This window comes from Flavobacterium sp. TAB 87, from assembly GCF_001529295.1.
Lineage (GTDB): Bacteria > Bacteroidota > Bacteroidia > Flavobacteriales > Flavobacteriaceae > Flavobacterium.
This window is the reverse complement of the sequence record NZ_LLWK01000032.1, coordinates 115,344-173,014: the sequence shown is the minus strand read 5'-3', so window position 1 is coordinate 173,014 and position 57,671 is coordinate 115,344. Positions and strand designations below refer to the sequence as shown.

General features: G+C 34.4%; 46 protein-coding genes and 1 pseudogene (2 of these 47 cut by a window edge). 26 read left to right on the top strand and 21 right to left on the bottom strand.

Annotation, left to right across the window (positions count from 1 at the left end; genetic code table 11):
• Nucleotides 1-2,790, bottom strand: partial view of a SusC/RagA family TonB-linked outer membrane protein gene (locus AP058_RS04640; protein WP_082706576.1) — the 5' portion only. It extends 537 nt beyond the left edge of the window; only the first 2,790 of its 3,327 coding nucleotides appear in the window; the start codon lies at nt 2,788-2,790; its stop codon lies off the left edge, out of view.
• A 541-nt stretch (nt 2,791-3,331) separates the two neighbouring features.
• Between AP058_RS04640 and AP058_RS04635 the strand changes: the two genes are divergently transcribed.
• Nucleotides 3,332-3,982: a sugar-binding protein gene (locus AP058_RS04635; protein ID WP_157492607.1), complete on the top strand. Its 651-nt coding sequence runs from the start codon at nt 3,332-3,334 to the stop codon at nt 3,980-3,982.
• Between the two features lie 103 nt (nt 3,983-4,085).
• On the opposite strand, the gene AP058_RS04630 is transcribed toward AP058_RS04635, so the two are convergent.
• Entirely contained in the window at nt 4,086-5,126 is a 1,041-nt protein-coding gene (locus tag AP058_RS04630; RefSeq protein ID WP_066307318.1) for a LacI family DNA-binding transcriptional regulator, read from the bottom strand.
• Between the two features lie 274 nt (nt 5,127-5,400).
• Here AP058_RS04630 and AP058_RS04625 point away from each other — a divergent pair, with 274 nt between their 5' ends.
• From AP058_RS04625 to yidC, 7 genes are all read left to right on the top strand, one after another.
• A complete protein-coding gene (locus AP058_RS04625; RefSeq protein ID WP_066307316.1) occupies nt 5,401-6,486 on the top strand; it encodes a galactokinase family protein in 1,086 nt (361 codons plus the stop codon).
• A gap of 18 nt (nt 6,487-6,504) precedes the next feature.
• Nucleotides 6,505-7,380, top strand: coding sequence for a sugar phosphate nucleotidyltransferase (locus AP058_RS04620; RefSeq protein WP_066307314.1), 876 nt, complete (start codon nt 6,505-6,507; stop codon nt 7,378-7,380).
• A 21-nt stretch (nt 7,381-7,401) separates the two neighbouring features.
• Entirely contained in the window at nt 7,402-8,784 is a 1,383-nt protein-coding gene (gene gluP / locus AP058_RS04615) for a glucose/galactose MFS transporter (RefSeq protein WP_066307312.1), read from the top strand.
• A 30-nt stretch (nt 8,785-8,814) separates the two neighbouring features.
• Nucleotides 8,815-10,743 carry a glucosamine-6-phosphate deaminase gene (nagB, locus tag AP058_RS04610; protein ID WP_066307311.1) on the top strand — a complete coding sequence of 643 codons (1,929 nt, stop codon included), beginning with the start codon at nt 8,815-8,817 and terminating at the stop codon, nt 10,741-10,743.
• Between the two features lie 104 nt (nt 10,744-10,847).
• On the top strand, nt 10,848-11,081 hold the full coding sequence (locus AP058_RS04605; protein ID WP_066307310.1) for a DUF3820 family protein: 234 nt from the start codon (nt 10,848-10,850) through the stop codon (nt 11,079-11,081).
• Between the two features lie 206 nt (nt 11,082-11,287).
• Nucleotides 11,288-12,901 (top strand): CTP synthase, encoded by a 1,614-nt coding sequence (locus AP058_RS04600; protein WP_066307308.1) that lies wholly within the window; start codon nt 11,288-11,290, stop codon nt 12,899-12,901.
• A 58-nt stretch (nt 12,902-12,959) separates the two neighbouring features.
• Nucleotides 12,960-14,861: a membrane protein insertase YidC gene (gene yidC, locus AP058_RS04595; RefSeq protein ID WP_066307307.1), complete on the top strand. Its 1,902-nt coding sequence runs from the start codon at nt 12,960-12,962 to the stop codon at nt 14,859-14,861.
• Between the two features lie 125 nt (nt 14,862-14,986).
• Here yidC and AP058_RS04590 read toward each other — a convergent pair whose 3' ends face one another.
• Entirely contained in the window at nt 14,987-15,967 is a 981-nt protein-coding gene (locus AP058_RS04590; RefSeq protein ID WP_066307306.1) for a fasciclin domain-containing protein, read from the bottom strand.
• A 312-nt stretch (nt 15,968-16,279) separates the two neighbouring features.
• On the opposite strand from AP058_RS04590, the gene AP058_RS04585 reads away from it, so the two are divergent.
• The 5 genes from AP058_RS04585 to AP058_RS04565 all read left to right on the top strand — a co-directional run bounded on the left by AP058_RS04585 (nt 16,280) and on the right by AP058_RS04565 (nt 21,336).
• Entirely contained in the window at nt 16,280-17,011 is a 732-nt protein-coding gene (locus tag AP058_RS04585) for a toxin-antitoxin system YwqK family antitoxin (protein WP_066307305.1), read from the top strand.
• A gap of 68 nt (nt 17,012-17,079) precedes the next feature.
• Nucleotides 17,080-18,267, top strand: a complete 1,188-nt coding sequence (mnmA, locus tag AP058_RS04580) for a tRNA 2-thiouridine(34) synthase MnmA (protein WP_066307304.1) — start codon at nt 17,080-17,082, stop codon at nt 18,265-18,267.
• A gap of 82 nt (nt 18,268-18,349) precedes the next feature.
• On the top strand, nt 18,350-19,963 hold the full coding sequence (locus AP058_RS04575) for a S8 family serine peptidase (RefSeq protein WP_066307303.1): 1,614 nt from the start codon (nt 18,350-18,352) through the stop codon (nt 19,961-19,963).
• A 13-nt stretch (nt 19,964-19,976) separates the two neighbouring features.
• Entirely contained in the window at nt 19,977-20,921 is a 945-nt protein-coding gene (locus AP058_RS04570; protein WP_066307300.1) for a nitronate monooxygenase family protein, read from the top strand.
• A gap of 4 nt (nt 20,922-20,925) precedes the next feature.
• On the top strand, nt 20,926-21,336 hold the full coding sequence (locus AP058_RS04565) for a hypothetical protein (protein WP_066307298.1): 411 nt from the start codon (nt 20,926-20,928) through the stop codon (nt 21,334-21,336).
• 63 nt (nt 21,337-21,399) lie between these two features.
• On the opposite strand, the gene AP058_RS04560 is transcribed toward AP058_RS04565, so the two are convergent.
• Nucleotides 21,400-21,834, bottom strand: a complete 435-nt coding sequence (locus tag AP058_RS04560; RefSeq protein ID WP_066307296.1) for a DUF4268 domain-containing protein — start codon at nt 21,832-21,834, stop codon at nt 21,400-21,402.
• 93 nt (nt 21,835-21,927) lie between these two features.
• On the opposite strand from AP058_RS04560, the gene AP058_RS04555 reads away from it, so the two are divergent.
• Both AP058_RS04555 and AP058_RS04550 read left to right on the top strand, forming a co-directional pair.
• Nucleotides 21,928-22,566, top strand: coding sequence for a CoA pyrophosphatase (locus AP058_RS04555; RefSeq protein WP_066307295.1), 639 nt, complete (start codon nt 21,928-21,930; stop codon nt 22,564-22,566).
• Nucleotides 22,567-22,704: 138 nt separating this feature from the next.
• Nucleotides 22,705-23,514 carry a 1-acyl-sn-glycerol-3-phosphate acyltransferase gene (locus tag AP058_RS04550; RefSeq protein WP_066307294.1) on the top strand — a complete coding sequence of 270 codons (810 nt, stop codon included), beginning with the start codon at nt 22,705-22,707 and terminating at the stop codon, nt 23,512-23,514.
• 36 nt (nt 23,515-23,550) lie between these two features.
• Here the strand turns inward: AP058_RS04550 and AP058_RS04545 are convergent, their stop codons facing one another.
• From AP058_RS04545 to AP058_RS04535, 3 genes are all read right to left on the bottom strand, one after another.
• A complete protein-coding gene (locus tag AP058_RS04545) occupies nt 23,551-24,183 on the bottom strand; it encodes a hypothetical protein (protein ID WP_066307292.1) in 633 nt (210 codons plus the stop codon).
• A 5-nt stretch (nt 24,184-24,188) separates the two neighbouring features.
• Entirely contained in the window at nt 24,189-24,683 is a 495-nt protein-coding gene (locus AP058_RS04540) for an RNA polymerase sigma factor (RefSeq protein WP_066307291.1), read from the bottom strand.
• 180 nt (nt 24,684-24,863) lie between these two features.
• On the bottom strand, nt 24,864-25,796 hold the full coding sequence (locus AP058_RS04535; RefSeq protein WP_369815129.1) for a DUF3810 domain-containing protein: 933 nt from the start codon (nt 25,794-25,796) through the stop codon (nt 24,864-24,866).
• Between the two features lie 238 nt (nt 25,797-26,034).
• Between AP058_RS04535 and AP058_RS04530 the strand changes: the two genes are divergently transcribed.
• Complete coding sequence (locus AP058_RS04530; RefSeq protein ID WP_066307289.1) at nt 26,035-27,495, top strand: aminoacyl-histidine dipeptidase; 1,461 nt, start codon at nt 26,035-26,037, stop codon at nt 27,493-27,495.
• 52 nt (nt 27,496-27,547) lie between these two features.
• Here AP058_RS04530 and AP058_RS04525 read toward each other — a convergent pair whose 3' ends face one another.
• From AP058_RS04525 to AP058_RS04510, 4 genes are all read right to left on the bottom strand, one after another.
• A complete protein-coding gene (locus AP058_RS04525; protein ID WP_066307285.1) occupies nt 27,548-28,897 on the bottom strand; it encodes a TIGR00341 family protein in 1,350 nt (449 codons plus the stop codon).
• A gap of 152 nt (nt 28,898-29,049) precedes the next feature.
• Entirely contained in the window at nt 29,050-29,817 is a 768-nt protein-coding gene (locus AP058_RS04520) for a carboxypeptidase-like regulatory domain-containing protein (protein WP_066307284.1), read from the bottom strand.
• Between the two features lie 194 nt (nt 29,818-30,011).
• Nucleotides 30,012-31,943 carry a DEAD/DEAH box helicase gene (locus tag AP058_RS04515; RefSeq protein WP_066307282.1) on the bottom strand — a complete coding sequence of 644 codons (1,932 nt, stop codon included), beginning with the start codon at nt 31,941-31,943 and terminating at the stop codon, nt 30,012-30,014.
• 194 nt (nt 31,944-32,137) lie between these two features.
• The gene (locus AP058_RS04510) at nt 32,138-32,716 is read right to left on the bottom strand and encodes a non-canonical purine NTP diphosphatase (RefSeq protein WP_066307280.1); all 579 of its coding nucleotides are present in this window, start codon (nt 32,714-32,716) and stop codon (nt 32,138-32,140) included.
• An 86-nt stretch (nt 32,717-32,802) separates the two neighbouring features.
• On the opposite strand from AP058_RS04510, the pseudogene AP058_RS04505 reads away from it, so the two are divergent.
• The 3 genes and pseudogenes from AP058_RS04505 (at nt 32,803) to AP058_RS04495 (ending at nt 36,152) form a co-directional block, all read left to right on the top strand.
• Nucleotides 32,803-34,580 (top strand): annotated as a pseudogene (locus tag AP058_RS04505) (ABC transporter ATP-binding protein).
• A 109-nt stretch (nt 34,581-34,689) separates the two neighbouring features.
• A complete protein-coding gene (locus AP058_RS04500) occupies nt 34,690-35,136 on the top strand; it encodes a YhcH/YjgK/YiaL family protein (RefSeq protein ID WP_066307278.1) in 447 nt (148 codons plus the stop codon).
• A 62-nt stretch (nt 35,137-35,198) separates the two neighbouring features.
• Entirely contained in the window at nt 35,199-36,152 is a 954-nt protein-coding gene (locus AP058_RS04495; protein WP_066307277.1) for a CorA family divalent cation transporter, read from the top strand.
• 196 nt (nt 36,153-36,348) lie between these two features.
• Here AP058_RS04495 and ald read toward each other — a convergent pair whose 3' ends face one another.
• The gene (ald, locus tag AP058_RS04490; protein ID WP_066307276.1) at nt 36,349-37,470 is read right to left on the bottom strand and encodes an alanine dehydrogenase; all 1,122 of its coding nucleotides are present in this window, start codon (nt 37,468-37,470) and stop codon (nt 36,349-36,351) included.
• Between the two features lie 211 nt (nt 37,471-37,681).
• Between ald and AP058_RS04485 the strand changes: the two genes are divergently transcribed.
• Nucleotides 37,682-38,140 carry an Lrp/AsnC family transcriptional regulator gene (locus tag AP058_RS04485; RefSeq protein WP_066307274.1) on the top strand — a complete coding sequence of 153 codons (459 nt, stop codon included), beginning with the start codon at nt 37,682-37,684 and terminating at the stop codon, nt 38,138-38,140.
• A gap of 77 nt (nt 38,141-38,217) precedes the next feature.
• Here AP058_RS04485 and AP058_RS04480 read toward each other — a convergent pair whose 3' ends face one another.
• The 5 genes from AP058_RS04480 to AP058_RS04460 all read right to left on the bottom strand — a co-directional run bounded on the left by AP058_RS04480 (nt 38,218) and on the right by AP058_RS04460 (nt 44,294).
• Nucleotides 38,218-40,689, bottom strand: coding sequence for a zinc-dependent metalloprotease (locus AP058_RS04480; protein WP_066307272.1), 2,472 nt, complete (start codon nt 40,687-40,689; stop codon nt 38,218-38,220).
• Between the two features lie 146 nt (nt 40,690-40,835).
• Nucleotides 40,836-42,122, bottom strand: coding sequence for a glutamate-1-semialdehyde 2,1-aminomutase (gene hemL / locus AP058_RS04475; protein ID WP_066307347.1), 1,287 nt, complete (start codon nt 42,120-42,122; stop codon nt 40,836-40,838).
• 50 nt (nt 42,123-42,172) lie between these two features.
• Nucleotides 42,173-43,066 (bottom strand): glucosaminidase domain-containing protein, encoded by an 894-nt coding sequence (locus tag AP058_RS04470; protein ID WP_066307270.1) that lies wholly within the window; start codon nt 43,064-43,066, stop codon nt 42,173-42,175.
• On the bottom strand, nt 43,059-43,955 hold the full coding sequence (locus AP058_RS04465; RefSeq protein WP_231739522.1) for a 1-aminocyclopropane-1-carboxylate deaminase/D-cysteine desulfhydrase: 897 nt from the start codon (nt 43,953-43,955) through the stop codon (nt 43,059-43,061). The genes AP058_RS04470 and AP058_RS04465 overlap by 8 nt, the downstream gene beginning before the upstream one ends.
• Nucleotides 43,956-43,958: 3 nt before the next feature.
• Complete coding sequence (locus AP058_RS04460) at nt 43,959-44,294, bottom strand: hypothetical protein (protein ID WP_066307268.1); 336 nt, start codon at nt 44,292-44,294, stop codon at nt 43,959-43,961.
• 104 nt (nt 44,295-44,398) lie between these two features.
• Here AP058_RS04460 and AP058_RS04455 point away from each other — a divergent pair, with 104 nt between their 5' ends.
• The 5 genes from AP058_RS04455 to AP058_RS04435 all read left to right on the top strand — a co-directional run bounded on the left by AP058_RS04455 (nt 44,399) and on the right by AP058_RS04435 (nt 49,071).
• Nucleotides 44,399-44,581 carry a DUF5522 domain-containing protein gene (locus AP058_RS04455; protein ID WP_066307266.1) on the top strand — a complete coding sequence of 61 codons (183 nt, stop codon included), beginning with the start codon at nt 44,399-44,401 and terminating at the stop codon, nt 44,579-44,581.
• Between the two features lie 91 nt (nt 44,582-44,672).
• Nucleotides 44,673-46,649, top strand: a complete 1,977-nt coding sequence (locus AP058_RS04450) for a urocanate hydratase (protein ID WP_066307264.1) — start codon at nt 44,673-44,675, stop codon at nt 46,647-46,649.
• Nucleotides 46,650-46,679: 30 nt separating this feature from the next.
• Nucleotides 46,680-47,228, top strand: coding sequence for a DUF4136 domain-containing protein (locus tag AP058_RS04445; RefSeq protein ID WP_066307262.1), 549 nt, complete (start codon nt 46,680-46,682; stop codon nt 47,226-47,228).
• A 199-nt stretch (nt 47,229-47,427) separates the two neighbouring features.
• Nucleotides 47,428-48,672 carry a threonine ammonia-lyase IlvA gene (ilvA, locus tag AP058_RS04440; RefSeq protein ID WP_066307344.1) on the top strand — a complete coding sequence of 415 codons (1,245 nt, stop codon included), beginning with the start codon at nt 47,428-47,430 and terminating at the stop codon, nt 48,670-48,672.
• Between the two features lie 15 nt (nt 48,673-48,687).
• Nucleotides 48,688-49,071: a group III truncated hemoglobin gene (locus AP058_RS04435; RefSeq protein ID WP_066307261.1), complete on the top strand. Its 384-nt coding sequence runs from the start codon at nt 48,688-48,690 to the stop codon at nt 49,069-49,071.
• Between the two features lie 191 nt (nt 49,072-49,262).
• Here AP058_RS04435 and AP058_RS04430 read toward each other — a convergent pair whose 3' ends face one another.
• The 4 genes from AP058_RS04430 to AP058_RS04415 all read right to left on the bottom strand — a co-directional run bounded on the left by AP058_RS04430 (nt 49,263) and on the right by AP058_RS04415 (nt 56,152).
• Complete coding sequence (locus AP058_RS04430) at nt 49,263-50,726, bottom strand: RagB/SusD family nutrient uptake outer membrane protein (RefSeq protein ID WP_066307259.1); 1,464 nt, start codon at nt 50,724-50,726, stop codon at nt 49,263-49,265.
• A gap of 17 nt (nt 50,727-50,743) precedes the next feature.
• Nucleotides 50,744-54,055, bottom strand: a complete 3,312-nt coding sequence (locus AP058_RS04425; RefSeq protein ID WP_197413381.1) for a TonB-dependent receptor — start codon at nt 54,053-54,055, stop codon at nt 50,744-50,746.
• Between the two features lie 131 nt (nt 54,056-54,186).
• A complete protein-coding gene (locus AP058_RS04420; protein ID WP_066307257.1) occupies nt 54,187-55,359 on the bottom strand; it encodes a FecR family protein in 1,173 nt (390 codons plus the stop codon).
• A gap of 196 nt (nt 55,360-55,555) precedes the next feature.
• On the bottom strand, nt 55,556-56,152 hold the full coding sequence (locus AP058_RS04415; protein ID WP_082706580.1) for an RNA polymerase sigma-70 factor: 597 nt from the start codon (nt 56,150-56,152) through the stop codon (nt 55,556-55,558).
• 380 nt (nt 56,153-56,532) lie between these two features.
• Here AP058_RS04415 and AP058_RS04410 point away from each other — a divergent pair, with 380 nt between their 5' ends.
• Nucleotides 56,533-57,671, top strand: the 5' portion of a protein-coding gene (locus AP058_RS04410) for an aromatic amino acid hydroxylase (protein WP_066307256.1). The gene runs 613 nt beyond the window's last position; only the first 1,139 of its 1,752 coding nucleotides appear in the window; it begins with the start codon at nt 56,533-56,535; its stop codon lies off the right edge, out of view.

Below are 57,671 nucleotides of genomic sequence, written 5' to 3'. Positions count from 1 at the left end.
AGGAGTTGGCTTAAATTTTGTATCCAATACATTATCATTAATTCCTCCAACATCCGATAACATGTAGTCACCATTATAATCTTTCCAGATTGGGAAACCTGGTGCTATTGTAGCCCATGCACCATGCGCTTTAAGCGGCTGGCCAGTATATGGGTTAGTTGGTAATTGACTCAAGTCGTCTAATATGTACTCATTCCTAAATAATACAGGAAGATTAAGAGGCATACCCACAACATATCCAAATCCTCTATAATTACTATCTACTCCATAGTAATCTTTGTTCCCGTTAGGAAGTTTAGTTACATAATTTTTATTTTGGCTAAAACCAGTAGTTAACTCAAGATTGAAATCATTTGTTCTTGGAAAAAGATGCCATTTAATCATGGTTTCCCATCCGTAATTCATCACACCAGCAACATTGGCTTTAGCGCTGTTGTATCCTGAGTATGCAGGAAAAAGAACGTCAAAAAATAATTTTTCGGTTTTTTTGTTGTAAGCATCAAAAGTTACATTTACTCTGTTGTTAAACAAATCCAAATCAACTCCCAAATTCCATTGCTTAGAATTTTCCCATGAAAGTTTAGAATTTCCGATAGCATTGTAATTAGGTACAACTCCTGTTACCCCTCCATAAGAAGAAACGTTCATCGTATTTGACCAGAATGGATTTCCTCCATAGCCCAAATTATACGAACCATATCTTAAAAAGTTTGCATCAAATTGCTTTCCATTTACACCGTAACTAGCTCTAAACTTACCATAATTTATTATATCAGATATATATTCTTTAATTAATGGCTCCTCAGAAAATATCCAACCGACAGATATTGATGGAAATTTTGCCCAACGTACATCTCTACCAAATCGAGAAGATCCATCAATGCTATAACTTCCGTCAATCATATAGCGTTCTTTATATCTATAGCCGAAGCGTCCAAAATAAGATAATAAAGCGTTAGACTCTATGGTTGTATATCCATTGATTTGATTTTGTGTATAGCGATCGTTTATAACTTGAATAGCATCACTTCCAAAACCTTGTGCAGAAATACCTATATCTTCATATTTATTGTAATCAGTTTTAGTTCCCAAAATTCCTGTAAAGGTATGATCACTTACAGTTTTATAATAACTTAAATATACATCAGAGGATAGATTCTTGCGGGTGTATAAAGCATAACTTGCGAAACCATCTCCTTCTTCACGAAGTATTGAAGGCTCATAAAAGTTTTTCTTCTCGGTACTATAAACAAAATTAAATTGAGTATTAAAAGTAAGTCCGTCAATTACGTTAAATCTAGAAAAGTTCGATAATGTAGTTTGTATAATCTCATCCGTATTAAGTTTTTCGCTTAATTGACCTTTAATAGACTGTTTTTTAGTATCGGAAATATAAAATAATGATGAATTTAAATTTGCAGGATCCGCAGGTAAGGTAGAATTAAAGTTAAAGTTACCACCATAAGGATTTCCTTGACCTGTCTTGTTGTCTGTTAAAGTCGCATTTATGCGAAGTTGATTTTCAAAACTTTTCCCTACTTTAGAATTTAGATTACTAGCAAAGGTATAACGCGTGAAGCCTGAATTTTGCACCACTCCTTCAGCATTATCATATCCTAATGAAACTCTATAGTTAGAAGTTTCAGATCCTCCTCTAACGCTTAAGTTATATTTTTGAACGACAGCTGGTCTGTAAAATAATCCTTGATAGTCTACATTATTATTAAATGCAGGATTTAAACTATCAGAGACAACCATTGGCACTTCACTTCCTTGTGCATATTGTGGTTTCCACCATTTGTCAATCATGCCTATTTTTGCATTTCTTTCTGCGGAACCTACTAACATAGGAACTAATTGTGGAACTGGCGAAAAACCTGTATTCATAGAGAAATTAAACTCTGGTTTATCTAAAGCAGTTCCTTTTTTAGTTGTGATAATAATTACTCCGTTGGCACCTCTAGAACCATAAATTGCAGCAGCCGAGGCATCTTTTAGTATATCAATACTTTCAATGTCATTGGGATTCAGAGAGGCTAAAAAATCGGTGTTAGAAGTGTTATAGCCTGCCAAATCCTCTAGAGAGGTCTGTACTCCGTCAATCACGTATAATGGATTACTATATCCTGTGCCATCTACGCTTCCTGACATATTTGAATTACCACGAATAACTACAGAACTTCGTCCACCAGGCGCTCCACTCTGCGTAGGAGTTTGAACACCTGTTGATAAACTTCCAATTAAAGAAGACACACTTATCACGGGTATAGATTCTAGTTGTTTACTGCTGATTGTAGCAATAGCAGCATTCACATTTTTTTTATTAGCTTTCTGATAACCAATAACTACAATATCATTTAATTCATTCTGCGCTGATTGAAGACCTATTTTGAGCACTTTATTATTACCAACTAGTACCTCTTTTGTATCATATCCGACAAAAGAAACTTGTAAAACATCAGTATCTTTTGCTTCAATAGAAAAATTACCATCGGAATCAGTAGATACACTGTTTTTTGTTCCTTTAACTGTAACAGTCGCTCCAGGTAAAGTTTCTCCTAATTCACCAGTTACTTTTCCGGTAATTATATTTTGTACTGAGTTCGTTTTAATAATAGCTACTTTAATAGTAGCGCTTTTATAGTTTAGATAAAAGCCTTCGTTGTTTGCAAAAGCTGATATATTAAATAAGAGAATATAAAAGAATCCAGACCCTTTAAGCATCCAAGGAACTAATCTGTTTTTAGTTTTAAACATTTTAAACTCTAACGAGTGTGGTTTTTGTTTCATAAAATTGGTTTATTGTTAGTTACTAGTATTGTTATTTAATAGTGATGTGAACCTCTATCTTCGCTAAAATGGCTACTACTTTCAAAGTGTTCTTCTTTTAAAAAATTCGAGACCGTAAGAATGTTTTTTATTGGTATTTAGTTATGTGTGTATGTTTTTAGCGATGAGTTATTTAGCTTAATTTGTAGCTAAGTAAGCAAGATTAATTAACATAAATTACACATGTAAATTCGTATTGTTTGACGAAACTATATATTTATATTTTATAAACCAAGAAAAATTAACGAAAATGTGCTCGAACACATTGAATTTGTGTTTTCGAGCACATTTGGATAGTTAAAATCTTAATTTTGTAATTTTGTAACAGAAAAAATAAACTAAATGTTTTTTATGTCAAAGGAAAGTAAGATTATGATTTTTTGTTAAAACAAACTTTGATGATACGATAGTTTGACTTTTGACAACTCAAAAAAGAAAATGAAGTAAAAATTGTGAAGACGATTAATTGCAATTATTTTAGATGAAAATTAAATTAAAAAGTATGAATACAGAAATAAAAAAATACAGTGTAAATAAAATTGAGTTAGGATCTCTAGAGATTACAGGACAGGGAAATCAAGAATCGTGGAAGAACGCAATGGTGTTGAATGATTTTATTTCGCCGTGGTCCGATGACCTATTTGATAAAATAGAATTTAGAGCACTTTGGGATACCGAAAATTTATTTTTTTGCTTTAAAGTATACGATGGCACCATTCACATTGACAGTAAAGACGATTCAATTGATAGCATTGGAAATTCGGATAGAGTAGAGCTATTTTTTAGAAAAAACGCAGAACTCAGTCCGTACTATTGTTTAGAAATGGATACGAAACCAAGAGTAATGGATTTTAAAGCCATGCCAAATTGGAAATTTGACTTTGATTGGAATTGGCCGAGTGACGGAATCAAATTGCGCTCGTCAAAAAATAGTGATTATTTTATTGTTGAAGGATCACTTGGCATTGATGTTCTCAAAAAGCTAGAGTTGTTACAGGCGGATAATACGATTGAAACAGGTATTTACAGAGCAAAATATAAAGCAGATAAAAATTCAAATTATCAACCAACTTGGATTTCTTGGGTAAATCCGCAAACACAAACACCAAATTTTCATATTAGTTCATCGTTTGGCTTATTGCAATTAATATAGGCAATGATTAGATTTTTTGAATGCTGTGTTTCTGATATAAACGAAAAAAGAGAATTTAAAAAATTATCTTCAGAAATTTGTTCCGTCGTAATTGTGCTAATTTTTAATTAGCACAATAGGTGTCAATGTTTTCAGAATTAATAATATCAATCGGCAAAAGTGTATTGGTCGGAATGTCTTTTCCATAAACAATATTATCTGCAATATTGGTAATGCTTAAATAGGCTTGTCTTTTTGGATTTTGGTGAATTAAAAAATCAATTACTCCTTCTTTGACGAACGAAATATTATCATCAATTAAATCATAACCAATAATCGAAATTTTATTAGGAGCTAGTTTCTGAACCATTTTAGCAATCTGATATACTTTGGATGTGGTAACAAAAATACCATTTAACTGACTGTTCTCTTTCAAAAAATGCTCGAAGTTAATTGTAAAATCGGGATTTTTTAATTTTAAAGTGGTAATCTCAAAATTTTTATTTTCCTTTTCTTCAAAGTAGCTTTTAAATCCTTTTTCCTTTTCCTGCATGTGACTCGCATTCTTTACCGATTCATCAATATGGATAATCGCAATTTTATTTGCTGATAATACGTTCATTAATTTGGCGGCCACGCGTCCACTTTTAAATAAATCTTGTCCCACAAAACTTTTAATAGCTTCCGATTCAATTTGGTTGTTAAAGGTGGCAACTATAATTCCAGACTCGTCATATTTATTGCTTATTTTTATAGTTTCTTTATAAAAAAAAGGGGCTAATAAAACAGCATCAGGCGCAAGTTCAAGTACTTCTTTATTAATTTTTAAAAAGGAAGAAGTACTTTCTGGATCAAAAAAATAACTTTCAACAGAAAGGTTAAAGGCCCTAAATTCTTCTAAAGCTTGGGCAACTCCATCAAGACATGGCGCCCAATAGGGATCTATTTTCGGATCTGGAAGAATAACTGCAATGCGCGATATTTTGTTGTTTTTAAGATTTCTGGCAATTACGTTGGGTTCGTAATTTATTTTTGCTAAGACTGCCGTTACTCTTTCTAACGCAGCAGGCGAAACTTTTCCTCGTTTATGCAGCACACGATCGACAGTTCCTTTTGAAACTCTCGCCATTAGTGCAATATCTTTTATCGTGTACTTTTTGTCCATAGCAGGCAAATATATAAAATTTATTAAATGTACTATACACACCAATGGTTGTCGCATGCTTATTTGTAAAGATTTGATAACTTGTAATACCAGTTAGTAGCATTTAAAAACACAAAGACGCAAATATCATGTGTTCGAGCACATTTTATCGTATTTTACTTGGTTTATATATTTTAATTATATAGTTTCGTCTCATTATTGCCACAATCAGTAATTTTTTATGCTAAAATAATAGAATAAGACAAACTTTTTATTAAACTTATATAAGATATAAATGAAGAAAATTATATCAGTAGCTCCTGGCAGAATTTGTCTTTTTGGAGACCATCAAGATTACTTAGGACTGCCCGTTATTGCTTGTGCAATTGACAGAAAAATACAATTGGAAGCCATTGAAAACGATTCGGATGAGTTTCGCATTCATATGATAGACATCAACGAAAGCAGAACTATAAATATTCGTGCCACCTTTGAAGATTTGGAACAACGCGATTATTTTGCTTCGGCGTTGCGTGTGTTAAGACGTCACGGATGCGAGCCCAATAAAGGATATGATATTACAGTTACGGGAAACATTCCGATCAATTCAGGAACTTCTAGTTCGTCTGCATTGTTGTTGGCTTGGATTAATTTTTTAGCAACAGCTTTTGGAGTAAACGAAGAAATTACACCCGAGTTTATAGCACGAATTGGTTATTTGTCTGAAGTTGTAGAACACGGAGAGCCAGGCGGAATGATGGATCATTATAGTATTGGTATTGGTAATGTCATTCAAATTGATACTCGTAGCCCGTTTTCTTATGAAGTAATTGGTTCTGAAGTGAATGGTTTAATTAGTGGTGTTTCGGGCGTTCCTAAGCAAACTATTGGACTGATTGGTGAATTGAAGACCAACGCATTATTAGCCATTAGCGCCATAATGGAACATTTTCCTTACTTTAATTTAAACGAAACTTCGGTAAGCGACTTAGATAAATACCGCAATTATTTACCCGATCGTTTAATCCCTTTTTTCGAGGCAGCAATTATCAATCACCATTGTACACAAAGAGCGATTGTTGAGTTTCAAAAAGAAGTATTAGATCTTAAAAAAATTGGACAATTGATGAACGAGCATCATGCCGTTTTACGTGATTTATTAAAAATTACTGTACCTAGAATTGATGCTATGATTAATGCTGCGCTAAATGCGGGAGCATACGGAGCAAAAATTGTTGGCTCTGGTGGTGGTGGTAGTATAGTTGTAATGGCAGAACCCGGAAAAGAAGCGCCAATTGTTCAGGCTATTTTAAATGCTGGAGCCGTTGATGCTTACGCTGTAAAAGTTAATCCTGGTGCCCAAATAGTTCAGAAATTATAATAATTAAAAAATAAAGTTATGCATGACAGTTTAGTGATTTTAGCAGGCGGTGCTTCTTCTAGAATGAAGAAAGAAGCCGTTTCAGATAATTTAACAGCAGAAGAAATTGCACAAGCAAACGAACGCAGCAAAGGATTAATAGGTGTTGGACCGAATGGTCGCCCTTTATTAGATTACCTCCTTTTAAATGCAAAAAAAGCAGGATACCATGCTATTTATGTAATTATAGGAGAACAAGGCGGATTGTTTAAAGAATTTTATGGCAATCATAATAGCAATAATGATTTTCACGGCTTAAATATTTCTTTTGCCACTCAATACATTCCTGAAAATAGAGTAAAACCTTTTGGAACTGCCGATGCTCTGTTTCAAGCAGTAGAGCAATTTCCAGAATTACAAAACAAAACATACACAGTTTGTAACAGTGATAATTTATATTCTGTAGCCGCGTTATTGGCTTTGCGAAAAAACGAAAATCCGCATGCCTTCATAAGCTATGATAGAGATGCAATGGATTTTTCTTTAGAAAGAATTTCTCGTTTTGCTATTGCTAAATTGACAGATGATAATTTTTTAGTAGACATTTTAGAAAAACCAACAGCGGACATTTTAGATTCGTACAAAGACGCACAAGGAAAACTTCGTGTAAGCATGAACGCATTTAAATTTGACGGTTCAGTTTTGTATCCGTACTTAAAAAACTGTCCAGTTCACCCAGAACGAGATGAAAAAGAGTTGCCAACCGTTTTGTTAAATGCAATAAAAGACCATCCTAAAACAGCACTCGGAATTCCGTTGTCAGAACATGTACCAGACTTAACTGCCAAAGAAGATATTGCAGATGTTAAAGCCTATCTTAAAAAACACTATCCAGTTCTAGATTGGAATTCATAATTAACCACAATTATAAATAAAATGAATACTACCAAAACAGCTACACCTATTTACCAAGGCGGAGTATTAATTCCGATGTTAATTTTAACTTCTTTATTTTTTATTCTCGGTTTTGTTACTTGGCTAAATGGACCACTAATTCCGTTTTTTGAACTAGCGTGTGAACTAACCGAATCGCAAGCGTACTTTGTAACTTTTGCATTTTATATCGCGTATTTTGTAATGGCAATTCCTTCTTCGTGGGTCATTGAGAAGGTAGGCTATAAAAACGGAATATCGTTAGGTCTTTTAATTATTGCTTGTGGGGCATTTATGTTTTATCCTGCAGCAGCTACCAGAACTTTTGTGTTTTTCTTGCTTGCGTTATTTGTAATGGGAACTGGTTTGGCTATTTTGCAAACTGCTGCAAATCCGTATGTTGTGGTAATCGGACCTAGAGAAAGTGCGGCAGCACGAATTAGTGTGCTTGGAATTGCAAATAAGTTAGCCGGATTTTTGGCGCCCTTAGTTTTGACTGCTTTAGTATTGTCGAATATGAAGGAATACACTGCCGATAAAATTGCACTGCTAGACAGTGTACAAAAATCAAAAGTTTTAGATGATTTAGCACTTCAGTTGCAACATCCGTACCTTTTAATGGGAGTGATAATCGTATTTCTTGCATTTTTAGTTAAACTCGCGCCATTACCCGAAATCGATTTAGGAGATGATGAAATTATGAATGTCAGCATGTTACAACAGCTTAAAAATGCCTTTAAATATCCACAGTTGGTTTTGGGCGTTATTACATTAATGTTGTATCTTGCAGCCGAAGTTTTGGCAGGTGATTCCATTGGTGGATTCGGCAAACAATTAGGCGTTTATGGAGCGAACGGAGATTTTTATCTTAAACTAACTTCGTTTACGATGACAGCCATGGTTATCGGATACATAATAGGAATAATTTTAATTCCGAAATACGTATCTCAAGTTACCGCGTTAAAAGCTTCAGCAATTTTAGGATTAATTTTAGTGGCCTTAATTGTTTCACTTTCACCAGAATTGCAAATTCAATTGCCGGGCATTCCAGAGTTGCCAATTGTATTGCTTTTAGTAGCTTTATTAGGATTAGCAAACGCATTATGTTGGCCTGCAATTTGGCCATTGGCCTTGCAAGATTTAGGTGGATACACTAAAATAGGAAGTGCTATTTTGATTATGGGGATTATTGGAGGAGCCATTTTTCCGTTATTATATGGTGCTTTAGTCGAAAATATTAACAATGCAAATGTCGCAGAAGGCATTGCAGATACGGCGAAAAGCGGAAACCAAGTTGCCTACGCAATATTGTTTCCAGCCTATTTAATGTTATTGTTTTTCGCATTCAAAGGCCACAAGTATAGAAGTTGGTCTACGAATAAATAAGTTCTCTAAAAACTAAACAAAAATAGCGAAATGTTAAAAAGTGGTATCGACAAAGCAACTGGCTTTGAAAAAAGATTCGAAAATATTGATACAATAGTTTTCGAAAATTCTACATCGGCTTCAAAAGAAGTTGCACGAGAAATTGCCAATGTTATCAAGGCAAAACAAGAAAAAAATGAAATGTGTGTATTGGGTTTAGCAACGGGTTCTTCACCAAAAGGATTGTATGCTGAATTAGTACGCTTGCATAAGGAAGATGGATTGAGTTTCAAAAACGTAATATCATTCAATTTAGATGAATATTACCCGATGGAACCAGATTCTATTCACAGTTATGTGCGTTTCATGAACGAACAATTGTTTGGTCATGTCGATATTTTAAAAGAAAACGTTCACGTTCCTAATGGACTTTTAACCAAAGAAGAAATTGCAGCTTACTGTAACGACTACGAAGCAAAAATTGACGCCTTAGGCGGAATTGACTTGCAAGTATTAGGAATTGGTGCTAACGGACACATTGGTTTTAACGAATCTGGTTCTCTTCAAAATTCTAGAACACGTTTAGTAGCTTTAGATCACATCACGAGATTGGCAGCTAGTAAAGATTTCTCTGGTTTAAATAATACACCGCGTACTGCGATTACTATTGGAGTTAAAAAAATTATTGAAGCCAAACAAGTGGTATTGTTGGCTTGGGGAGAAGGAAAAGCAAATGTAGTAAAAGCTGCAGTTGAAGGACCAGTTACCAACCAACTGCCAGCATCATTTTTACAGGAGCACGCTAATGTTCTTTTTGTTTTAGACAAAGAAGCTTCTTCAAAATTAACGCGTATCAATACGCCTTGGTTAGTAGAGCAAGTATCTTGGACTGACAATTTAATTAGAAAAGCGGTTTTAGGTTTAGCATTACATCTTAACAAACCAATTTTAATGTTAACTGATGCCGATTATATTGAAAACGGTATGAGTGATTTGTTGGCAGATTCTGGTCCAGCATACGACATCAACATTAAAATTTTCAATAAATTACAAAATACAATTACAGGTTGGCCAGGTGGAAAACCAAACGCAGACGATACCCATCGTCCTGAAAGAGCAGAGCCAGCTCGTAAAAGAGTACTTATTTTTAGTCCGCATCCAGATGATGATATCATTAGTATGGGAGGAACTTTTATGCGTTTGCAAGAACAAGGTCATGAAGTTCACGTAGCGTATCAAACTTCAGGAAATATTGCTGTGGCAGATGATGAAGCGTTGCGTTTTGCACGTTTTGTAATTGATTACAACAGTAAATTTGGAATTAAAAGTGAAGAAGCAGAAAATATATTCAAAAAATCTGTTGAGTTCCTTAAAAACAAAAAGACTTCAGAAATTGACATTCCAGAAGTTCGTTATTTAAAAGGATTAATTCGTAAAGGAGAAGCGCGCTCTACCAGCCATTTTGTTGGATTAACAGACGATCAAATTCACTTTATGGAATTGCCTTTTTATGAAACAGGAACGATTGAGAAAAAACCAATTGGTTTAGAAGACGTTCAAATTACAATGGATTTAATCGAAAAAATCAAACCACACCAAATTTATGCTGCAGGAGATTTAGCAGATCCACACGGAACGCACAAAGTTTGTTTGGATGCTATTTTCGAATCGGTTAAAAACTTAAAATCAAAACCATTTATGGATGATTGTTGGGTTTGGTTGTACAGAGGCGCTTGGCAAGAATGGGGAATTGACGAAATCGAAATGGCAGTTCCAATGAGTCCAAGTCAAGTTTTAGAAAAAAGACACGGAATCTTCAAGCACCAGTCACAAAAGGACGGTGTTGTTTTTCAAGGATCAGATGCTAGAGAATTTTGGCAACGTGCGGAAGACAGAAACAGTGAAACTGCAATGCAATATCATAAATTAGGAATGGCAACTTATGCAGCAATGGAAGCATTTGTGCGTTGGCATTTTTAATTTAAAATCAATAAAATTATTCAGTTGAAAAGAATAATTTTGTATATTCTAGAAGCGAGAAAAAAGGAAATGATTCACTTTTTTCTCGCTTCTTTATCTTTAAAATGGAACAAGACAAAAAACAACTTATAAAATTAGCTCATACCAAAATGCCTTTTGGTAAATACGAAGGCTATTTTTTGATTGAGATACCCGAATATTATATTGTGTGGTACCACAATAAGGGTTTTCCAAAGGGAGAGCTCGGTCAGCAATTGGCGTTAATTTACGAACTGAAATTAAACGGCTTGGAAGATCTGATTCGAAATATTAAAAAAAAGTATCCAAATCCGAAATGATTTAAAAATTAAATTAGGTGATCCTTAGATCAGGAGTTCATAAAAAAAATCCTAGTTAATGATTATCTGAATTTCTTCTTTCTAAATTTTCAGAGTATTTAATTTTTCAATTGGCAAATTTTCTAATTGAGACATCATCTATTTGTCTAATTAAATTTGTACTTTTGCCACGTTTTTTTACACAACTACATACAAACAACAACAGAATGAATCAAACGAAATATATTTTTGTTACAGGCGGTGTGACTTCTTCATTAGGAAAAGGTATTATTGCAGCATCTTTGGCAAAATTGTTACAAGGAAGAGGCTATCGCACTACTATTCAGAAATTTGATCCGTATATTAATGTAGACCCAGGAACATTAAATCCATATGAGCATGGAGAATGTTACGTGACTGATGATGGTGCAGAAACTGATTTGGACTTAGGACATTACGAGCGTTTTTTGAATGTTCCGACATCTCAAGCCAACAACGTAACTACTGGTCGTGTCTACCTTTCTGTTATTGAAAAAGAACGTAGAGGTGAATTTTTAGGAAAAACCGTTCAGGTCGTTCCTCATATTACCAACGAAATTAAAGATAGAATGCAATTGCTTGGTAAATCGGGTGATTTTGACATTGTTATTACAGAAATAGGTGGTACGGTCGGAGATATTGAATCGTTGCCTTACATTGAATCTGTTCGTCAATTAGTTTGGGAACTGGGTGAAGGAAACGGACTAGTAATTCATTTAACTTTAGTTCCTTATTTAGCTGCTGCTGGGGAATTAAAGACTAAACCAACACAGCACTCGGTTAAAATGTTGATGCAAAGTGGTATCAAAGCAGATATTTTGGTATGTAGAACAGAGCACGAAATTTCTCAAGATCTACGTCAAAAATTAGCTTTGTTTTGTAATGTAAAAAAAGAAGCTGTTATTCAATCAATTGACGCTTCTACTATATATGAAGTTCCCAATTTAATGCTTGAAGAAGGATTAGACGTGGTTGCTTTAAATAAATTAAACTTACCTAAAAAAGCGGCTCCAGATTTAAAAATTTGGAACACTTTCTTAAAGCGTTTAAAAAATCCAAAACATACGGTAACTATCGGTTTGGTAGGTAAATATGTTGAAATGCAAGATTGCTACAAATCAATTTTGGAAGCTTTTATTCACGCAGGTGCAACAAACGAAACTAAAGTAAATATAGTTTCAATTCACTCTGAGCACATTACGAATGAAAATGTAGAAGAAAAATTAGGTAGTCTAGACGGTGTTTTAGTAGCTCCTGGTTTTGGTGAAAGAGGAATTGAAGGTAAAATTGCTGCAGTACGCTATGTACGCGAAAATAATATTCCGTTTGTCGGAATCTGTTTGGGAATGCAAATGGCAATTATTGAATATGCTCGTACAGTGTTAGGATACGCTGATGCTAATTCAACAGAGATGAACGAAAATACAACAAATCCAGTTGTAGATTTAATGGAAGCGCAAAAGACAATTACCGATAAAGGTGGGACAATGCGTTTAGGAGCATGGAAGTGTACTATTAAAGAAGGATCATTAGCACACACGATTTACGGAGAAACTACTATTTCAGAACGTCACCGTCACCGTTACGAATACAATAATAAGTATGTAGCTGAATTAGAAAAAGCTGGGTTAATCGCTTCGGGCGTAAATCCTGATACTAAATTGGTAGAAATTGTAGAACTGCAAAACCACCCATTTTTTATTGGCGTACAATACCATCCAGAATACAAAAGCACGGTGGACAGTCCGCACCCGCTTTTTGTAAGTTTTGTTGCAGCGGCAGTTGCGCATCATAAAAAATAATAAAAGTGCGGTGCAGAAATACTGTGCTACTTTATAAATAGAACTTTTTTAAAATAGAATGGAAAAAAAGAAATTTGACCTCAATTCGGTTATAGGCTTTATCTTGATTTTTGGTATTTTGATATGGATTATGTATCAAAACAAACCGTCGGAGGCAGAAGTTGCAGCTGAGAAAGCCAAGAAAGAATTAGTTGACAAACAGGAAGCACAAGCAAATGTTGATGCTGAAAAAGCAGCTGTTATAACAGAGGAGACTGCAACCGCAGGTGATTCTGTACAGTTGGCTAAAATGCAAAAAAGTTTAGGCGGCTTTGCTTATTCGGCTACTTTACCTTCAGCAAAAAATGAATTTACAACAATTGAAAATGATCTTGTAAAATTAAAAATTGCAAACAAAGGTGGATACATTGTCGAAGTACTTCTTAAGAAATACGAAAGATTCAGAAAAGATTCTGGTGAGTTGGTTGAATTGATAAAAGACAATAATTCGAATTTAAACATTCAATTAAATACAACAGATAATAGAACTTTAAATACTAAAGATTTATTCTTTGAACCAACGTTAACCAAATCAGGTGAAGACCAAGTCTTAACCATGCGTTTAAAAGCTGGAGCTAATGAGTTTTTAGAATACCGTTATGTATTGAGTCCTAACGATTACATGATCGGTTTTGACGTGCGTTCTCAAGGATTGAACAAAGTGTTGAATACTACAAAACCACTGGACTTAAAGTGGGATTTGAAGTCATTTCGTAATGAGAAAAGTATTTCTTATGAAAATCGTTATGCTGAGATTTATTTCGAATATGAGGACGGAAAAATAGATTATGCAGGTGTTGGAAATCACGGAGAAGAAACTCCTGAGAAAGTTAGTTTTGTAGCTTTTAAACAACACTTTTTTAGTTCTATTTTAATTACTGATAAGCCCTTTGAAACATCAAATTTAGAATCTACGAGCTTGGTTCATGATGAAAAAATTGATACCGTTTATACCAAACAATTTCAGGCTAATCTTCCATTGGCATTTTCAAATGGTGAAGTAGATTACAAAATGCATTGGTATTTTGGACCGACAGATTATAAGACTTTAAAACATTACGATAAAAATCTAGAGAAAATTGTTTCATTAGGTTGGGGAATTTTTGGATGGATTAACAAATTTCTATTTATTCCTATTTTCGGATTAATTAGTACTTACTTCCCATTAGGAATTGCAATTATTGTATTTACCATTTTGGTTAAATTGGCAATGGCGCCAATTACGTACAAGTCATATTTATCGCAAGCGAAAATGAAGGTTCTAAGACCAGAAATTGCTGAGCTTAACGAAAAGTATAAAAAAGATGCTATGAAAAAGCAGCAAGAAACAATGAAGTTGTACAACAAGGCCGGAGTTAACCCGATGGCAGGTTGTGTACCCGCATTGATTCAAATGCCATTTTTGTACGCGGCCTTTAACTTTTTCCCGTCTGCAATGCAATTGCGTCAAAAAGGTTTTTTATGGGCAGACGACTTATCCTCTTTTGATGCTGTAGTACAGTTACCATTCACCATTCCAGTATATGGAGATCACATCAGTTTGTTTCCAATTTTGGCTGCGGTTGCGATTTTCTTTTACATGAAAATGACGACAGGTGACCAACAAATGGCTGCCCCTCAACAAGAAGGAATGCCAGATATGGCAAAAATGATGAAAATCATGATTTATATTTCTCCGATCATGATGTTATTGTTCTTTAATAATTACGGTTCTGGATTGAGTTTATATTACTTTATTTCGAACGTAATTACAATCGGAATTATGTATGTAATTAAGTACAAGATTGTAGATAGCGATAAGATTCATGCACAAATTCAAGAGAATAAAAAGAAAGAGCCTAAAAAACAAGGTAAATTTCAGAGACGTTTGCAAGAAGTAATGGAGCAACAAGAAGCTGCAAAAGCAAAAGATAAAAAATAATACTGGCAATTAGTACTATTTAAGGAGTATAAAAAAAGGGTGAAAATCAACGTGATTTTCACCCTTTTCATTTGAGAAGAACGCTATTTACTTTAAAAAATCGTCCTTCAGCTTAACAATCACAATTAAAATTTTGGTAACAATACTTTATCAATTGCATGAACAATTCCGTTAGAACATTGTACATCTACTGCTACAATGTTGCTCACACGATCATTTGCATCTGTAATTTTAGCACCACCAGTTAAATTGATAGTTATATTTTGGTCTGCAAAAGTTTTTACAACCATTCCGTTTGTTAATGCTTTTGATTCAACATTTGCTCCAGTAACGACGTGGTATTTTAATGTAGTTTCTAAAACATCAGCAGGAATTTCTTTTAAACCTGCGAATTTTGTTTCTGCCAAAAAGCTTGTAAAAGCTGCGTTTGTAGGTGCAAAAACAGTAAAAGGAGAACTAGGAGTTCCTGACAATACCGTAGCAAATCCAGAAGCTGGGTTAAAAGTTAATGCAGCTACTAATGTAGCAAAATTAGGATTTGCGATAGCAGCATTGACAATGGTAGGTAATCCAATAACTCCGTCTACAACGTGTATCACTCCGTTAGTCGCTTTAATATCGACAGCAGTTACAGTAGCTCCCATGTTTGCAGTTCCACCATTTATCACTACTTTATCACCTTTGTTGATGTACATACTCAATGTATTGGTAGCAGAAGCGGATCCTTTTGCCATCGTCTTAACGTATCCAGTTGTAACGTCTGCAGCATTTACTTTTGCCATCAAAACGTGGTTTAAAAGAACTTCTTTTAAAACTGGTACTGGAACGGCATTTAAATCAGCAAACCCTTTTGCTTTTAAAAAGGCAGTAAACGCTGCGTTGGTTGGAGCAAATACAGTGTATTCTCCTGGCTTGTCTAAAGTTACAGCTAAATCAGCTTTAACTAAAGCTGACACTAATATACTTAGGTCGGGTGTTGCCTTTGCAATTTCCGTAATCGTTTGTGGTTTTTGAACCATTGGCTCATCATTGTCGTCGTTGCACGAAACAAAGACTGAAGATGCTACAAAAAGTAGGCTTAATACGCTAAATTTTAAAGTTTTCATGATTGTTTTTTTTGATTATTAATACGTAAAGCTACATTTATTTTGTTTACTCTTTTACTAAAATGATTAAACAATTAAAACTTTAACACTTTTGTTTAATCTTTTAATGTGTTGATTGAATGCGTTTTGAGTTGTTTATTGCAATTTATACGTTACCATTGTTACGAATTCTTTCATCACGATTTTATTCTAGCTTATGATAAAAAGTAAACAATAGTTAATCTGAATATTTACATATATAGGGTAGTATAAAATTTCAGCTTACTTTTGTGTTTTATCTTTACGTACCTAGAATTTTATAAAATAAACCATATGAGAAAATTACTTTTTTTACTGCTAGTAAGTTGTAGTTTGTTTGCACAAGACTTTAATAAATTGGATTCAAAGGGATTAAAAAACGGAGTTTGGAAAGGTGTGTATCAAGAGTCGAAGAGACCGCGTTACGAAGGCACTTTTTTACACGGAAAAGAAACAGGTATTTTTAATTATTACGATGATACTAAAAAAGGGGACATTGTTGCTACTCGCGATTTTAGTGCAAATGATGGTTCTGCTTACGTAGTTTTTTATGATCAGAACAAAAATAAAGTGAGTGAAGGTAAAGTCGTAAATAAAGTTCTTGAAGGAGAATGGATTTATTACCATCAAAAGTCGAAAGACATTATGACCAAAGAAAATTATGTAAAAGGTAAATTAGAGGGTTTGCGTTCGGTCTTTTATTCAAGTGGAAAAATCGCAGAAGAACAATTTTTTAAAAATGGTTTAAAAGAAGGACCATACAAAAAATATACAGAAAACGGACTGATTCTCGAAGAATCTAATTACAACAATGATTTATACAATGGTCAAGCTGTATTTAAAAATGGGGCAGGTCTAATTATTTCTACAGGAAATTTTATAAACGGAAAAAAAGCAGGAGTTTGGGAATTTTATGAAAAAGGAAAATTAGTTAAAGAGGTTAATATGAGCGATCCCAAGGCCATTAATCAGTCAATGACTAAAAGTAAAGTTAGTCCAGAAAAGAGAGTTAAACCAAAGCTTTAGTGCTTAAAGAGGTGCTTTAATAAATGTTTTGTACCTTTGCACTCGTATAAAAAAAGAAAAAATTGAAGATGAAGCGAGTAGTAGTAGGACTTTCTGGAGGTGTAGATTCAAGTGTTGCTGCTTATTTATTGCAGCAGCAAGGGTATGAAGTGATTGGTCTTTTTATGAAAAATTGGCACGATGATTCAGTTACTATTTCTAATGAATGTCCTTGGTTAGAAGATAGTAATGATGCTTTATTGGTTGCCGAAAAACTTGGGATTCCCTTTCAAACCGTCGATTTAAGTGAACAATACAAAGAAAAGATCGTTGATTATATGTTTAACGAATATGAAAAGGGACGAACTCCTAATCCAGATGTATTGTGCAATCGAGAAATAAAATTTGATGTTTTTATGAAAATTGCTCTTAGTCTAGGCGCAGATTACGTTGCAACAGGTCACTATTGTCAAAAAAACGAAATCGAAGTAGATGGAAAACCGGTGTATCAGTTAATTGCTGGTGCGGACGTGAATAAAGATCAATCGTACTTTTTGTGTCAATTGTCACAAGAACAATTAGCAAAAGCCTTATTTCCTATTGGCGCTTTAACCAAACCTGAGGTTCGTGAAATTGCGACTGAAATGGAATTAGTTACTGCCGATAAAAAAGATTCTCAAGGATTATGTTTTATTGGTAAAGTACGTCTGCCAGAGTTTCTTCAACAAAAATTACAACCTAAAGACGGGACTATTATTCAAATTGATAAAAACGACCCAATCTATAATACTTTCGAGCCAAGCGGAATCTCATTTGAGGAAGAGCTGGCTTTAGAAGCAGAGAAATTTCCGTATACTCCGAATATGGGTAAAGTGGTAGGAAGTCATCAAGGCGCCCATTATTTTACCATTGGGCAACGTAAAGGGTTAAACGTTGGCGGAACAACAGATCCGTTATTTGTGATTGCAACTAATGTAGAAACCAATACTATTTACACTGGTTTAAGCAGCCAACATCCTGGGCTATTTAAAAAAGCATTATTTATTGAACAGTCCGAAGTGCATTGGATTCGTACTGATTTAGCGCTTTCAGTAGGAGAGGAGAGGGAAGTAATGGCACGTATTCGATACCGTCAGCCGTTGCAAAAAGCAACACTTTACCAATTTGAAAGCGGAATGTACATTCGCTTTCAAGAACCACAATCGGCAATTACTGAAGGTCAATTTGCTGCTTGGTACGATGGAAATGAATTATTAGGTTCGGGAGTGATTTCGTAAAAATACTGTTTACAATAAGAGAATGGAATAATATAAAAGCTATTTTTGTTATTCCATTTTTTGTATAATAAAGTGAAGGATTATGAAACATTATTACATTTTAATTTTTACTTTATTTTCTACTATCGCTTTTGCACAAGACGACGCTTGGGTCTATTTTACGGACAAACCCAATTCACAATTTTACTTTAATAATCCGCTAGAAATGCTTTCTCAACGTGCTCTGGATCGGCGAAGCACGCAAAATATAGTTTTAGAATTCAAGGACATTCCGTTGGAAAGTTCCTATATCGATCAGGTAAAAAAAAGTGAAGGTATTTCCCTTCTAGCACATTCCAAATGGTTGAATGCGCTTCACATCCGCGGAAGCGTTACTGATATTAATGAATTGAAACGGTTGTCTTTTATTGATAAAATTGATTTTGCTAACAAAACTTTCAATTCTACTTCAACAAACAAAGCAACGCGGAAGACGGTTAAAGTTAAAAACAAATTACAAACTAATCTTGATTTTGCTTATGGTAGTTCTGTAAATCAAATTAAAATGTTACACGGAGATGTGCTTCACAAAAATGGATACACGGGATCTGGGAAAATAATAGCTGTTATAGATGCAGGTTTTCCGGGTGTCAATACTGCACAACCTTTTGAGCGATTGAGAGCTAATAATAAAATTTTGGGAGGGTATAATTATGTCAGTAGAAATGAAAACATTTATTATGGTGATTCTCACGGCACTCTGGTGCTTTCAACAATGGGCGGATTTACAGAAAACAAATTAGTAGGAACAGCGTTAGATGCGTCTTATTATTTATTTGTAACAGAAGTTGTGGAATCAGAAAATCCCGTTGAGGAATCTTTTTGGGTCCAAGCGGCAGAAAAAGCAGACAGTTTAGGAGTTGACATCATAACGACCTCGCTCGGTTACTTTGCATATGATAATGAAGCCTATTCTCATAGGTATAAAGATATGGATGGCGCTACAAACTTTATTTCTAGAGGTGCAGAAATTGCGTTTAATAAAGGAATGTTGGTGGTTGTTTCGGCTGGAAACGAAGGAAGTACTAGCGAACCTCATATTGGAGCTCCTGCCGATGCCGTTTCAGTACTTTCGGTTGGAGCAGTAAATTCATCCAAAAATAAAGCGAATTTTAGTTCTATTGGTCCCACTTCCGACAAAAGAATCAAGCCAGACATTATGGCGCAAGGACAACAAACCGTTTTATCGGATGCTTTTGGAAATATCGTTACCGCTAATGGAACCTCCTTCTCAGCCCCTGTTTTAGCAGGAATGGCGGCCTGTTTGTGGCAAGCACTACCTGATAAAACGAATCAACAGATTCGGGATTTAATTGTCTCTTCTTCAGATAATTTTGCTACACCCAACAATCAATATGGTTACGGAATTCCTGATTTTAGTATCGCGGCTAATTTGGTTTTAACTTTTTCTGAAAATGAAAATAGCAACTTTGTGCTATATCCAAATCCGACCCACAATGAAATCACATTTTTATCTTTGATGAAAGATGATGAAGCAAAAGTTATTGTATATTCTGCTCTAGGTCAGAAGCTGTTTGAAAAGAAAATTACTTCAGAAAAAAATACAATTTCATTGCAGACATTACCTGAAGGAATTTATTTTTATACCTTCGAAGCAGAAAAATATAACAAATCGGGTAAGATTATAAAACAATAAGAAGTTCGAGAATATGAATGCAATTACAGCGCTCTTCAAAATAAAATATCCAATTATTCAAGGCGGAATGATTTGGAACAGCGGCTACAAATTGGCAGCAGCAGTAAGCAATTCTGGCGGATTGGGTCTCATTGGTGCAGGTTCAATGTATCCGGAAATTTTGAGAGCACACATTCAAAAATGTCAAAAAGCAACTTCCAAACCTTTTGGTGTAAATATTCCGATGTTGTATCCGAACATCGATGAAGTAATGAAAATTGTGGTTGAAGAAGGTGTAAAAATTGTTTTTACGTCGGCTGGAAATCCAAAAACATGGACTTCATTTTTACAAGAAAAAGGAATTACAGTGGTACATGTTGTAAGCAGTTCTGTTTTTGCATTAAAAGCGCAAGCAGCTGGAGTGGATGCTATTGTAGCAGAAGGTTTTGAGGCAGGCGGACACAACGGAAGAGATGAAACAACAACTTTCACGTTAATTCCGATGGTGCGCGAGAAAATAACAGTTCCGTTAATAGCCGCTGGTGGAATTGCGACAGGAAAAGGAATGTTGGCCGCAATGGTCTTAGGCGCAGACGGTGTTCAAATGGGAAGTCGTTTTGCTGCTTCAGTTGAATCTTCGGCACATGAGAATTTTAAAAATAAAATTATTGAAGTACAAGAAGGCGATACCCAATTGACGTTAAAAGAATTGGCACCCGTACGTTTAGTTAAGAATAAGTTTTATAATGATGTGCAGGAATTGTACGCAAAGTGTGCCACCAAAGAAGATTTACTGTTATTACTAGGCCGAGCCCGAGCCAAGAAAGGAATGTTCGAAGGAGATTTAGATGAAGGAGAATTAGAAATTGGTCAAATTGCTGGATTAATACACGACATAAAACCAGTTCAAGCAATTATCGAAGAGATAATTTATGACTTTACAACCGCACAAAAAGAAACACTTACCTTAGAATTTTAATTGTATGAACTATATAAAAATTGTGTTTGTAATGCTAGTTTGCGCATTCAGTTACCAAACAGCAACTAGCCAGACTTATAAATTCAGAACTTCTGGATTTAGTGTTTTAGAAAAGAAAGATAATAATAAATGGGGCAAATGGTCTGAGCTAGAGTTATTAAATATTCCTGTGGTTTTAGATACCGATAAACACCGAATTGTTGTTTATACGCAATTTGTACAATGGTTTGAGATTTCAGATTATATCGCTACAGAAGAAAATGATACCGATATCGTACATTCTTTTATTTGTGTTGACAATGAAGGCACGAGTTGTAAATTATCAATTATAACAAGAAAATTACAGGACAACCGAAAGCAATTGTACATTAATTACAATAAGAGAATTATTTTGTATAATATTTTTAACAGTTAAAAGGATATTGATACTTGCTGTAAAATAGTAGCTAGTTATGAAAGCAGCTTTTCTAAAAATAACTTACTCAATATCTTTAATAAAATCGTCATACTCCAGATAAAATAATTCCAAAGCATTCATTTTTTCAAAAAAGAAATCAAAAATTACTTCCCAATTGTTGCGATTGCTAAAGCCAATTCCTGTTTTTTCGATCCAAATTCGACTGATATTTTTGCCACTTTCTAAAGTGTATTCACTTTCAAAAACCAGATCTTTTACAAATTCTTCTTCTAAAATGTTTTTGAGGGCGACTAACTTGTCGAAATAAGCCAAACGTTTTTCGTCATTGCGATGCTCAATGTCAATAAGAACTTGTGCTTTTTTATTGTCTACATAAAACTTAAAAGAAAAGTCTTTGATTTTCGTATCGTACAACACCCATTTACGGGGATATTTTTCTGCGAAAGCAACCCAAAATTCTCTTTTTATTTTTTGTGATTCTTGTTTACTGTACATTCTACTGGCTTTGATTTCAAAAAAAAACTTGTGTGAAGCTATTTTCTGAAGTATATTTATATCTTACTTAGCATACAAAAATAAGGTTTGCAGATGGATTTCCAAGAATTTTTGAAATATGTTCCTAATATCACGCAAGTACCACTGCCTGCGGTGCAATCGCATATCAAAATGGCACCTGTAGAACGAATAGATGCGTTAATAAATGTTGATTATTCATCAAAAAATCCCAGAATTGCTGCCGTTATGATGTTGTTATATCCTAAAGAGGGAGAAACACATTTAGTTTTGATTGTTCGAAATACGTACGTCGGTATTCACTCTGCGCAGATTGCTTTTCCGGGTGGAAAATACGAAATATCAGATCGTGATTATGCTTTTACAGCTTTGAGAGAAACACAAGAAGAAGTTGGTGTCGATCCCGAAAGTATTGCAATTATCCGTCCTTTCACCCCCATGTATATTCCTCCCAGTAATTTTGAAGTGCATCCTTTTTTGGGAGTGTGTCATAAGGAAATTTGTTTTGTGCCCGATCCAAGTGAAGTCGCTGCAATTATTGAATTGCCTCTTTCAACTTTTTTAGATGATCGCATTTTAATTGAAGCAATTTTGTCTACTTCTTATGCCGATAAAATAAAAGTTCCTGCTTTTGAAATTGATAGTAAAATAGTTTGGGGAGCTACTGCAATGATATTAAGCGAGTTAAAAGATGTTCTTAAAGCTTCTCTCTGAAAGTATTTGTCTTTCTTATTAAGTAACTATTTGTTTATAGGTGATTTGTGATTTTATAGCTGTCATGTAGTTATATACTAAGCAAAAAAGAATATTTTTGTATGTTTGCCGCCCTAATATCAATTTAAAATAAGTAGTATGGGATTGTTTAAAAGAAATCCTTTTGGTCATATTTATTTCATCAAAAAATGGTTAATCCGAATTTTTGGTGCAATCACGCACAAGCGCTATAGAGGTTTTAATGATTTGCATATTGAAGGTTCTGAGATTATAAAAAATTTACCAGAGACAAATGTGTTATTTATTTCCAATCACCAGACTTATTTTGCTGATGTTGTTGCTATGTTTCATGTATTTAATGCCAGTTTAAGCGGACGCCAAGACAATATTAAAAACATTGGATATCTGTGGCAGCCTAAAATGAATATTTATTATGTAGCAGCCAAAGAAACCATGAGAACTGGCTTATTGCCAAGAATTATGGCCTACGCTGGTGCAATAACTGTAGAGCGTACTTGGCGTGAAAAAGGTAAAGATGTTACAGAAAAAAAAGAGGTAAATCCAAATGATACCGAAAATATTAAAATAGCGTTGGAAGACGGTTGGGTTATTACGTTTCCGCAAGGAACGACTAAGTCCTTTAAGCCGGTGCGCAAAGGAACTGCACACATCATCAAACAACACAGACCCATTGTCGTTCCTATTGTTATTGATGGTTTTCGCCGTTCATTTGATAAGAAAGGACTTCGATTAAAGAAGAAGGGCATTCTTCAATCCTTTATCATAAAATCTCCATTGGTTATTGATTATGACAATGACACAATCGAAGAAATTGTAGAAAAAGTAGAATTTGCGATTGAACAACATCCTTCGTTTTTAAAAGTTATTCCTGCAGCATTGATCAAAGAACAAGAAGAACTGAATCAAATGCGTAAATGGGATTATTAATTGCGTTTAACCGCTTATTTACTGTAAGACTTCAAATTATAAATCAATCTTTTTTAATTCATTGTAATTAGCGTACAAACGACGCAACAATCTTCCGTATATCAGTCTGTAGATTGTCCATAATATTGCAAGTAAACCCAAAACCATCAAAAATAAAATTCCAAAAGTAATAATCGCCAATTGCGGACTCGTTGCAAACTGATCAGTTAAATTACTTATTTCGGGTGTATACAGAACAGCTATACAGATGGCAGAAATAGCTGTTACAACCAACATAGCCAAATTATACCAAACATAGCACTGTACAATTTTTCTAGTTTTTAGTATAGAACGCATCAATAACTTAGTAGAGGCGGTAGTCGAGATCGTGGTATAATTTTTATAAAACAGATAAATAAAAACTATAATCACCACATAATGAAATACATCCAAGAATTGCAAATACCAGTTGTTTTCCGGATATTTCATTTCTTTTATGTAATCACCTGTATTAGAAATTACCCCTATTCCGATCCACAATAAAACCTCGATGATACTGATTATAAAGATCGACTTCACTATCGAAGATGATTTTTGATGTATCATTTTGTAAATCTCTGTTTCAGACAATTGATTAAACGAACTTTCGTTCTTTTTCCAATCTTTTTTTAATAAATCCAGCTCTTTCATATTTCTTACGGATTTAATATTTTTTTAAGTTTTCCCTTTATGCGGTTCATTTTTACACGCGCATTGACTTCACTAATACCTAACGTTTCTGATATTTCGTGGTAATCTTTATCTTCCAAATACATAAAAACCAAGGCTTTTTCAATGTCGTTTAATTGATAAACGGCTTTGTACATCAATTTTAATTGTTCCTCTTCTTCATAATTGTAATCGACATCTTTTACAAAATGCTGCTGACTTTCATAACTTACGGTAGAAACAGTACGTTTGGTTTTTCGATAAAGTGTAATGGCTGTGTTTAAGGCGACGCGATAGGCCCAAGTCGAAAATTTGCTGTCTCCTCTAAATTTCGGAAACGCTTTCCATAACTGAATGGTAATCTCTTGAAACAAATCCTTGTACGCATCTTCATTGTCAGTATACAATCTACAAATTTTGTGGATTATATTCTGATTGGCTTGCAGTTGCGATACAAAAGATTGCTCTAGATTTTCAGTCATATTGTATAAGTAGTTTTAAATGATGTTTTGTTACAAAAAGAAATATTTATATACTGACATTTACTGTGCACTAGTCTATATCTTTATTTTTACCACAGACTAAAAATGTTAGAAGGATTCAATCGGTGAAAATTTTTTCAAACTATGGCTATTTCTAAATTATTAATCGTATTAGAAGAACTATAGTTCTTCTGTTTTGTAATAATTAACCATCAAATCTACAAATTTACTGTAGCTTTCTAAGCCGTCTCTTTGTTGATTTATTTTTAAGAAATTATCATAAAAAATCTTAAATCCTGTTTCTATTGGTGTTTCATATTGTTTCCAGAAGTCATCACTTTCTCTATAATTTTCTAAAACTCCTGGATTCACTTTGGCTAAAGTTGCTTTAAATAGTTCCTCATTTTGAGAACTTAAAAGTCCAAGACAATAGCGCAATGCGTAACTGTAACCAGAATATTTATAGTACAAATCATCATTTTTTGTGGTAGCTAAAAATCCGATAAAATTACATTCGCTTTCGCTTGCAAATCCCATTTGGTGCGCCATTTCGTGGCAACTCGTAAAAGGCAAATTATATATCGGCATCAAGCCATTTACTTGAGCTTCGTTGGTAAATGGATTCAAATAACCGCCAAATCCCATATAAGTTAGTGGCAGTGAAAACAAAGAATTTTTAATACTTAATTTTTCGTAATTGAAGAAAGCATATTGTTCTGAAAGGTTTTGATAGCCGTTTAAATTCATCGAAAAAGTAGCTTCTTTAGAATACGGGTAGACCACTTTTAAACTGTCGTTTTCGTTTATTTGAGAATGAATCTGGTTGGTTTTCAGAATTAATTTATTTGTAAACTGAAGTAAATCAGCATCAGAATATTCTTTTTTTATCTGCATTTTATCAGACAAAGATTCTCTGTAGTAATTGAAAGCCCATAAAAAGTGAAAGAAAAAATAAAATAAAGAAAGGGCACTTAATATTCGTAAAAAATTATTCTTCCAATTTTCTTTCCATGTTTTTCTGTTTTTCCAAAACCAACGAATGGCTAAAATAATTACGATGAAATACGCTACATCACCAACCGAAAAAGGTACAAAGCCAAATATAATTCTCAAAAAAGAAGCAATTTTAGGATATAAACCGTTGCTATAATAAGTCTCAACTTTTGCTGAAAAAGCGGGAAGAAATTGCAAAATGATAATTTGGAAAAGTAAAAAAAAAGGAAGAATGTATTTTTGGTTCACGATAAAATTTTATAACTGTAAATATAAATAGAATATCAATTACTACCGATAAGGAATTTAAACTTTGTAACTTTGAAGCTATATTTTGTTAAACTTCAAACTAATTATAATGAGTCAAGAAATAAGAAATTTAGAGCCTAAAGCCCTTTGGAATAAGTTTGCCGATTTAAATGAAGTTCCGCGCCCTTCAAAAAAAGAGGAACGTGTAATTGAGTTTATGAAAAATTTTGGTGAGAGCTTAGGTTTAGAAACTTTTGAAGATGAAATTCGTAATGTGATCATTCGCAAGCCAGCTACTAAAGGAATGGAGAATCGCAAGCCAATTGTGATGCAAGGTCACTTAGATATGGTGCATCAAAAAAATGCGGATACTGTTTTTGATTTTGATACACAAGGTATCGATATGTATGTGGATGGAGACTGGGTTCGTGCAAGAGGAACTACTTTGGGAGCTGATAATGGGCTAGGAGTAGCCACAATTATGGCTGTTTTAGAAAGTAAAACAATTGCGCATCCAGCTATTGAAGCTTTGTTTACCATTGATGAAGAAACCGGAATGACGGGTGCTTTAAATTTGAAAGGTGGAATTCTTCAAGGTCAAATTTTATTGAATTTGGACACTGAAGAAGACGACGAAATTGATATTGGTTGTGCAGGTGGAATCGATTTGAATGCACGTAGAAGTTACAATGAAGAAGAGGTTCCAGAGAATTCTGTAGGACATGTTATTCGTGTAAAAGGATTAAACGGTGGGCATTCAGGAATGGACATTCATAAAGGTTTAGGTAATGCTAATAAAATCATGAACCGCCTATTGTTTGATGCTTTTGAAAATTTCGGATTGCAAATTGCTGAAGTAAATGGCGGTGGATTGCGCAATGCGATTCCTAGAGAAAGTGAAGCTAAAGTAATTATTTCTGAAATGTTTGATGAAGCATATATTTTTGATATGCAAGAAATTATCAACGACATCAAAGAAGAGTTTAAAACGACCGAACCCAATCTGGTAATCGAAATTGAAAAATGTGATTTACCAAATAAAGTAATGGATCTAGGCGTTCAAGAAGGAATTATTAGAGCCATATATGCAGCGCAAAATGGTGTTTACCGCATGAGTGCTGATATGGAAGACTTGGTAGAAACTTCAAATAACTTAGCTCGTGTTTCTATTAAAAATGGAGAAATCGAAATCAATTGTTTGACGCGTTCTTCGGTAGAAACTTCTAAATTTGATTTGGCTAACTCTTTGCGTTCGGCTTTTGAATTGGTAGGTTGTGAGGTAGAATTAGCGGGTTCTTATCCAGGATGGACACCAAATGTAAATTCAGAAATTTTAGAAGTTTTAAAAGAAATTTACGAAAAGCAAAATGGTGATCAGCCCAAAGTGGTTGCATGTCACGCTGGTTTAGAATGTGGAATTTTAGGAACTAATTATCCTGATATGGATATGATTTCTTTTGGACCAACCATTCATGGTGCACATTCACCAGATGAAAGAGCAAGTATCAAATCGGCTCAAAAGTATTGGAAATTTGTATTAGAAGTCTTAGAAAATATTCCGGTAAAATAGTATTTTTTCAATGTATAAAGCCCTTGTGAATTATAATTTACAAGGGCTTTTTTCATTTCTTTTGCTTGGCTTTTGTAATTTTTGAAATTGGCGACAGCGGTTGTCTGTAAATTTCGACCGAGTCTTTTGCCAATCTTATTTTCAACCAATCTTTCAGTCTTTTCGCTTTTTCGTTATCCATCGTTTCTGTACTTTGATACAACACAATCGGAATAATAACATCTTTTTTGTCTTTGTCTTTAATGGTGTAATTCCCTATCGATAAATTAGAAACGCTAGGAAAAAGAACTTCAGATTCTTTTATAATTAAATCATTATTAAATTGATAGCTTGATAATTGAGACCTTAGTTTATTAATGATAATGTCTTTTTTATCGACCATATCACGACTAGAATTGATTTTATTTAGGATGTCGTTTCCAATATTAAAGGTGTCTTGCTTAATAATCAATTGAGTATTTAATAAATTATAATCGATCAATCTCTTATTTAAATCCTTAATTTCTGTCTGATTGAATTTTTTAGAAAGAAAGGCTAGTTCAATTCGTTTTGGACTTTGGTTGTATTTTATGTTTTTATATATGATAGGATAATCATTATCGGTAAATTCTTGTTTTATAAAATTTTCAGTACGACTGTTGTATGATTTCTGAATAAATAATTGGTAAGCAAAATAGATACTTGGTACAATCATTAATAAGATCAGAATAGAAATACCATATTTAACTTGCTTTTTACGGGTTTCGTTTAGTTGTTCTTTTTGTGGATATTTTAGGTATTTTACAATGATGAATGTCGCAATACAAATGAACACACAATTAATCGTATAAAGATACATAGCTCCTAAAAAGTAGGAGATATTACCAAGAGCTAAGCCGTAACCGGCCGTACACAAAGGTGGCATTAAAGCTGTTGCAATGGCAACACCCGGAATAGGATTTCCTTTCTCGACTCTGGTAAATGCAATTACGCCTACTAATCCACCAAAGAAGGCTATTAAGATGTCGTAAATGTTAGGCGAAGTACGAGATAGTAATTCTGATTCGGCTTCTTTAAAAGGGCTGATATAGAAATAAAGTGTGGATATCGTTAAACTTACAATGGTTGCAATGAGTAAATTTTTTAATCCTTTTTTTAATAAGTCGGTATCGTACATTCCTAAACCAAAACCAGCACCAACAATTGGTCCCATTAAGGGTGAGATTAGCATGGCGCCAATAACAACCGCCGTGGAGTTGACATTTAAGCCGACCGAAGCAATTAGGATAGCACAAGCTAAAATCCAAAGATTTGATCCTCTAAAAGAGACAGCACTTGTTATATTTTCAACTACCTTTTTTTTGTCCTCTTCTCCTTTATGGAGATCCACAAAATTCAGCACCTTATTAATTTCATCTTTCATACAGAGCAATGTTTTTCCTCTAAAAAGAAGAAGAATTGTCAACTAAATTAAGTATTTATTCATTGAAATAACAATGAAAAGCAGATATTTTTAAATCATAAAAAAAGCCTTTAACCGGTTGGATTAAAGGCTTTTCAATTCTATTTTAGTGTTTAATTCTTTTTAAGAATTTTATATTCTTCATAACAACCGCTTATCGCATCCATAATTTGAAGATCATTAGCGTTTTGAATAAATGATTCAGAATAATTGCATCGTTGCAATATTTCAGGAATTTCGCTTTTGTCAATTCCCAGTAATACGGCTATCGTTTCGCGATCAAATTTTGTTTCTAGCAAATTACGGACGGTATCATCTTTGCGCATTTGTCTCAAGCGTTTCAACTCGGTTGGTTTTTTTCCGAAAAAATTATACAACATATCAGCAGGGTTAAAAATAGAACCCAATACTTTGCCGAACGCGCCTGGCGAATATTCTCCAGCTTCGTAGCCTTGCGTAAGACCAGAAATACTATAGCGATAATTTTCTTTAGTCGGAATTAATTTAGAATCTACTTCTAAATAACCTGTCAAACGAAACGGACTAATAACTACTTCTTCTAAAGCGATTGCTTTTTCGGTCAGTTGAATTCGAGTTACTTTGTTTTTTATCCAGTCATTAGTGACACGAACGCGTAACGATTGGTAGCCTAATAAGGAAAGGTGTAAGGTATCGCTCGCTTTTACATCAATTTCAAAATATCCTTTGATGTCGGTTTGGGCACCACGCACTTTATTGATGTTGATAATATTAACGTTTGGGATAGGCATTTTTGTTTCGTCACTTATTACAAATCCCGAAACTCGTTGGTCGTGGTCTGTTTCTTGAGCAAAACTAATTGTGGTAAAGGCCAATAAAAGGAAAACTACAAAATATTTCATAGACAGATTTAAGGTTTTAAAAGTACTAAATAGCAATTAGATAAAGGGCAGACTCCAACTATAATTATAAGAATATTAACAAACTAAAATTTCCTACAAGTTTACTGATTTTTTTAAAGTTTCGCTAAAAATAAAAATCCCAAATTCCATAACTAAATGAAATTTGGGATTTTATATAAATCTAGAAATTATAATTAATCTCTTCTTGGTCTTCTTGGTCTTGGTGCGTCACCAAAGCTTTCAGAACGTCTTGCTGGTCTTTCAGAAGAACCGCCTTCACGTCTTGGAGCGCTACTGCTGCTAGAAGCATTTCTGTCGCTTCTAAAACCACCTTCTCTTGGAGCTGATGAGTTTCTGTCGCTTCTAAAGCCGCCACCACCAGAACCTTCTCTTCTTGGAGCAAAACTACCTTCTCTTCTTGGAGCAGAACTTCTTCCACCACCAAATCCGCCGCCACCACCAGAACTTCTTCCGTTGTGATCACGTCTTCCGCCGCCACCGTCATTTTTAGAAATTTCAACATTAATACGACGTCCTTCTAATTGTACGTTGTTTAATACTTCCATAACTTTATCCGTATGCTCAGGATCAGTGTTAAAGAAAGAGAAACCTTCTTTTACGTCTACTTTAAAGACATCATCACGACCTAAGTCTAATGTTTCTTTCAAGTAATCTTTCAATGACATCCAGTCAAAATTATCTCTTGAACCAATGTTCACAAAATATCTTGTTGCACCGTTATTGTTGTTTTCTCTTGGAGCACCACCATCTCTATCATCACGTTCACGTCTTTCTCCACCTGATTGAGTAGAAATGTCTCTGTTTTTCTTGTAATAAGCAATAAAACGATTAAATTCTACAGAAACCATTTTCTTAATCAATTCTTCTTTAGATAAATCTTCAAGAACGCTGTTGATTGCAGGTAAATAGTTGTTGATTTCAGTATCAACTTCTGTATCCTTAATTTTAGTTGCTAAGTGCAATAATTGAATTTCACAGATTTCTATTCCAGAAGGAATAACTTTCTCTTCGAATTTTTGTTTAATTGTTCTTTCGATAGAAGAAATCTTACGCAATTCACTTTTAGTTACAATTACAATAGAAGTTCCTAATTTTCCTGCACGACCTGTACGGCCTGAACGGTGGTTATAGGTTTCTATTTCGTCCGGTAGCTGATAGTTTATAACGTGAGTAATACTGTCAACGTCAATTCCACGTGCAGCAACATCAGTAGCTACAAGCATTTGAATTTGTTTTCCACGGAACGATTTCATTACACCATCACGTTGCATTTGAGATAAATCTCCGTGCAAAGCAGCAGCGCTATAGCCATCTTCAACTAATTTTTCAGCGACAGCTTGTGTATCACGTTTTGTTCTACAAAAGATTACCGAAAAAATGTCTGGATTAGCGTCAGCAATACGTTTCAATGCTTCGTAACGATCACGAGCATTTACTAAATAGAATTCGTGAGAAACTGTTGAAGACCCTGAATTTTTAGTTCCAACCGTAATTTCGATCGGATCTTTCATAAATTGTTTTCCAATACGTGCTACTTCAGCAGGCATTGTTGCAGAGAATAACCATGTGTTTTTATCGTCTGGCGTCGTCGATAGGATGTTTACGATATCTTCGTAGAAACCCATGTTCAACATTTCGTCAGCCTCATCTAGAATACAATAGTTGATTTGAGATATGTTTACTAAACCTCTATTAATCATGTCTTGCATTCTTCCTGGAGTAGCTACAATAATTTGTGCACCTCTCTTAATGTCTCTCGCTTGGTCTGTTATGCTAGCTCCACCGTAAACTGCTACAACATTAATACCTTTTTCGTATTTAGCGTAGTTTTTAATTTCGTTGGTAATCTGCAAACAAAGTTCGCGTGTTGGAGATAAAATTAATGCTTGTGTGTTTCTGTTGTTGGCATCAATTTTCTGAATAACTGGAAAACCAAAAGCTGCCGTTTTCCCTGTCCCTGTCTGAGCCAACGCAACCATATCGATGTCTTTTTCCAATAATAGGGGAATCGCTTTCTCCTGTACTTCTGACGGATTTTCAAATCCTAGATCTGCAACCGCCTTCAGTAACGATTCACTCAATCCTAATTGTTCAAATTTATTCATATGTATTTTTAAAATAGGGTGCAAAATTACCTAAATTAATTCAAATAAACTAATACATATTTAAGAAATATCTGTTTATTGTGATTTGATTCTCAAATGGTTATCTTTTTATTGCTGAAATAAGAGTCCCATTTTAAATAAATAAACGTCTTGAATTATAAACTTTACCACCTTAATTGTTGTATTTTAAACAATTATTCCGTTTCATTCAAAAATGCGATCAATTGTTGGGTAGCTTTTGCACGATGACTTATTTTGTTTTTTACTGCTATAGATAATTCGGCAAAGGTTTCGCTATAAGCAGTCGGCTGAAAAATAGGATCATACCCAAAGCCTTGCGTTCCTTTTTTCTCCTTTATAATTGTTCCATTGGCAATTCCAGTAAAAAGTTGTTGCTTTCCATTGATGTTCAGCGCAATTACGGTCTTAAACTGTGCATTTCTATTCTCGCTTTTTTCTAAAGAAGATAATAATTTGTCCATATTGTCGTCAGCGTTTTTTTGCTCCCCAGCGTATCTTGCAGAATAAACGCCAGGTTCGCCATTTAAAGCTTCTACTTCTAAGCCAGTATCATCTGCAAAACAATCGTAGCCATACTTTTCGGTTACATAATTGGCTTTCAATATAGCATTTCCTTCTATTGTATCTGCCGTTTCTGGTATTTCTTCGGTGCATCCTATAGCTTCTAAACTTAAAATCGAAATATTATCTGGAAGCATTTTCTGAATTTCAATAATTTTATTGCTGTTGTTTGAGGCGAATACAAGTTTCATAAATATGAGTTTAGGTGAATTTCTAATTAGAAAAAACAAATTTAGAATCTTATATTTGATATGATTGAATAATAATTTAAAATTAAATGCAGCTTTCCCTTTTATATAAAAAAATCAAACCATTCGTAAAGCCATACAAAAATATGGTAATTGCCACATTGCTTTTGACTTTTTTAGGTTCATTTGCCGCGCAAGTGAATGCCGTAATATTAAAATATACCGTAGATACCATTAGTGACTTGATGGTGGCTCGTGAACCATTATCCAAAGGTTTTCATTTGTTAGGCATTATAAGTATTGTTCTGCTCTGCAAAGAATTGATTTATTCGGTGGTGCAGTTTGGTCAAAAATTTTATGGCGAAAAACTCCGAATTTTTATCACACGAGATATTTCGCAAACTATAGTCGAAAAAATTCTTAGCTACCGCATGGAGTTCTATAGTTCGACTGAAAACGAAAGTGGGAAATTGCAAACGCGAATCGATTTGGGAATTAGCAGTTTAACGCGATTGGTACAAAACTTTTTTATTGATATTTTTCCATTGTTCGCTAATGCCTTTGTGGCTTTGCTGTTAATGTTCTACGCCAATTTTTATGTCGGTTTGGTTAGCTTGTGTATCATTCCTATTTATTTTTACGTCAGTCAGATGCAAGCCAAAAAATTAAGTGGTTTTAGACGCGGAATGCGCAATTATCGGGAAACTAAAAATAACGGAATCATCAGTTTAATTGATTCAATAACAGTTATAAAATCCTTTGTAAGAGAACCAGCGGAAGCTGGTCGCCATCAAAAAATTCAATATGAAATGACCGAAAATCAATTGGCAACGCGCAAGACAAGTTTCATTTTTGAAAGTGTTAAAGGGTTTATAGAACAAATAGGTTTGGTCATTATCATTATTTTATCTTCTTATTTCGTACTTAATAATACTATGACCATTGGGGCAATTATGTTTCATATCATGCTGTTTAACAATGTTTCTTCGCCCATCAGGCAATTGCACCGTATTTATGATGAAGTAAATGATGCACTAATTTATTCGGAAGGCTTTTTTGATATTTTAGAATCGGATCATGAAAAAGAAACGAGTGGCGATTTATTCCAGAAAAAATTGTCGGTCTTATTGAAGTTAAAAATGTCAATTTTACGTATCCAAATGGTACCAAGGCATTGTCAGCTATAAATTTCACCATTAAACCAAACGAGACTAGCGCTTTGGTTGGATTGAGTGGCGCTGGAAAAAGTACCATTATTAATTTGTTGGATAAGTTCTATTTGCCATCTTCAGGTAATATCTATTTGGACGGTGTGGATTTGAATGCCTACAACACTGATTTCCTTCGAAAAAACATTGGCTTGGTTTTGCAGAAAAACCATATTTTTAAAGGCACCATTGCAGAAAATATTTTATATGGAAATCCAAACGCATCACAATTAGAAGTGATAGCGGCAGCCAAGCAAGCGTACATTCATGAGCAAATTGTTAATTTGCCAAAAGGTTATGATTCCGAAGCTAATTCACTTTCTGGAGGACAGCAGCAACGCATCGCCATTGCAAGATTATTTTTAAAAAATCCGCCCATAATTTTCTTAGATGAACCTACCGCAAGTCTAGATGCAATAGCTACCGAACAAATTAAAAAATCGCTTGATGCAATTAAAAAAGACCGGACGGTAATTATCATTTCGCACAGTATTTCGCAAATTATTGATGCCTCAAATATCATTGTTTTAGAAAAAGGAAGTTGTGTAGAACAAGGAACACACGAGCAACTGTATGATAATAAATCGGTTTATTATGAAATTTTTACTGCGATGGCCAATAGTTTAAATATTGATAAAATCACACAGACGTTTGATTAGCATAAAAGCCAAATATATAACCAATCCTATATTTAAAAAGCGCTAGTAAAAATTAAACATTATTTTTACAGCAGTAAAAAGTTTAAATTATAATAATAGCATTCAAATTATGATTATAGATTACATAGAAAATTCGGCTCGATATGAAGTGTTGCATCCTTCTTTTAAAATTGTTTTTGATTATTTAAAGCAAATTGACAAAGCAGCTTTAGATGGTTTAGAAGATGATAAAGCAGGTGTAAAAATGTTTGCATATAAAGGAGAGGGAAAAACGAGAGCAGCGAGTTTAGAAACATTTGAATGCCATGATAAAAATATCGACATTCAGTTTTGCATTAGCGGAAGCGAAGGTTTTTTATGGAAGCCCAGAGCAAACTGTGAGCAGCCAAAAGGAGACTATAATGACGAAAAAGATGTTCGTTTTTTTAATGACTTGCCCGATACTTATTTTGAATTGCAAGCGAACCAATTCGTTATCTTTTTTCCAGAAGATGTGCATGCTCCTATGATTAGCAACAGTAATTTAGATAAAATAGTGGTAAAGGTTTTAGTTTAGATGATGGCTGAAATACTAAAATAAAAGCGGCGCTGAACGAATTCTAAATTAAAAAAAATACAATGATCGAAATTTTATTAAAAAATAAAAAATTTATAAAGGCACAAACTGTTGACGAGATTCCACTTTCTAGTTTGGACTTTCATGTCATGCAGTTTTTGGATTATGGAAATACAGAAACCCAATGGTTGGAGAAAAATTTTGGTCTTGATTTTACGATAATGAAGCATTATGAAGATATCGAAATTAGTTCGCACTTTTTAGAAAATGACAAGCAAGCAGCGTTTCACTTTTCGCTTCCTTTTTATAATGATGAAAAGAAAATAATTGAACAGCCAATCTTTATTATTATTTCTCACGAAGGATTATTTTTATTTTCGAGTTCTAAATTGGACAATTTTTTGAATAAAACCTATGCGAATAAATTTCGATCATTGAGGGAATTAGGACAAACAGCCGCTATTTTTGAATTTCAATTTGGATTTATATCTGATTATTTTGCCGATATTACGGAAAGTTTAAGTCGTAAAATTAAAGCATTAGCTAGTACTGTTTTGATCGAAAAGAAGTTTGCAAACAATGAAATGGATAGTATTACCGAATACAACTTTAGTAATTTGTTGGTTAAAGAATTACTCATTGAAACCACTCGAGTATTTAGGATGTATTTAAAGAGTAATTGGGAACAAAAAATGGATCTAAAAGAAAGTATCAGAAACGACTTGAATGATTTGGCGGTAGTTTCCGATTATATTCAATTTAATTTTGATCGATTAGATGATCTAAAAGAAAATATTTCGAGTAAGATTAACTTAGAGCAGAATCATATTTTTAAAATGCTGACGGTTGCAACTGTCTGTATTTCGTTACCGACGCTAATTGCAGGGATCTACGGAATGAACTTTGAAGAAATGCCAGAGCTTAAAAATTATTATGGCTATCCAGTCGTATTGTTGGCCATGTTGTTTGCAGCAATTCTTCCGTTTATCTATTTTAAGAGAAAAAGATGGCTGTAGTTGAAGTGAGAAAGAGGTAGAGGTAGAGGTAGAGGTAGAGGTAGAGGTAGAGGTAGAGGTAGAGAGTCGTCTACGTAAGATTTCGGAGCTGTTTTTCTAAACGAAAGTGAAGAATTTAGAAAGCACGTCATAGCATAAAAAAAGCCCATCAATTAAGAGATGGGCTTTTTTAGGTGTAGTAAGCACTTATATAGATTTATAGCTCAGGCTCTAAAACTAATTCTTCGTCGAATGGTAAGTCAAAAGCTTCAGCAACTTGTCTGTAAACAATTTTACCATTAGCAACATTCAATCCTTTTTTTAATTCTAAATTTTCTGCACATGCTTTTCTCCATCCTTTTTTTGCTAATTGCAAAATGTAAGGTAAAGTAGCATTGGTTAAGGCAAGGGTAGAAGTATAGGGTACAGCACCTGGCATATTCGCCACGCAATAGTGTACTATATCATCAATAATAAACGTTGGGTCTTCGTGTGTAGTTGGTTTGCAAGTTTCTATACAGCCACCTTGATCGACAGCCACATCTACTAAAACAGTTCCAGGGCGCATGTCTTTTAACATGGCACGTGAAATTAAAGTAGGCGCTTTTGCTCCAGGAATTAATACCGCTCCAATAATTAAATCAGATTCTTTAATTGCTTTTTGTATGTTGTAGCTATTAGACATAACCGTGATTACATTGGCAGGCATGATTTCTGAAAGTTGACGCAAACGGGGCAAACTAACATCCATAATTGTAACCTGTGCTCCAAGTCCAGCAGCCATTTTTGCAGCTTGTGTTCCCACAATTCCACCACCTAAAATCAATACTCTACCTGGTTCTACTCCAGGAACGCCTCCTAAAAGAACACCTCTTCCTTTTAATGGTTTCTCTAAGTATTTTGCACCTTCTTGTATAGACATACGTCCAGCTACTTCAGACATTGGTATTAATAATGGTAAGCTTCTGTCTGGTTTTTCAACAGTTTCATAAGCCAAACATACCGATTGACTTTTGATCATCGCATGTGTTAATGCTTCCGAAGAGGCGAAGTGAAAATAAGTAAACAATAGTTGGTCTTTTTTTACCAAATCATATTCAGATGCAATAGGCTCTTTAACCTTAACAATCATTTCGGCAATAGCATATACTTGCTCGATTGTACCTAAAATTTGAGCTCCGCAAGCAATATATTCTTGATCGCTAAATCCGCTACCTTCTCCTGCTGTTGTCTGAACGTAAACTTCGTGACCGTTTTTTTTCAATTCCGCCACACCTGCTGGAGTTAGAGCTACACGGTTTTCGTTGTTCTTGATTTCTTTTGGAACACCTACTATCATAATTTCTGAATTTTGGTTATTTGTTTAACTAGAATACAAATGTATGGATACACGTTAAAAAAATGATTTTTGCATTGTAATAAAGAAAATATTATTTATTTTTGAGGTTTTTGCACAAAAAACTTCTTTTTTTTGCTTTATTTGTAACTCAGAAAAGAAAAAATGACTGAAATTTAACGTTCGACGTGTATCCTAAAACTTTCTTTTTACTATGATTTTAGACGAAACTGACAAAAAAATCCTACGTCTCTTGCAAGAAGATGCGCACGTGACCTTAAAAGATATTGCGAACCAAATTAATCTCTCTTTGACGCCGGTTCACGACCGAGTGAAGCGTTTGGAAAAAGAGGGAATTATAGAAAAGTATGTGTCTATCTTAAATAAAAAAAAACTTGGTAAAAACTTAACGGTTTACTGCCAAGTGACTTTAAATAAACAAACGTATGATGTTTCGGAAGCGTTTAATCAGGCTGTCTTAAATTTACCTGAAGTGGTAGAATGTAATTTTGTGTCGGGAAATTTTGATTATATGCTGAAGATTATTCTTCCAGACATGGAAAGTTATCACAATTTTCATCAGAAGAAATTATCAGTTCTTCCCGCAGTTTCAACAATAAACACAGTTTTTGTAATTTCTGAAATAAAAAGCACTACCGTTATTGCTATTTAAACTGTACTATTAATAAAAAAAAGGATTCCTATTTACATTAAAGTAGATAGAAATCCTTTTTTTATTGAACAATAGTTTTATCTCGGATTCAGTATCAAATCAATTCTTTTGATGCAATCTTCATAGTGATACTTGGCCTCGGGATTCGTTGTTTTCGTTTTAGCAGCAGTCAAAGTATTTTTTAAACCATTTAATTCTCCGCGAACCAAAGGTCTTACTTCAGATTGAGATACTTTGTAGTAGTCTCGAGATTTGTCTGATTTAATTTCTTCAGTCATTAAGTACTGCATTCTTTCGATGTACGCACGTTGTAAATTTCTTCGATATAAAGTTGGTGTTGTTCCTGCGTTTGCTTCTTTCCAAATTCCTGTTCTCATATCTCGCAATAAGTTTAAGGCCGAGTAATTGTTCGAGCCAACAATCTCGGCGTCAATTAAGCGCCCAATTCTTTCAAAACTTAATAAATTATTTAAATGACGAACTTGCAAACCTCTAAACAAGTCGGAGTTGCCAGCATACTCTGTATTTTTTAAAGTATTTACATCTACTATCCAAGTAGGAGACGCGAAAGCATTGCTTTGTAACCACGCCATTGCTTCTTGCTGTTTTGCTTTGGGAACTACCTCGTACACATTTCCAGCTTGATTCGGATTTTTAGTATTCTCATACACTCCGCCGACATTCGTAACCACATGGCCAACATAACGACTCCAAACACTTAATAATTCATCGTATAATTCGCCTAAATCATCGTAGCTATTGGTTGCTTTGCTCGTCCATTCAGGTAAATGTTTCGCAACGTATTCTAAATTTTTTAAACCGTACATGCTTGCTTTCATCGAGTTATTTCCGATATCTTCTGTTTGAGAAGTAGGATCGAAGGAGCTGCTTTGTTTTCCATATTTATAAATTGGATCTCCGGCTTTTTCTAAAATCCATTTGTCCAAAGTCTCTTTTTCGTCATTGATAGATTGAGTATTCGGAATTACGCGATAGCCCCAGTTGAGAGCATAGTGATCGTAAGGTCCCATTTGTCTAATGAAACGAATGTTTTTATCCTCTGGCTGCGCAATGTAATTGTAGCGCGCGTAATCCATAATACTGGCTGCTATTCCGTTTTTCTGCGTAAAGTCGCCATTTCTATAACTTTCAACGTCATACGCAGAACTAGCACCCATATTGTGAGGGAAACCCAAAGCGTGACCAACTTCGTGTGCGATAACCATTCGCATCATTTCGCCCATTTCTTCATCACTAGTTTCTAGGGTTCTTGCCGAAGGATTGGCAGCTCCCGTTTCTAATAAATATCTATTACGATAGGAACGTAAGTGATTGTGGTACCAAATAACATCACTTTCGATAATTTCGCCTGTTCTTGGGTCAGAAACACTTGGTCCAACAGCATTTCTAGTAGTGCTTGCTACGTAGCGAATTACAGAATAACGAATGTCTTCCGGACTAAAATCGGGATCTTCTTCTTTACTTGGTGCATCTTTAGCAATAATTGCGTTTTTAAAACCCGCTGTTTCAAAAGGTTTTTGCCATTCTTCAATTCCTTGCTTGATGTATTTTCGAAGTTTTTCTGGTGTCGCAGGGTCTAAATAATAAACAATCGGTTTGATTGGCTCTACCAATTCACGTTTAGCATAAGCCACAGGATCTTTAGGTTCTAATCTCCAACGACGAATGTATGTTTTAAGGTCAGATTTTAGTTCGTTGCTTCCATAATCGTATTGACTCACCGTAAAATAACCGACTCTTTTATCAGCTAGTCTTGGTTTCATAGGATTTTCTGGCAGTAAGATCATCGACTGATTCATTTGTATACTAATCGATTCTGTGTCTTGCAAAACGGGTGGTTTTGACGCGTTGTAAGTCATGTCCTGAATAATTTCAATATTCATCGGAAAACTTTTCATACTGTTGATGAAGCTACGAGAATCGTCTAAGCCTTTTACTTTGTATGTTTCACGCATCTCTGCAGAAATGCCGCTGATTGCTTTTACATCAGAACTATAAAATTTAGTAACATCAATAACAGTGTTGGATGAATCTTTGCTGAAAGCTACAATATCAAAAGCAAAAAGTGTCGGTTCGTAATTATTGGCTTTTACAGAAATACTAATTGGCAAACTATCATGTGCAACTGCTTGGTACGATTTTGATTTAATTAAAATCTTGTCTTGGTAACGTTCCCAAGTTACTAATTGCTCGTTGGTTTCAGATCCTGCATTTACGTATCCACCACCCAAATTAGAAGGTAATTTTGAGATGCGACTTACCAAAAGCATGTCTTTATTTAAGTATTTATTCGGAATTTCAAAGTAAAATTTTTTATCTACTTTGTGTATGGTGAATAAACCTTCATCAGAAACTGCCGCCTTGGTAATTACTTTATTGTATTCCTTAATTGTTACTTCAGGTTTTTTTTCTGGAGGCGGAATTACTTCTTCCTGTTTTTTCGATTTTTTGTTTTTTGATTGCGCAAAATTGGTTGTTGGTGCCAGTAAAATAGCTCCTAAAAACATGTATAGTATAAATTTGTTCATAAATTACGGATTTGGTTATCTAGTTGACAAAAATATATTTAGCGTTGATAGAATTGTTTTTTATTCATTTAATTAACGATTAATTAACAAAAAAAAGGATTACTTCTTAAGAAGTAATCCTTTTTTAATACTAGAATGCTGTTATCTTAAAAAGTTTTCGAAACTTTGTCAATGGCTTCTATCGTAAAATCTAGATCCTCGTAGCTCAACGCATCCGATATAAACCAAGTTTCATAAGCAGAAGGCGCAATATAAATTCCTTCATCTAACAAACCGTGAAAGAACTTTTTGAAGGTCTCGTTGTCACCTTTTGCAGCAGATTTAAAATCAGTCACTGGATTTTCATCAAAGTGAACCGAAATCATAGAACCAATCGTATTTATTGTAAATGCAATATCATTTGCTTTTAAAACAGCGTCAATTCCTTTAGCCAAATAACTTGTTTTATCTGCTAAACGGGTAAAGATAGCTGCATCTTTATTTAATTCTTGCAACATCGTCAAACCTGCAGCCATAGCCAGCGGATTTCCAGATAATGTTCCTGCTTGGTAAACTGGACCTAAAGGAGCCAAATAATTCATTATTTCGGTACGAGCGGCAAAAGCACCAACCGGCAAACCACCACCAATTACTTTACCGAAACAAACAATATCAGCATCAATACGTAGTAACTCTTGCGCACCGCCTTTAGCCAATCTAAAACCAGTCATCACTTCGTCAAAAATTAATAAAATGTTGTTGGCGGTACACAATTCACGGAGTCCTTCTAAAAATCCTTTATTAGGAGGAATGCAACCCATATTTCCTGCAACAGGTTCAATGATAATCGCTGCAATTTCATCTGGGTTAGCGGCAATTAATGCTTTTACATTTTCTAGATCATTATACGTAGCAAGTAAGGTGTCTTTTGCAGTTCCTTCGGTTACTCCAGGACTGTTTGGGCTGCCAAAAGTAACGGCGCCACTTCCGGCTTGAATCAAAAACGAATCAGAATGTCCGTGGTAGCAACCAGCAAATTTTATAAATTTATCTTTTTTTGTAAAACCTCTAGCCAATCGAATTGCGCTCATACACGCTTCGGTTCCAGAGTTTACAAAACGAATTTTATCGATATTTGGAACCATAGCAATCGCTAATGCAGCAATTTGAGTTTCTAGTTCTGTTGGCATTCCAAATGAAGTTCCTAGTTTGGCTTTTTCAATGACAGCAGTAACAACGGGCTCGTAAGCATGACCTAAAATCATCGGTCCCCAAGAGTTGATGTAATCAATCAAGCGGTTTCCATCTTCATCATACATATAAGCACCTTTGGCACTTTTTACAAAAATAGGTGTTCCTCCAACGGCTTTAAAAGCTCTTACAGGCGAATTTACTCCACCAGGGATTACTTGTTCTGCTTCAGCAAAAAGCTGACTACTTCTTTGATATTTCATTTTTTGGAAATCTTTTTTATTGAAGATGCCGATAGGCATGACATTTAATTTTATTTTACTACTAACCTTTGTCCGATTGAAATCGTATTATCATTAAGGTTATTGCTTTTCTTTATCTCGTCAATCAGTATATTGAATTTTTTTGAAATTGAATATAGTGTATCGCCTTTTTGCACTTCGTAATACGAGAAGTTTGGATTTTCTGGCACTGAGGTGTAAGCCGCAATAACACTTTGACTTTGGCTAAAATCATATTTATTGCCCAAAACCAAAGCATCGTATTGGTCTAATTTATAGCGCTCAATATAGCTCATTAATTTGTCTGGATACTTAGGATCTGTTGCATATCCCGCAGCACGTAATCCTTTGGCCCACGCTTTGTAATCATCTTTTTTATAATCGAATAACGTTGCGTATCTTTTTTTACCAGTAAGAAACAAGGCATGATCGCGGTAAGATTCTGAAGGATCGTTGTATTTTCTAAAGCATTCTTGAGCCGAATCATCGTCGTGGCGAACACTATCTCCTGCCCAGTCTTTATGACACTTTATACCAAAATGGTTGTTAGATCGCACAGCCAAGTCTCCTTTTCCAGCTCCAGATTCTAAAATTCCTTGTGCCAAAATGATGCTTGCAGGAATTCCGTACGTTTTCATATTGCCCATAGCTACATTTTTATAAGCATAAATGTAATGGTCAATTATATCGTTAGAAACTACTGTTCTCGAAGTGGATTCAATTACTTCGTTTTCCGCTTTTCGTTTGTTATTGTGAGAATCAAAATTCTTTGAATCGGGTTTTTTATACGATGCCTTTTTAGTAGTTTGTACCACAGTTCTTTGTTTAGTAGGTGCAGCGTTTTTACTGGTTACAATAGCGGGTTTACTAGCATGACAGCTTACTAAACAGATTGCAATTAAGAGCAATAGGATTTTTTTATACATTGGTAGTAAGTATTGGTAATTTCTTCTTTTTTAATTTCTGATTCATTCCTTCTATTCCTTGCAAACCGCCAGTATGAATCAATAATATTTGTGAATTTTCGGCAAAATAACCTTTGTGAATTAAGTCTATAACGCCAAAAACCATTTTTCCAGTATAAATTGGATCGATCGGAATTTCTGTTTTGCTAAAAAAACTATTCATGAACTGAATTAATTCTTCAGAAATTTTACCATAACCACCAAAATGATAGTCATTTATCAATTTCCAACCCGTATTAGATGCAAAAATACGAATTTCATCTTGTAAAAAGTCTCCTTTTAACGCTGGAAAGCCTAAAATTTTTTGATGTGGTAAGGCACTTTTAATAATTCCCGCAATCGTTCCACCTGTTCCGACGGCGCAACAAACATAATCAAATTTAGAATCTTCGGTTGTTAAAATTTCTTCACACCCTTTAACTGCCAATTCATTTGTGCCACCTTCCGGGATCAAATAGAAAGCACCAAATTCCTTTTTCAAGTGATCTAAATAATTATTTTCATGCTTATGACGGTACGCTTCACGCGAAATAAATTTAAATTGCATACCGCATTCTTGAGCAAACTTTAAAGTAGGATTGTTATTTATTTGATCTCGCAATTCATCTCCACGAATGATTCCAATTGTTTTAAAACCCTGCTCTTTTCCTGCATAAGCAACCGCTGCGATATGATTAGAAAACGCACCACCAAAAGTAAGTATAGTATTTTGTTGCTCTATTTTGGCCTGAAGTAAATTGTATTTTAATTTTCTAAATTTATTTCCCGAAACAAAAGGATGCAATAAATCTTCCCTTTTCATAAAGAGATTAATGCCATTTGGTAAATCAAGTTTGATTTGCTGATTCAAAATTTAATCGTTTTTTAAGTACTTCAAAAAAGCAAAAGCCTTTCTGTTTTTTAAATATAATAAATGAGTTTCATTGTGGTAAGCTTCTCGCTCAAAACTAATATTTCGGTAGCCTAAATGAACGTTTTTGTATTGTACGCATCGAAATATAAATTCGATAAAATACCATATAAAAAAAGGTACAATTAGTAATTCGAGTTGTTGTTTTAAATGAATTTTTTCGTGAGTGATAAAAATCATATTCGTTTTGTCTTCTTGATTCTTAAGTAAGACAAAAGGGAAAATAGTCATTCCGCGATATCCTTTCGGAATTAAATATTTAGCATGAATTAGATACATTGACCGTAAAGTTTGTAAATTTGGGCAAGAAAAATAACACTAATTAGAGAAAAACACAATTAGTGATTTTTGACAATTTGAAAAACAAAATATATTTTACTCGTATGGAAGAGCAAAGTAATGAAAATAAATTAATCGAAGGAGAAGATTTTTATTTAACTCCCGAAGGCTATAAATGTTTTACAGAGAAACACCATTTAAAAAGAGGCTATTGCTGCAAAAGTGGTTGTCGACATTGTCCATATGGTTTTGATAAAAAAACAGGCCAAATTAAAAAGGCAAAATAATTTGTCAAGTAACACATCACTTAGGTAAGTAGTACGAAATTAGGATCCGATGTGATCCTCTTTAAATTCTGCCACCTTTAAATTAAAATGAATGACTTTCCAAGAACAAATACAACAAGGAATTCCAGCACAATTACCTTCAAGAATAACGTACGATTTAGCAATAAATCACGCACCAAAACGAAAGGAAATTTTATCAGCTGAAGAAAAAAAACTAGCTTTAAGAAATGCACTTCGGTATTTTGAAGCCAAACATCATACGGAATTGCTAGCCGAATTTAAGGAAGAATTAGAAAAATACGGACGTATTTATATGTATCGTTTTCGTCCAGATTACAAAATGTACGCTCGACCAATAGATGAATATCCAGGAAAATCGGCTCAAGCAAAAGCTATTATGCTGATGATTCAGAATAATCTGGATTATGCTGTGGCACAACATCCGCATGAATTAATAACTTATGGTGGAAATGGCGCTGTTTTTCAGAATTGGGCGCAATATTTATTGACCATGCAATATTTGTCTGAAATGACAGACGAGCAAACGTTAACCATGTATTCGGGACATCCGATGGGATTGTTTCCTTCGCATAAAGAAGCGCCAAGAGTCGTGGTTACTAACGGAATGGTTATTCCTAATTATTCTAAACCAGATGATTGGGAGAAAATGAATGCTCTGGGCGTTTCTCAATACGGACAAATGACTGCGGGAAGTTACATGTACATTGGGCCACAAGGAATTGTACATGGAACTACGATTACGGTTTTGAATGGTTTTAGAAAAATAAATAAAAGTCCAGAAGGGAACTTATTTGTGACTTCAGGTTTAGGCGGAATGAGCGGTGCGCAACCCAAAGCTGGAAATATTGCGGGTTGTATTACGGTTTGTGCTGAAGTAAATGCAAAAATCACCAAAATTAGACACGAACAAGGTTGGATCAACGAAGTAGTAACTTCGGTCGAAGAATTGGTAGCAAGAATCCATTCGGCGAAAGCCAAAAAAGAAGTTGTTTCTATTGCTTATTTAGGAAATGTAGTGGAGGTTTGGGAAGCTTTGGACGAAGCCAATATTACCATCGACTTGGGTTCCGATCAAACTTCGCTGCATAATCCTTGGGCGGGCGGTTATTATCCAGTTGGAACTTCATTTGAAGAGGCGAACAAAATGATGGCCAACAATCCTGATTTATTTAAAGAAAAAGTACAAGAATCACTGCGTCGTCATGCCGATGCAATTAACAAACATGCAGCCAAAGGAACCTACTTTTTTGATTATGGAAATGCCTTTTTATTAGAAGCGTCTCGCGCAGGAGCAAATGTAATGGCCGACAATAACATTGATTTTAAATACCCAAGTTACGTACAAGATATTATGGGCCCCATGTGTTTTGATTACGGTTTTGGTCCTTTTAGATGGGTTTGTACATCTGGAAAGCCTGAAGATTTAGTCAAAACCGATGCGATTGCTACTCTAGTTTTAGAAGAGTTGGCACAAACTGCTCCAATCGAGATTCAGCAGCAATTACAGGATAATATCAAATGGATTAAAGGAGCACAAGAAAATAAATTGGTAGTAGGTTCTCAAGCCCGAATATTATATGCCGATGCGGAAGGTCGCGTAAAAATTGCCGAAGCTTTTAACCAAGCGATTGCTAAAGGCGACATAGGCTTTGTGGTGCTAGGCCGCGATCATCATGATGTTTCAGGAACTGATTCTCCGTACCGCGAAACATCTAATATTTATGATGGCTCTCGTTTTACTGCCGATATGGCGATTCAAAATGTAATTGGAGATAGTTTTAGAGGTGCGACATGGGTTTCCATTCATAATGGTGGTGGAGTAGGATGGGGAGAGGTTATAAATGGTGGGTTTGGTATGGTTCTTGATGGTTCTAAAGAAGCTTCAAAACGCTTAGCATCAATGCTTTTCTGGGATGTCAACAATGGGATTTCTAGAAGAAGTTGGGCGAGAAATGAAGGCTCTATTTTCACCATAAAAAGAGCAATGGAAACCGAGCCTTTATTAAAAGTAACCTTGCCTAATTTAGTTGATGAAAATTTGTTGTAAATTTCTATAATAATTATAAATTTTAGCTATATGAAAACAATTAAACTAATTCCCGTTGTATTACTGATGCTGCTTGTTGTTTCCTGCAGCTCGGTAAGTGTATATTCTGACTATGATAAGACTGTTGATTTTTCACACTTTAAGACCTATGCTTTTTATAAAACAGGCGTAGACAAAGTGGAGATTTCTGATTTGGATAAGAGAAGAATTTTGCATGCTATTGAAGAACAAATGACATTAAAAGGATTCACTAAAAGTGATACTCCTGACATATTGGTAAATATTTTTACCAAAACAAGAGAGCAAGTAAACGTAAATCAATTTAGCGCGGGCTGGGGATACGGTTGGGGATATGGATGGAATCCGTATATGATGTATGGTTACCCGTCTAATTCGGTATCGACCTCAACACAAGGCACTTTATATGTTGACTTTATAGATGCTAAGAAAAAAGAATTGGTTTGGCAAGGAGAAGGAATTGGTGATCTAACACGCAACGTTGATAAAAAAGAAGCAAAGATTACCGAGTTTGTTTCTAAAATTTTAGCCCAATATCCACCTCAACTTTCAAAAAAATAATCTTTTGCCCAGGTTCTCATAAATTATTAATACTTTTGTACTTTGAAACAAGAAAACATGACAGATTTATACAAGATTAGCAGTATTATAAACATTATTGACATTCGATGATGGCGAGGTGCTGTATAAATACGTAAGAAGATACAATTTATTAAACCTCCCAAAATGGGAGGTTTTTTTATTTAAAGAAGACAATACAATGAATCTATTTGATGAGGTAAAAGCGGCTAAAGAACAATTAAAGGGTGTTATTAATACGACACCTCTTTTAAAAAACAATACACTTTCGGAAGAGTTTAAAGCGCAAATTTCGTTAAAGAGAGAAGATCTGCAGATGGTTCGATCGTACAAAATTAGAGGTGCTTACAATAAAATTAGCAGTCTTACTGATTTAGAAAAATCAACTGGAATTGTTTGTGCGAGTGCTGGAAATCATGCTCAGGGAGTAGCCTATTCGTGTAATTTATTAAAAATTCACGGTATAATCTACATGCCGAAAACCACTCCAAAACAAAAAATAAAACAAGTACAATTGTTCGGGAAATCATTTGTAGAAATTGTTCTGGTCGGAGACACTTTTGATGATGCTTACACCGCAGCGATTGCAAATGCAACTGAAAATAAAAAAAGTTTTATCCATCCTTTTGATGATATAAAAGTAATGGCGGGGCAAGGTACAATTGGTTTAGAAATTTTAGAAGATGCAAAAGAGCCTATAGATTATGTCTTTGTTCCTATTGGAGGGGGTGGCTTAGCCTCTGGATTGTCGGAGGTTTTTAAGCATTTAAGTCCACACACTAAAATAATTGGGGTACAACCGGAGGGAGCACCCGCGATGAAAACCGCAATCGAAAAAGGAACTACAATTGCATTAGATCATATTGATAAATTTGTAGATGGTGCCGCAGTAAAACAGGTTGGCGAGCAAACTTTTGCAGTCTGTAAAAATAATATTCACGATATTATTTTGGTTCCCGAAGGTAAAGTTTGTACTACTATTTTGCGCTTGTATAATGAAGAAGCGATGGTAGTAGAACCAGCGGGAGCATTGACCATTGCTGCCTTAGATTTTTATGCGGATAAGATAAAAGGCAAAAATGTAGTTTGCATTGTGAGCGGTAGTAACAATGATATTGAAAGAACTGCTGAAATTAAAGAGCGTTCTTTAATTTATGAAGGCTTGATGCATTATTTTATGATACAATTTCCGCAACGTCCCGGAGCATTAAAAGAATTTGTAAATAATATATTGGGACCAGAAGATGATATTACGTATTTTCAGTTTGCAAAAAAAAACAGCAGAGAAATGGGTTCTGCAATTGTTGGATTAGAGTTAAAAAATAAAAACGATATTATTTCGATTAAAAACAGAATGACAGCGAATGGATTTGAATTTAAATATTTAAATGATAAACCCGACCTGTACACGCAATTAATTGGATAAAATAAAAAGAAAATGATGTTAGAAGATATTAAGACGCTCGAGGATATTAAAACAATTGTGGATACTTTTTACGATAAAGTTCAAAACGACAAATTGATTGGTGCTATATTTAATGAGCGTATTCAAAATCGTTGGCCCGAACATTTAGAAAAAATGTATCGTTTTTGGCAAACTATTTTATTAGAAGAGCATACGTATTCAGGTAGTCCTTTTCCACCGCACAAACATTTACCAGTAGATCAAAGTCATTTTGACCGTTGGATGGTAATTTTTACAGAAACGATAGATGGTTTATTTGAAGGAAAAATTGCTGAAGAAGCTAAATTGCGAGCAGCAAATATGGCTTATATGTTCAATTATAAAATTGAGTATTTTCGAGATGCCAATAACTTCAATTAAATTCATAAATTACTTTTGTCTATAGAAAGGCAAGAACTTAGTACAATTGAGACCAATTAATTTGGATTGTTTTTACTTTCGGAGTGGAACAAAAAAATTGAATTTAGGGTCATTCTTTCCTTTATTTATAAAACAAGAAAAACGAACCCAAATTCAATTTTTTACTACTATGACTTTTTAACGAGTACTAACTATTGTTTCCATTCGACGTTTTGAGTCAAATTTTTGTTTGCATCTAATTCTTCTTGTGGAATAGGAAAATAGTTAAACTTTTCCATATAGTCCGGTCTTTTTAAGTTATTCGTGAATACTTCTTTTCCGATTCCCCACCTTACAATATCGTACCATCTTTCGCCTTCCAAATGAAACTCTAAGGCACGTTGGTGCATGATTTCTTTTAAAATTTCGTTTTGGTTCATACTGCCCTCTACTAAGCTAGACAGATTGGCTCTATTTCTAATTTCATTTATAGCTTTTATAGACAAAGGGAGGTTTCCAAGTTCTGCTTGGGTTTCGGCATACATCAATAGTACATGACTATATCTCATTACTCTTTCGTTAATTTCTGAGCGATGCAAGGAAGCTTCGGCTAAGGATTTATCCCAAAGCTGAAATTTTTTCCAAGTAACGGTATTCGGAGCATTTGCAAAAATTTTCGTGAAAGGCTCTTGATAAATTTCAGCACCTGGATAGTTCCAAATAAAAGTAGCATACATGCGCAAATCAAAATCACCATCAACCGTTTTCTCTTTTTGAAATTCTCTAAAAATCCATTCACTAGGAGTTAGAACATAAAAACCTCCTACTACCGCTGGCGCAAAATGAATATCTCCATCGTTAACCTGATTGCTAGCCGTTGAGTACATATATTGAATCTCAAAGATAGATTCTTGGTTGTTTTCTTTTTCTGAGTTCCAATTGTCGTAAACATCGGGCATCAAAGCAAATTGACCACTATCGATAATCCCTTTTAATTCAGTTGCCGCAAGCTGCCATTGTTCTCTATAAAGATACGATTTGGCAAGGTAGGATAGGGCTGACCATTTTGTAGCATGTCCAGCTAAATTTGGTGCGTAACTGGCTGGCAATAGAGAGGCTTCTTTAAAATCGCTTATAATTTGTCCCCATAATTCATCTTCAGTTGCTTTTGCCGGAAATCTTGTTTCGGGAACCGAAGAAAGAACCAATGGTGCTTCTTTAAAGTTCTGGGCCAAAACAAAATAGGCCAAACCTCTTAAAAATTTTGCTTCAAGCACAACTTCTTGTTTTCTTTTTTCGTCCATTTCAATAGCTACTGAATTGTCGATTACTTGATTTGCTCTGTAAATTAATATGTAAGCATTTTTCCACATATCTCTTGCGAAAGTATTGGAAGGGTCGTTCAAAAATAGATCTGGTTTGTAAATCTGTGCATTTTGAATACGCGCTACAATATCATCTCCTCTAGAATTCATGTTCTTAAAACCTTGGCTGTTCCATAAAAAGGCTTGTTTTAAAGCGCTATAAGTCGCCGTCAAACCTTGTTCTAGTTCATCGGAATTTTTCCAAAAAGTTGCGTTCGTAATCTGGTTGGGATCTTTTTCCTCCAAGAAGCTTTCACAACTAAATAAACTGGTTAATATCAAAAAGATACTAATTATTTTAAATACTTTCATTGTCGTAATTTTTTTATTTATAAAGAAATTTGTACACCCAACATATAGGTTTTTGAATACGGATAAAAACCGGTATCCACACCACGATTTAATAAGCCTGAACCAGAATAAATATCGGGGTTGTAGCCTGAATAATTCGTAATTGTAAACAGATTTTGAGCTGAGATATAAACACGGAAGCGGTCTATGCCAGTTTTCGTGTCGTCACCTTTGTTAGTAGAAAACGTATAACCAAGTTGCAATTCCTTTAATCTTAAGTAGGAACCATCTTCCAAAAATCGATCACTAGAACTTCTATTGTTTCCATTTGGATCCAATCTCGTTACCCTTGGAGTTGAGGAAGGATTATCTGGTGTCCAGGCATCCAATAATTTAGTACCCATATTGGTAAAGTTTGGTACTCCCTCAAGTGAATAAGCCGTACCGTTATATATTTTATTGCCTTGAGAACCATTAAAGAGCCCGTAGAAATCAAATTTGCGATAATCCAATTGAATATTAAAACCATAGGTAAAGTCAGGCATTGCTGATCCAGCAAAAACCCTGTCGTTGGACGTAATTAGACCATCATTATCGGCATCTTTAAAACGTACATCTCCGGGAACGGCTTTAGGTTGGATTAAAGTTACATTTCCTGCTTTATCCGTAAAAGTGTAATTATTGATCTCATCCTGATTTTGAAAAATGCCATTCGTTTTAATTAAGAAAAACGCGCCAACTTCTCCACCTTGTTTGGTTAACGTAGTGTTTTCTGCTAGGTGATAAGGCGCTCCAGCCATAATTGTTTGCGTACCAGTACCCAATTGAATCACTTTATTATTTAAAGTAGTTAAATTAGCAGATAGGTTCATTCGTAACTTTCCAAGATCTTTTTTCCAACTTACTGCAAATTCAAATCCCGTATTTCTAATCTTACCTATATTTTCATATGGAAATTGTCCAGAACCGTTTGACAATGGAATAGGTACTCTTAACAAAAGATTATTTGAATTACTTTCATAATAATCTGCCGTAATTGCAACTGTATTATCGAACATACTAATATCAACACCAAGGTCTTTACTGATATTAGATTCCCACTTTAAATTCGAAGAAACTAAGTCTAACTGAGTAGCACCAAAATTCAGGCTTTGGTCTGTGCCAAAAGGATAATGTTGAGAGGAGTTAATTAAGGCAGAAAAGGCATAATTTCCAATTTCTTGATTACCTAACTCTCCATAACTTGCTCTTATTTTTAAATCATTGATCAATCCATCTTTAGAAAAGAACGCCTCATTAGAAACTCTCCAAGCCAATGCTAGAGAAGGAAAAACGGCCCATTTGTTTTTATCTGCAAAGCGAGAAGAACCATCTCTCCTAACGGTAGCCGAAAGAAGATAACGATCATCAAAGTTGTAATGAATACGTCCAAATTGAGAGGCTAAAGTATGATTCCATTCTGAACCAGCTACTGACATACCTTGGGTACTCGCACCTAAAACATAGATGCCATCAGGCATTCCACTTCCTGAGCCAAAGGTATTTCGGTACGATTCTTTTTGAGAGGAAAGTCCAGCAAGAAAATTAAATTTGTGCTTTTTAATTGTTAACTCATAATCAGCAGTACCTTCAATAATCCAAGAAAGCTCTCTACTGCGATCTTCGCTGATATTGTTTAATGGATTGGTCAAAGTACCCAAATCATATCGTTGTGTATGATTAAAGTTATATCCATTATTCAAGGTTCCACCAGTATTCAGTTTAATGTTCAGCTTATCTATAGGCTCATAATTAACCGTAAAATTGGTTCTTATGAAATCATTATTGCTGTTATTTTTAAATAAATTTTGGGCTGCTACGGGACTAAAAATGTCAAACATATCCCCATAAGTTCCTCCATATCCTCCTAATTTAGTGTCGTCATAAACGGGAACTGTAGGAGGCGTCTCTAATGTTCGTTTGATAGAATTTTGACTTTCGTTGTTGGATTTACTGGTATACACACTTAAATTTTCATTGAACGTGAATTTTCCTTTCGTAAAAGCTGAATTTATTCGTCCTGATAATCTCTCGAACCCCGTATTCATGGCGATACCGTCTTGCTTGAAATAATCAATAGAAGAATTTACTTTGGCATTTTTCGATCCACCAGAGAAATTAAGATTTAGGTTCGCCATAGGAGCAACCGAATAAAACTCCTTCGACCAATTGGTACCTGCACCATAAGATTCAGGAGTATTTTTGTAAAAGGGTTGAAGACCATCATTTAGGTAAGCTTGGTTCATCGTCCTTACATGTTGCTCTGCGTTCATGACTGAAATGTTGTTTCCAACGGATTCCAAACCATAATAGGCATTTACATCCAATTTAAATACACCTTCTTTTGCACGCTTTGTAGTTATTAAAACCACTCCATTAGCTGCCCTAGAACCATATATTGCTGCCGAAGCACCATCTTTTAAAACCTCTATAGATTCAACATCATTTGGAGAAATGTTATTGATATTACTAGGAATTCCATCAATGATGTACAACGGATCGTTACTACCTAAAGAAGAAGTACCTCTAATTTTAATATCTACTCCTTGGCCTGGCTTGCCAGAATTTGAAGTTACTTGAACCCCAGCCATTTGACCTTGGATGGCATTACCAACATTGCTGCTTGCGTATTTCTCAATTTTATCCTGCTTTAACGAAGAAACGGATCCAGTAAGATCACTCTTCTTTACAGTACCATAGCCAACAACTAAAACTTCATTTAGATCAGCAGCATCTTCTTGCAATACCACTGCTATGTTTTGTTGGTCGCCAACTGTAATTTCTTTGGTAGAAAAACCAATGTAAGAAACTACCAATGTTGCATTTTTACTGCCTACATAAATAGAAAAATTACCATCAAAATCGGTTTGCGTTCCGTTGCTTGTGCCTTTTTCTACTATATTAGCAAAGGGCACGGGTACACCAGTACCATCAGTAACTTTTCCTTTTATTTGACGTTGTTGAATTTCAGCAACAAGGATTTCCTTTATAATAACGGTATTTTTATTTCGAATTTCGAAATCGAATTTTTTGGACGACAGAATTTGTTTGAATAATTCATTAGTGGAAACTATTCCTTTTTTTAGTTTAATCTTAGGTGCGTTTTCAAATATGTTTTCTTGATAAATGAACGCAAAGTCGGTTTGCTTTCTTAATAAATCAAAAACCTCGTCAATGGTGACCGTTTTATCTTCATTAATAGTAACCTTTGCATTCTGGGAGAAAATCGCGCCCGAAGAAAAACTAAAAACGGATGTGCAAAATAATAGTAAATACGCTCTCATGATAAATCGTAAGGGACCTTTTCTCATAAAGAAAAGACAGTTAATACATTTAAATTTCATAAATTTGTTGTGTTGGTTGATTATAATTAATTGATTAATAATGTAAAGAGGGGGAAAGCAATATACTTCTCACGGTTAAACTTTCTTCCCTTCTTTTTTTACTTTAAAATGACTTTCTTGGCTGTTACTTCATAGGAGTTAATAAATTTAGTTTCTTTAATAATTGTTAATATTTCTTCTAGACTTTGTTTTTTAAGCAGTACTCCGTTGAACTTTACATTCTCTAAATTTTTGTTAGAAAACTCAAATTCAATATCATACCACCTTGATAATACGATCATAATCTCCTTTAAAGATTTTCCTTTAAAGCTAAAAAGTCCACTTTTCCATGATATTTCATCATAAACGTCGATGTCTTTTATCGTCAACTTTTGGTTCTCAGTATTTAGTATAATTTGTTGGTTTGGAATTAAATATTGCGTTTTATTCATACTATTTAGCGCCACCTTTCCTTCTACTAATGTGGTATAAATAGCAGTAGAGTTTTTATAGGCTTTAATGTTAAATTCTGTTCCCAAAACTTCTATATCCTGTACTTGCGTTTTCACATTAAACTTACTTCCATTATGATCAGAACTTGGAGAAACATCAAAATAAGCCTCTCCATATAAAAGCTCTACCTTACGCGTTTCTCCTTTTATAAATGCCACTGGAAATTTTAATTGTGTTTCTGAATTTAGCCATACTTTAGTCCCGTCAGCTAACTGCAACTTAAATTGTCCTCCTCTAGGAATCGTTAAGTAATTGTAGATTATTTCTGACTTTGTGTTGTTTTGTGTTTCATAGACTAATTCTTTACCATCACTAACGGCATTATCTGCAACATATCCCCCGTCTTTTTCTAATGGAATTATATCCCCATTTTCTAAAGTAAGTATTGCTTTATCTGTTCCTATTTCAATTTTAGGAATGACAACAGCGGTTGCAACTACAGGTACTATTTCCGATGTAGTACTAACGAGATTACTTCTAAAAAAATAACTAGAAACTAAACCAATCGTAAGTATGGCAGCTGCCGCATATTTCCAGAAATAAAATTTCTTTTTTGATGGTGCATCAGCTTCTACAATAGTACTGAAGATGATATCAGCCTGCGTTTCATTCATATCTGGGTACTCGTCGAGCATGTCGTTTATCACTTCAATATCGGCTACATCAGATAATTTTTTTGCCTTTTTGATGTCAGTTACAACTTGCTGCACTTCTTCCGTAGAGCATTCACGTTTTATAAATTTTAAGAATAAGTCTTTTTTTTCTGCTGATCTGTTCATCGGTATACTAATCTATAGGGGTAATACCCCTGAGTTGTACAATAGTACTACTCGGAGTTGTGATTTTTTTAATAAACTCAACAATATTTACAAGATACTGAATACCAGTTATTTGCACTAAAAATTAGTTAAGTAAGAAGAGGTAAATAATTATCTTTTTGTAGTTTTAAGGACAAGTTTTTAATCTGATTATAAGTTATAACCAATGTCTAAGAGCCATTAACAAAATCAAATTAATGTTTTTATTTTCTAAAAGAGAAGAACGAAGAGACTCTAACGCCTTACTCATTTGATTTCTAACGGTATGAGGCGATAGGCTTAATTCCTCGGCAATAGTATCATAACTTTTACCTTCATTTCGAGACATCTCAAAAATTAGTAATCTTTTTGGCGATAGTTTATCGAGCGCTTTCTGTTTTATAATCTCCAACTCAGCTTCACGTATATAGTGTTCGGTAACATTCGTTATTTTCTGACTGGTGTAAAAAACTTCTTCACGTAATTTTCGATTGTTTGCAGCCTTCTTTAAGAACTTTAGCGTTTTGTTTTTGGTAATCGTAAAAAGATACGCTTTAAAAGACATTTCTGGGTTTAGAGATTCTCGCTTAATCCAAACTTTTAAAAAAACATCTTGTACAATTTCTTCTGCATAAGTGCTAGAATGAACCATGCTTAAACTAAATCGGTATAAATCATTTCTATAGGTGTCAAAAAGTGTACGAAATGCCAGATGATTGCCAACCATAAGTTGATTGACTAATAAATTATCACTAGGTATTTCTTTTTTTTGCATTAAATAAGAAAGATTTTTCATTAAAATTTGCAATAATTTTTAGAATATAGTAATTAAAAAGTAAATTAAATTAATATAGTCTAGCAATATTACAAAAAAAATTAATAATTCAACATAAAAAGCAACGTATGTATTTTACTTATTATAACTAAGATTTTTAACACGTAGAGCGAAATAGCAATGTGTTGTATGATGCATTAATGGAGAATGTAACTAATGGAAAAGCACAGTATGAAAATTTTTGACGACCAATAATAGGGATATAACAAGCTAATAAAATTTTGATTTTTGAGAAAATCTTTTTGAAGAAAATAAAATTAAATGGTAGAAAATGGTTGCCGAAGTTGTAATTTTACGATACAAACTACAACGATTTCGAAATGAATCCAAATATTGAAACCAATCCATTATTAGAGCGTTTGCCGAAGCATTTAACGCAATTTATTAAACCACAAGATTACGGTGATTATACACCAATTAATCAGGCGGTCTGGAGGTATGTAATGCGCAAAAATGTTAATTATTTGTCTAAAGTGGCGCATCATTCGTATTTGGATGGTTTAGAAAGAACCGGAATAGAGATTGATAACATTCCGAGTATGTACGGAATGAATAGAATTCTATCTGAAATTGGCTGGGCTGCCGTTGCGGTTGATGGCTTTATTCCGCCCAATGCATTCATGGAATTTCAAGCTTATCAAGTATTAGTTATCGCTTCTGATATTCGTCAATTAGAACATATAGAATATACACCAGCTCCCGATATTATTCACGAAGGTGCCGGTCATGCTCCAATTATTGCTAATCCTGAATATGCTGAATATTTGCGTCGCTTTGGCGAAATTGGTTGCAAAGCTATTTCTTCTCATAAAGATTACGAGATGTACGAAGCGATTCGTTTGCTTTCGATCTTAAAAGAAGCAGAAGGAACACCCGAAATTGAAATTGAAAAAGCTGAAAAAGCGGTTGAAGAACTTCAGAATAATATGGGCGAATTGTCTGAAATGGCTCAAATTCGAAACCTGCATTGGTGGACCGTAGAGTATGGTTTGATTGGAACAGTAGAAGATCCGAAAATTTATGGAGCTGGATTGTTATCTTCTATCGGAGAAAGTGCACAGTGCATGACCGAAAAGGTTAAAAAAATTCCCTACGATATTTCGGCTGCCGGCCAAAATTTTGATATTACAAAGTTGCAACCGCAATTATATGTTACCCCAACATTTTCTCATCTAAGCTACATTTTAGAAGAATTTGCTAATAGAATGGCTTTACGCACAGGCGGTTTGTCTGGAATCAGGAAATTAATTGATTCCAATGCTCTAGGAACTATTGAATTGAGCACAGGTCTGCAAATTTCTGGCGTTTTTACGAATGTTATTGAAGCAGAAGGAAAGCCTGTTTATATTCAAACCACTGGAAAAACTGCATTATCTTATCGCGAGAAAGAACTGGTGAGTCACGGGACAACAACACATGCCGAAGGTTTTGGTAGTCCAATTGGTAAACTTAAAGGCTT

Coding starts and splice junctions, on each gene's coding strand:
- AP058_RS04430 (WP_066307259.1), bottom strand. CDS start 50,726: ATGAAAGTATTTAAAATAATTAGTATCTTTTTGATATTAACCAGTTTA.
- AP058_RS04555 (WP_066307295.1), top strand. CDS start 21,928: ATGGATTTCCAAGAATTTTTGAAATATGTTCCTAATATCACGCAAGTA.
- AP058_RS04470 (WP_066307270.1), bottom strand. CDS start 43,066: ATGTATAAAAAAATCCTATTGCTCTTAATTGCAATCTGTTTAGTAAGC.
- ilvA (WP_066307344.1), top strand. CDS start 47,428: ATGAATCTATTTGATGAGGTAAAAGCGGCTAAAGAACAATTAAAGGGT.
- AP058_RS04485 (WP_066307274.1), top strand. CDS start 37,682: ATGATTTTAGACGAAACTGACAAAAAAATCCTACGTCTCTTGCAAGAA.
- gluP (WP_066307312.1), top strand. CDS start 7,402: ATGAATACTACCAAAACAGCTACACCTATTTACCAAGGCGGAGTATTA.
- AP058_RS04450 (WP_066307264.1), top strand. CDS start 44,673: ATGACTTTCCAAGAACAAATACAACAAGGAATTCCAGCACAATTACCT.
- AP058_RS04600 (WP_066307308.1), top strand. CDS start 11,288: ATGAATCAAACGAAATATATTTTTGTTACAGGCGGTGTGACTTCTTCA.
- AP058_RS04515 (WP_066307282.1), bottom strand. CDS start 31,943: ATGAATAAATTTGAACAATTAGGATTGAGTGAATCGTTACTGAAGGCG.
- AP058_RS04590 (WP_066307306.1), bottom strand. CDS start 15,967: ATGAAAACTTTAAAATTTAGCGTATTAAGCCTACTTTTTGTAGCATCT.
- yidC (WP_066307307.1), top strand. CDS start 12,960: ATGGAAAAAAAGAAATTTGACCTCAATTCGGTTATAGGCTTTATCTTG.
- AP058_RS04480 (WP_066307272.1), bottom strand. CDS start 40,689: ATGAACAAATTTATACTATACATGTTTTTAGGAGCTATTTTACTGGCA.
- AP058_RS04560 (WP_066307296.1), bottom strand. CDS start 21,834: ATGTACAGTAAACAAGAATCACAAAAAATAAAAAGAGAATTTTGGGTT.
- AP058_RS04540 (WP_066307291.1), bottom strand. CDS start 24,683: ATGACTGAAAATCTAGAGCAATCTTTTGTATCGCAACTGCAAGCCAAT.
- AP058_RS04435 (WP_066307261.1), top strand. CDS start 48,688: ATGTTAGAAGATATTAAGACGCTCGAGGATATTAAAACAATTGTGGAT.
- AP058_RS04455 (WP_066307266.1), top strand. CDS start 44,399: ATGGAAGAGCAAAGTAATGAAAATAAATTAATCGAAGGAGAAGATTTT.
- AP058_RS04620 (WP_066307314.1), top strand. CDS start 6,505: ATGCATGACAGTTTAGTGATTTTAGCAGGCGGTGCTTCTTCTAGAATG.
- ald (WP_066307276.1), bottom strand. CDS start 37,470: ATGATAGTAGGTGTTCCAAAAGAAATCAAGAACAACGAAAACCGTGTA.
- AP058_RS04520 (WP_066307284.1), bottom strand. CDS start 29,817: ATGAAATATTTTGTAGTTTTCCTTTTATTGGCCTTTACCACAATTAGT.
- AP058_RS04500 (WP_066307278.1), top strand. CDS start 34,690: ATGATTATAGATTACATAGAAAATTCGGCTCGATATGAAGTGTTGCAT.
- mnmA (WP_066307304.1), top strand. CDS start 17,080: ATGAAGCGAGTAGTAGTAGGACTTTCTGGAGGTGTAGATTCAAGTGTT.
- AP058_RS04445 (WP_066307262.1), top strand. CDS start 46,680: ATGAAAACAATTAAACTAATTCCCGTTGTATTACTGATGCTGCTTGTT.
- AP058_RS04630 (WP_066307318.1), bottom strand. CDS start 5,126: ATGGACAAAAAGTACACGATAAAAGATATTGCACTAATGGCGAGAGTT.
- hemL (WP_066307347.1), bottom strand. CDS start 42,122: ATGAAATATCAAAGAAGTAGTCAGCTTTTTGCTGAAGCAGAACAAGTA.
- AP058_RS04570 (WP_066307300.1), top strand. CDS start 19,977: ATGAATGCAATTACAGCGCTCTTCAAAATAAAATATCCAATTATTCAA.
- AP058_RS04415 (WP_082706580.1), bottom strand. CDS start 56,152: ATGCAAAAAAAAGAAATACCTAGTGATAATTTATTAGTCAATCAACTT.
- AP058_RS04460 (WP_066307268.1), bottom strand. CDS start 44,294: ATGTATCTAATTCATGCTAAATATTTAATTCCGAAAGGATATCGCGGA.
- AP058_RS04425 (WP_197413381.1), bottom strand. CDS start 54,055: ATGAGAAAAGGTCCCTTACGATTTATCATGAGAGCGTATTTACTATTA.
- AP058_RS04420 (WP_066307257.1), bottom strand. CDS start 55,359: ATGAACAGATCAGCAGAAAAAAAAGACTTATTCTTAAAATTTATAAAA.
- AP058_RS04625 (WP_066307316.1), top strand. CDS start 5,401: ATGAAGAAAATTATATCAGTAGCTCCTGGCAGAATTTGTCTTTTTGGA.
- AP058_RS04545 (WP_066307292.1), bottom strand. CDS start 24,183: ATGAAAGAGCTGGATTTATTAAAAAAAGATTGGAAAAAGAACGAAAGT.
- AP058_RS04495 (WP_066307277.1), top strand. CDS start 35,199: ATGATCGAAATTTTATTAAAAAATAAAAAATTTATAAAGGCACAAACT.
- nagB (WP_066307311.1), top strand. CDS start 8,815: ATGTTAAAAAGTGGTATCGACAAAGCAACTGGCTTTGAAAAAAGATTC.
- AP058_RS04565 (WP_066307298.1), top strand. CDS start 20,926: ATGAACTATATAAAAATTGTGTTTGTAATGCTAGTTTGCGCATTCAGT.
- AP058_RS04510 (WP_066307280.1), bottom strand. CDS start 32,716: ATGAAACTTGTATTCGCCTCAAACAACAGCAATAAAATTATTGAAATT.
- AP058_RS04575 (WP_066307303.1), top strand. CDS start 18,350: ATGAAACATTATTACATTTTAATTTTTACTTTATTTTCTACTATCGCT.
- AP058_RS04605 (WP_066307310.1), top strand. CDS start 10,848: ATGGAACAAGACAAAAAACAACTTATAAAATTAGCTCATACCAAAATG.
- AP058_RS04525 (WP_066307285.1), bottom strand. CDS start 28,897: ATGAAAGATGAAATTAATAAGGTGCTGAATTTTGTGGATCTCCATAAA.
- AP058_RS04530 (WP_066307289.1), top strand. CDS start 26,035: ATGAGTCAAGAAATAAGAAATTTAGAGCCTAAAGCCCTTTGGAATAAG.
- AP058_RS04550 (WP_066307294.1), top strand. CDS start 22,705: ATGGGATTGTTTAAAAGAAATCCTTTTGGTCATATTTATTTCATCAAA.
- AP058_RS04585 (WP_066307305.1), top strand. CDS start 16,280: ATGAGAAAATTACTTTTTTTACTGCTAGTAAGTTGTAGTTTGTTTGCA.
- AP058_RS04635 (WP_157492607.1), top strand. CDS start 3,332: ATGAATACAGAAATAAAAAAATACAGTGTAAATAAAATTGAGTTAGGA.